Source organism: Novosphingobium oxfordense (assembly GCF_044029435.1).
Classification (GTDB): Bacteria; Pseudomonadota; Alphaproteobacteria; order Sphingomonadales; family Sphingomonadaceae; genus Novosphingobium.
The window spans coordinates 2,501-60,171 of record NZ_CP147005.1 but is presented as its reverse complement, the minus strand read 5'-3'; the positions used below and the strand labels follow the sequence as shown (position 1 = coordinate 60,171).

Sequence of the window (57,671 nt, the reverse complement as noted above, 5' to 3'; positions counted from 1 at the left end):
ACCTCGGCTACTGGGTCGGCTACCGCATCATCAAGGCCTACTACACCCGCGCGCACGACAAGCGGCAGGCGCTGCGCGAGATCTACGCAATGCGCGATCCCAAGGCGTTTCTGGCGAAAAGCGGCTGGACGCCGGGGATGAAGATCGGAGGCTGACTGCCCATCCCCACGGCTCTGTTGGCCGCCGACGCGAAGAATTAGTCTTCCCAGGGCAAGGCGGAGCGCCTCACCGGCCTACTTCGAGTGGGGCGCCTAGCTTTTGTTCGGCCACATCCCATTCGAACAGTCGACCGTCGCTCTTTTCGACGGCGTACCACCCCATGTTCGTGCTGCACACGCCTTCACAGCGGCGATTGCCGTGAAGCGCCAGCACGTAATAGCCCGATGGCACGCTGCCGGAAGCAACGGTGTCGCAGAATGCGGGGACGGACGGCGGGACGTCTTGCTGCGCCACGACGAAGGACTTGACCACGGCGCAGGCCGCTTCGGCGCTCCTGACCGGCCTTGCGCTTGCCGGCGTGGCCGCAACGTAAAGGGCCGCAACGCAAAGGACCGCGACCAAAAGCAATGCGGCACTTCGTCTTATCATGTGCGGGCCTCCGACGCTCCGCCATCGTGATGCCCGCAACGAAGACGGCCGAAAAGGAAAAAGCCGGAAGCGGTTGCCCGCGTCCGGCTTTCTTCTTGAGCAGGTATGCCCGGATCAGAACGGCAGCTTTCAGAACGGCAGTTTGTAGAAACGCACCGCGTTGTCCTGCAGAACCTTCTTCTTGGTGGCGAAGTCGTAGCCGCCCAGCACATCCTTGATGTGTGCCTGTACGCCCGGATAGAGCGAGGTGGGGTGCGGGAAGTCGGTTTCGAACATCACGTTGCCCACGCCGATGGTTTCCAGCAGCAGCTTGGGCGCGATCTTCTCGAACCAGAAGGTGCACATGAAGTGGTCGCGGAAGTAGTCCCAGGGCTGCTTCTTCAGCACGTTGCGCTTGCTGGGCAGCATTTCCTGGAACTGGTGCTCCAGCGCTTCCACCGCGAAGGGCACCCAGCCCATGCCGCTTTCGATCAGGCCGATCTTGAGGTTCGGGTGACGGTCGAGACGGCCGGAAACCATCCAGTTGCCCAGCGTCGCCGCGTTGCCGATCGAGAACATCGTGGCGACCACCGACAGCGTCTGTTCGAACTGGAAGCCTTCCCAGGTCAGCGTGTTCGGATCGATCGCGGCGTTGAGGTGGAAGTTGAGCGAGATGCCTTCGGCGTCGATCATCTCCAGGAACGGCGTCCAGTATTCATGGTTGAAGCTGGGCACGCCCACGCGCTCGGGCGTGTCGGGCAGCACGAAACCGCGCAGGCCCATGTCGATGCAGCGACGGGCTTCCTTCTCCATCTCCGCCTTGTTCCAGAACGGCAGGTGCGCCATCGGGAACAGACGCTCACCCGATTCACGCTGATAATCGGCGTTGAAATCGTTGAACGTCTTCATGATGGTGACGGCCAGATCGTCGTCCCCCAGCGTCATCAGCATGCCGGCCTGGGTGACGCCCGAGTTCTGGAAGCAGATCTGCGCGTAGACACCCATGTCGTCCATCGCCTGAAGGCGCGGGGCAATCTCGTGACCGCCCGGATGCGCCTCTTCCAGCGTCGGGAAGGCAAGGCGGCCGAGCAGCTTGTTGTTGTCCTTGCGGATCACGTTACCGCCCAGCGAACCGCAGTTGCGGTCGCCGATGTACCAGCGGTCGACACCATCGGCATCGCGCTTCACGAAGGGCATCTTGCTCTTCAGGCCGATCGGCGCGCGGTCGGTGAACAGCGTCGGCGGTTCGCTGAGGTGGGTGTCGGTATCGACGATCTTGATGCCTTCCAGCGACGGGTCGAGCCCGCCGGACTGGGTGGCGTAGTCCACCTCGCGGATCACGCCGCCCTTGGTGTAGCCTTCGGAGGACCAGTACTTGCGCGCCGAGTCCTTCATTTCCTTGGTGTCTGCGTCGGCCATGGCCGTATCTCCCAAAAACGTATTGGGGACTCATGTCGCAACCCACGGGGCTGCAATCAATCGATGAGCCCAACGCCGAGACGATGAATGGTCTTTGGCCCGCGCTGCTATGATACAGCAGTCTCACTTCGCCTTGCCGCGACGGGGGCGTCCGGGCATCCATGTCCTCGGGAGAGAACATCATGCCACAAATGCAGACGCTCGACGATATCCGTGTGGAATTCGATGCCCCGGACAATGTGCCGAAGGACCGCATCGTCGACCTTGGCTTCGCGATGGGCACCGTGCCCAACGATCTGGTGGACCCTTACGAGCCGATGGGCTGGCTGGCCGGGGATGACATTCCGCGCCTACTCTACAACCCGCCTGCCATGCACGGCCTGGGCGCGATCAGCGGCCGGGGGCGCGGCAACTGGGTGGTAACGCATTACGAGGATATCGAGCGCGTCTATTCGGATAACGACCACTTTTCCAACGCCGGAACCGCCGAATTCCAGCGCCTGATCGGGGAGACGTTCAAGTCCATCCCGCTTGCCATCGATCCGCCGGACCACCAGAAATACCGGCTCTACCTGATGCCCTACTTCAGCCCGGCGCGGATCACGCGCGATCTGGAACCGCGCATCCGCACGGTGGTGGACGAGATGATCGGCGCCATCGAGAAGAAGGGCGAAGTCGACATGGCCTGGGACTTCGCGCGGGTATTTCCGGTGCGGATCTTCATGGGCCTGATGGGCTTTCCGGACGAGAAGTTCGACCAGTTCCTCGATTGGGAGTGGGACATCCTGCACTCCGGCAGCCTGGAAAAGATGCAGGCGGCGCTGCGCGGCGTGCTCGATTTCCTGCGCGCCTTCATCGCCGAGAAGGAGGCCAATCCCGACGAGCATCTCGTCTCCTCCATCGTGCACGGCAAGATCGAAGGCCGCGCGCCGACCGAGGACGAGAAGATCGGCATGGTCTGGTTCCTCTGGCTGGGCGGGCTGGACACGGTGGCGGCCACGATCGCCCAGATGTTCCGCCGGCTGGCACTCCAGCCCGACCTGCAACAGCGCATTCGCGAGCATCCGGAGCTGATCAATTCGGCGGTCGAGGAATTCCTGCGCACCCAGCCGATCCTCTCTTCCGCCCGGTCCGCCACCAAGGATTTCGAGTGGCACGGCATTCAGGTGCGCAAGGGCGACAGTTTCTCGTGCCTCAATCCCTCCGGCAACTTCGACCCCGCGCGTTTCGAAAACCCGCGCGAATTCGATCCGGAGCGCAAGGCCAATCGCCATTTCACCTTCGTGGGCGGCGTGCACATCTGCCTAGGTGCCCACCTCGCCCGCCGCGAACTGCGCGTGTTGCTGGAGGAATGGTTCAAACGCATTCCCGAATTCCGCGTGAAGCCGGGCACGGATACCAGCGTGTTTCCGGGCCTGCTCTCGATCCGCAACCTGCCGATCGTGTGGGACGTGAAGTAGCCTGACAGTCGAATACGCAACCGATCGGTTGCGCCTTATCCTGCCGAGTGGTAGATGAGAAGCAACCAGGAGGTTGCTCATGACTCAGGCCACTCATCAGGATCGTATCGAGAAGACCGTCGTGCTCCGCGCCAGTCGCGAGCGGGTGTGGAACGCCATCAGCGATTCCGCCCGCTTCGGCGCGTGGTTCGGGATGGATTTCGACGGGCCCTTCGTTGCCGGACAGGATGCCACCGGCCGCATCATGCCCACACAAGTCGATTCCGAAGTCGCGAAAATCCAGGAACCGCATCGCGGCAAACCCGCGCTGTTCCGGATCGAGCGGATCGAGCCGATGACGCTGTTTGCGTTCCGCTGGCACCCCTTCGCCATCGATCCCGCGCGGAACTACGATGACGAGCCGATGACCCTTGTCACTTTCGAGCTTGAGGATGCGGAAGGCGGCGTGCGGCTGACGATCACCGAATCCGGCTTCGCGCAGTTGGCGGCCGACCGGCGGGAGGATGCCTTCAAGGCCAACAATGGCGGATGGGAGCACCAGAGCCGCCTGATCGCGCTCTATCTGGACCGGACGGAGGACGCGGGCGAATCGTGACCAGCGGAACCGAAGCATTCGCGCAGATGCGGGGCGCCGTTCCGATCTTCGCGGCGCTGGGCGACGCGTGCCGATTGTCGATCGTCAGCCGGCTCGGCGCGGAAGGGCCGCTTTCGACCATGCGGCTGAACAGCGCGGAAATGGCCGTCTCTCGGCAGGGGCTGACCAAGCACTTGCGCGTGCTGGAGGACGCCGGGCTGGTCGAAAGCTTCCGCGTCGGCCGCGACCGCCAGTGGCAATTGCGGCCGGACCGGCTGGAGACGATCCGCCGCTATCTGGACCAGGTCTCGGCGGAATGGGATGCGCGCATCGAACGCCTTCGCGCATTCGTGGAAGAATAGACGGCGGGGGCCCTGTGCGGCCCCCGCCGCTCTATCGGTCAGACCCGTGCCTGTTCCAGCTTCGGGCTCAGCAGGTGCACGGCGGCCAGCGCCAGCAGATAGGCGCTCGCGCAGATCGCGAAGAGCACCTGATAGCTGTGCGTCGCGTCGAGGATGTAGCCCGCGAACAGCGCCATTCCCATGCCGCCCAGCGCGCCCACGGTGCCGCCGATGCCGACCACGGAACCCACCGCGCCGCGCGGGAACATGTCGGACGGCAAGGTGTAGAGATTGGCGGAGAACGCCTGATGCGCGGCGGTCGCCAGGCCGATGATGAGAACTGCCGCCCAGACGCTGTCGATCGATTGCGCGAACCAGATCGGCAGGACGCAAAGCGCGCTGATCAGCATCGTCACCTTGCGGGCGAAGTTGGGCGTGCAGCCCATCTTGATCAGCTTGGAAGAGAGCCAGCCGCCGGCCACGCTGCCCACGTCGGAAATCAGGTAGATCGCCGCCAGCGGCAGGCCGAAGGTCTTCAGGTCAAGGTCGTAGCGTTCGAACAGGTAGCCCGGCAGCCAGAACAGGAAGAACCACCAGATCGGGTCGATCAGGAACTTGCCGAGGGCGAAGGCCCAGGTTTCCTTGACCGTCAGCAGGCGGCCCCAGCCGATCTTCTCCACCGGGTCGGCCGGGTCTTGGCGGATCCAGTCCAGTTCCTCACGCGTGACGCGGGCGTGCTCGCTGGGGTGGCGGTAGATCGCCCACCACACTACCAGCCAGGCGACGCCGAACAGGCCGGTGACGAAGAAGGCCACGCGCCAGTCGAACCACAGCACCAGCAGCGGCACCAGCAGCGGGGTGATGATCGCGCCCACGTTCGCGCCTGCGTTGAACAGGCCGATGGCGAAGGCGCGCTCCTTCTGGGGGAACCAGTCGGTAACGGCGCGGATGCCGGCGGGGAAATTGCCCGATTCGCCGATGCCGAGGCCGAACCGCGCTGCCGCGAAGCTGGCGACGCCGGTGGCGAAACCGTGCGCCATGTGGCTGATCGTCCAGATCACGATGGCGATGGTGTAGCCCAGCCGCGCGCCCAGCACGTCCACCACTTTGCCGAACGAGAGATAGCCGATCGCGTAGGCCAGCTGGAACCAGAAGACGATTCCCGCAAAATCGCTCTCGGTCCAGTGGAACTCCGCCGCCAAGGTGGGCTTCAGCACGCCGATCATCTGGCGGTCGATGTAATTCACCGCCGTCGCCGCGAAGAGCAGCGCGACGACGACCCAGCGGTGGCGTCCCGACTTGATCGGGGCAGCGGGGACGGCGCGATTTAGGTCGCTCCCCAGCCCGCCCGCGATGCCTGTGGTGCCTGCATCCATTTCCCTGCTCCCTTTCCCGGCGGCCCTTTTCGGACCTGCCGGATCGTCTGTGTTCAGGCGGGCACCGCCGCCGCTATGGTGCATCGCACCGTGCCATGGCCCGCGAAGGATGCCAGTACCTTCTGGCCCGGAGAGACCGGATGGACGCCAGTTACCGCCCCGGTGGAAACCCAGGTGCCGCCGCTGCAATCGATCCCGCGCGCGGACAGGTTGCCCAGCAGGAAGCGCACCGCGCCCAGCGGCCCGTCCAGCATGGTGGCGGTGTTCGCCTCTCCCGCCGTTTCGCCGTCGATGTCGAGGCGGACGGTGATCGCGTCGAAGTCCGCATCCTGCCAGCCTTCCAGCACGGGGCCGATCACCATGCCGGCATTGTTGCCGAAGTCGGAGATGGTCACCGGCGGGCCATCGGCATTGATGCCGGGGTAGGGCGAACTGGCGATCTCGATACCGATATGGATCGCGTCCAGCACCGCCAGTGTGCCGGCATCGTCAGTCGGCACCGCGCCGTTCCAGCCGGGCGCGACATGCAGCAGGAATTCGGCCTCCGCCGCCGCGAAGCCAGCGGCGAAGACGGGCATTTCCGGCACTTCGCCATTAGGCGCGTCGATCACGCTATCGGCGAAGATAGGCCCCGAAAGCCGGTTGGCGCCCAGCCGCGCATCGTCCGGCACATTGATCCGGCCCACTTTCCAGCCGACCACTTCGCGGCCATCCAACTCAAGCGCCAGGTTCTGGATCGCATAGGCGGCGTCGAGGTCGGAAGGCGCTTCGCCGGGATAGCTCGCCAGCGCGCGCTTCTCACGCCGCGCCGTCACGAACGCTCCCGCAATCGTTTTCGCCTGATCGGTCAAACTCATCCCTTACCCCAATATCTCGTTGTGCTGATCGCTATAGGAAACCGGTGTCATAAGCAAACGCAATTGCCCGTGCCCATGAAGCTCAAAGGGTTACGCCTCTTTTCCAGACGGCAATGGCGCGCTGGCCGCCGCGTTCGGAGGCGGTGCGCTCCCCGCTCGCAAAGCTGAGGATTCTGGCCAGGAATGCGGTGTCCGCCGCCTCCTGCCCTTCATCCAGCGCGATGGAGGCGTCGAAGTCGATCCAGTGCGGCTTCGATTCGGCCAGGGTGCGGTTGGAGGCGACCTTGATCGTCGGCACCGGAAAGCCCAGCGGCGTGCCGCGTCCGGTGGTGAACAGCACCAAGGTCGCGCCCGATGCCGCCAGCGCGGTGGACGATACCGCGTCGTTGCCCGGCGCTTCCAGCAGAGTGACGCCCGGCACGCTGGCCTGTCCGCCATAATCGATGACGTCCGAAAGCGGCGCATGGCCTGCCTTCTGCACCGCGCCCAGCGACTTTTCCTCCAGCGTGGTGATCCCGCCGGCAAGGTTGCCCGGCGAGGGATTCTCCGAAACCGGCAAGCCCTGATCGAGGTAATAGCGCTTGAAACGGTTCACCAATCCCGCCGCCGCATCGAACACCGCACGCGAGGTGGAGCGGTCCAGCAGGGCCTGTTCGGCGCCGAAAATCTCCGGAATTTCGGTCAGGATCGCCTTGCCGCCGGCCTGCGCCATCGTTTCCGACAGGCGGCCGAGCAGCGGGTTGGCGGTGAGGCCGGAAAACCCGTCCGACCCGCCGCATTTCAGGCCGATGGTCAGTGCCGACAGCGGCAATTCCGTCCGCTCCGCCCTGGCAGCTTCGGCCACCAGTTCATCGACCAGTTTGCCCGCCTCCACGATCTCGTTGCCGGCCGACTGGCTGGACAGCACCCGCAGTTTCGACCGCGCCCAGACCGGCACCGCCTCCACCAATGCGTCGAGCTGGTTCGATTCGCAGCCAAGCCCCAGCAGCAGCACGCCGGCCGCATTCGGGCTGGCCGCCAGCCCCGCGAGCACGGCGCGCGTACCGTCGAGATCGTCCCCCAGTTGCGAGCAGCCGTGCGGGTGGGCGAAGGCGTGGATGCCGTCGATTTTGCCACCCGCAATCAAGTCTGCATGGCGCGCTTGCGCCTCACGCGCAACCTGTTCGGCGGTCATGCCGACGCAGCCGACGGTGGGCAGGATCCAGATCTCGTTACGCGTCGCCGCGCGGCCATCGGCGCGCAGATAGCCGCGCCATGTCGGGGTGGCCTTACCCTCCTCCGCATGGACTTCCACCGCGCCCAAGTGCGGCGAATAGGCCAGTTCGCCAGCCAGCGCGGTGGCCAGATTGTGCGTGTGGACATGCTCACCCGCCGCGATCGCCTGCGTCGCGCGCCCGATGGGCTGGCCATACTTCACCACCATGTCGCCTGCGGGAATGTCATGCAGTGCGAACTTGTGCCCGCGCGCCACATCGTCGCGCAGAGTCACGCCTTCGGCCTGTTCGCCGGCAGTGAGGGGGCGCAGCGCCACGGCCACGTCGTCGGCGGCATGGATGCGAATGGCGGGAGGAATCGTGTTCGTCATTGCTGGCCCGTTTATCCGGGCTTCCCTCTCTTGGAAACCGGTGTCATCTTGCCTTTGCGACAATCAGAAGGCAAGTCGGTGTCGACTGCGCCTCTTGAGAACAAATGGGCGAGAAGCCAGAGAGGCGAAAATGCCGAAAGAATCCAAGCGCGACGCCCAAATTGCGGCCAAACCCACCATCAACGATGTCGCGCGCGTTTCGGGCGTTTCGAAGAAAACCGTCAGCCGCGTCATCAACAAGTCCCCGCTGCTGAACCAGACCACGCGGGAAAAGGTGGAGGCGGTAATCGCGGAATTGGGCTTCGTGCCCAACCTTCAGGCGCGCGCGCTGGCACTGCGGCGGAACTTCCTGATCGGCCTGATCCACGACAACCCGAACGCGCAGATGGTGCTGGGCGTCCAGGAAGGCATCCTGCAGACGATCCGCGACACCGAATTCGCGCTGGTCGTGCGCCCGGTGGACCGCCATTCGCCCAAGCTGCTGGACGATATCCGCCACTTCATCGAACAGCAGCGGCTCTACGGCGTGCTGCTGCTGCCGCCGATCTCGGAAAATGACGAACTGGCCGCGCTGTGCCGCGAACTGGGCTGTTCGCTGGTGCGCATGGGCTCCGCCCCGCTGGACGACGAGGCGCATCTGGTCGCTTCGAACGACCGGCAGGCGGTGCGGGAGGCGGTGGCGTGGCTGGCCAGCCTTGGCCACACGAAGATCGGCTTCATTGCCGGCCCCTCCGGCTTCCGCTCCGCCGCGGAGCGCGAACAGGGGTTCATCGATGGGCTGGCCCAGGCCGGGCTCTCCCCCGATCCCGCCATTTCCACGCGCGGCGATTACAAGTTCGAATCGGGATACGAGGCGGGCCAGCGCCTGCTGGATGCCTCCCCCCGCCCCACCGCCGTGTTCTCCAGCAACGACGAGATGGCAGCCGGCCTGCTCCACGCCGCGCGTGAGCGCGGGATCGAGGTACCGGGACAACTCTCTATCATCGGCTTCGACGATACCGCCATTGCCGCGCATATCTGGCCGCCGCTGACCACCGTGCGCTGGCCGATCGTGCCGATGGCCGCCGCCGCCGCGCACAAGCTGATCGAGCCGGGCGATGCGCTTTCGCGCCAGTCACTGTTCCTGTCGGACCTGGTTCGCCGCGCCTCCGTGGCACCACCCGAAGCTTGATTGTTTGAAAATCCGCCGCAGCCGGATTTCGCGGCACCGGCCCACGCCCCCACCCGACCACCCATCAGGGTACACTTCGTGGGTGGTCGGGTGGGGGCGTGGGCCGGTGCCGCATCGAAAATGCGCCTTTGCGCATTTTTCAAACAGACTTCCACCATTGACACCGGTTACCAAAGCCGGATAAGACTTGACCAGAAATGCAATAATATCCCACTATACGGAACCGAATTCCAAAGGGAGAGAGACCCGTGTTCTGCAAGACCTACCACGCCACCCATCCCGACATGATGGAGTGCGTCTCCAACGAGGAACTGCGCGATCGCTACCTCGTCGGCGGCATGTTCGAGGACGGCAAGGTCAACCTCAACTACTCGCACAACGAACGCTTCGTGATCGGCGGCGCGGTGCCCTCGCAGGGGCCGCTGAAGCTGCCCGCGCAGACCGTTCCCAAGAGTGCGGAAGGCAAGCCCTTCCTTGAGCGCCGCGAGGCCGGCATCACCAATATCGGCGGCCCGGGCGCGATCACGGTCGACGGCCAGCGCTTCGAAGTCGGCAACAAGGAATGCCTCTACGTCCCGATGGGTTCGGACGAGGTGATCTTCGAGGGTGAGACCGCGCGGTTCTACATCGCCTCGGTCCCCGCGCATAAGGCTTGCCCGATCAAGCTGATCACGCTTGCCGAAGCCAACCCGCTGGCACGCGGCGATCTGGCCAATTCGAACCAGCGCACGATCTACCAGCTCGTGATCCCCGGCGTCTGCGAAAGCGCGCAGCTGCTGCTGGGCCTTACCGTGCTGGAAGAGGGCTCGGTGTGGAACACCATGCCGCCGCACCTTCATGACCGCCGCAGCGAGATCTACCTCTACTTCGAACTGCCCGAAGAGAACGACCGCATCTTCCACTACATGGGCGAACCCGACCAGATGCGCCATATCGTGATCGCCAACGAAGAGGCCGTGATCAGCCCGCCGTGGTCGATCCACATGGGTTCGGGCACCAAGAAGTACGCGTTCATCTGGGCCATGGGCGGGGAGAACCTCGACTATACCGACATGAACGTGCTGGATATCTGCCAGCTTCAGTAAGCGGCAGCCCTCCCCCGAACTCGTCATTGCGAGGAGCGCAGCGACGAAGCAATCCAGAGCCGCGCAAACCGCCACTGGATTGCTTCGCTACGCTCGCAATGACGAAGTGAGGGCCGAAGTAGGGTTCGGACGATACCCGAACCACGAGCGAGATTGGGACAGGACTATACTTATGGCGATTTCCTTCAGCCTCGAAGGCAAGGCGGCGCTGGTGACCGGCGCCAACACCGGGATCGGGCAGGCCATTGCCGTGGCGCTGGCCGAAGCGGGCGCGGACGTTGCCGTGGCCGGACGCAGCGAGCCTAGCGAAACGATCGCGCTGATCGAGGCGACCGGCCGCAAGTGCGTGAACATCAAGGCCGACCTCTCCTCGATCGAGCCCGTCGGCCGCGTGATCGACGAAGCGGTGGCCGGCCTCGGCAAAGTCGACGTGCTCGTCAACAATGCCGGGATCATCCGCCGCGACGACCTGCTCCAGTTCTCCGAAGCGGACTGGGATGCGGTGATGGACACCAACCTGAAGACGCTGTTCTTCCTCAGTCAGGCGGCCGCGAAGGGCATGGTGGAACGCGCCCAAGAAGGCCAAAGTGCTGGCAAGATCGTCAACATCGCCTCGCTCCTCACATTCCAGGGCGGCATCCGCGTGCCCAGCTATGCGGCGGCGAAGTCCGGCGTGGGCGGCGTGACCAAGGCCATGGCGAACGAACTGGCGCCCAAGGGCGTGCAGGTGAACGCGATCGCGCCGGGCTACATCTCCACCAACAACACCGCCGCGCTGCAGGGCGACGAGACGCGCAACCGCCAGATCCTGGAGCGCATCCCCACCGGCCGCTGGGGCGATCCCAAGGATATCGCCGGCGCAGCGGTATTCCTGGCCTCCCCGGCTTCGGATTATGTTAGCGGTCACATACTTGCCGTCGACGGCGGCTGGCTGGCTCGCTAAGACGGTCGCCATGACTGGACACGTGATCTGCTTCGGCGAAGTTCTGCTGCGCTTCGCAACGCCATCGCACCGCCTGATGGTGCAGTGTGACGCACTCGACATGGTCGTGGGCGGGGCGGAGGCGAATGTCGCCTCCGGCCTCGCCTCGCTTGGCCACGCGGTGCGCATGGTGACCCGCCTGCCCGCCAGCCCGCTGGGCGACAAGGCCCGCGCGGCGCTGGGCGCGGCGGGCGTGGACGTGTCCGGCGTCGGCTCCGGTCCCGGCCGCATGGGGCTCTATTTCCTGGAAAGCGGCGCGGGGCTGCGTCCTTCCGCCATCACCTACGACCGCGCCGGCAGCACCTTTGCCGAGAGCGCGCCCGAAGATTTCGATTTCGCCGCCGCGCTGGACGGTGCGCGGCTGCTGCACCTTTCCGGCATCACTCCAGCGCTTGGCCTCGGCGGCGTGGCACTGGCCAAGGCGGCCGTGCGCGCGGCACAGGAGGCCAATGTGCCGATCTGCTTCGACGGCAATTACCGCGCGCTGCTGTGGGAAAGCTGGGACAGCAACCCGCGCGAGATCCTGAACGAACTGGTCTCCGCCGCCACGGTGATGATCGGCAACCACCGCGACATCTCGCTGCTGCTGGGCAAGGACTTTTCCGGCGACGGCGAAGACCGCCGACGCGAAGCGGCGGAAGCTGCCTTCGCCGCCTTCCCCGGCCTTCAGTACATCGCCTCCACCGCGCGCCACGTGGTCAACGCCGCGCACCACCGCATCGCCGCGCGGATCGACGCGCGCGATGCCGCCTATCAGACCGACGAAGTGGAAGTGACGCAGATCGTCGACCGCATCGGCACCGGGGACGCCTTTGCGGCGGGCGTGCTGCATCGCTGGCTGGAAGGCGCGGACATTACAAGAATGGCGCAGGCCGGGCTGGCCTATACGGTGCTGAAACACTCGCTGCCCGGAGACATGTGCCTGATCGGACAGGGAGAACTCGATGCCTTTTCCGCCAGCGGAGGTGACGTCCGGCGATAATCCGACTTCCCGGCGCGCGGTGCTTGCGGGCACGCTTGCTGGCACGGGCGCAGCGCTTGTCGCCGGTGCCGCGCCGGCCTTCGCCCATTCGCCGGTTGCGCCGGTGGTGGGGCGTTATGCGGGCCTGAACGAACAAGGCGTTCTGGCCTTCAAGGGCATCCGCTATGGCCGCGCCGAACGCTTCGGCCGCGCCGTGGCCGAACCTTTCGACGGCCCCCATGTGGAGGCGCGGCAATTCGGCCCGATCTGCCCGCAGCGCGGCATGGACGACCAGCCGCAAAGCGAGGACTGCCTCTTCCTCAATATCTGGACGCCCGAGGCGAACCCGGCCGCGAAGCGTGCGGTCATGGTCTATTTCCACGGCGGCGCCTATACCACCGGATCGGTCACCGATCCGCTGACGCACGGCGCGAAGCTGGCAGCGCAGGGCGATGTGGTGGTCGTTACCGTCAACCACCGCCTCAACGCGCTGGGCTATGCCTGGCTCAAGCCGTTCGGCACGAAGTATGCGGACAGCGGCAATCTCGGCCAATTGGACCTGACCCTCGCGCTGCAATGGATCCGTACGCATATCGCTGCATTCGGCGGCGATCCCGCACGGGTCATGGTGTTCGGGCAATCGGGCGGCGGCGCCAAGATTGCCACGCTGATGGCGATGCCGGCGGCCAAGGGCCTGTTCCACTCCGCCGCGACGATGAGCGGGCAGCAGGTGCAGGCCAGCGGACCGATGCATGCATGGGCCCGCACGCAGGCATTAATGGCGGCGCTGAAGCTGGCGCCCGGCGATGTCGATGGGCTGCGGACGATGCCGGTGGAGCGCCTGACCGCCGCGCTGGACACCACCGATCCGGTGATGGGCAGCGGTCCGGTCTATTTCGGCCCGGTGCTCGACATGACCAACCTGCCGCGGCATCCGTTCTGGCCGGACGCCGCGCCGCAGTCGCTTTCGGTGCCGATGATCCTGGGCAACGTCCATGACGAAACCCGCGCCTTCCTCGACCCGCGTGGGCCCAAGCTGAAAGGCCTCGACTGGAGCAACGTGGCGGAGCGCATGGGGCGCGAAGTGAAGATCGACCTCGACCCGCAATGGGTGATCGACCAGTACCGCGCGCGTGAACCGGACTGGACGGTGGAGCAGGTCTATTACGCGGCCACCACGGCGGGCCGGTCCTGGCCCGGACAGGTGATCGAGGCGGACGAGCGTGCGAAAGCGGGCGCGGCGGCGACGTGGGTCTATCAGCTTGAGCGGCCCTCCCCAGTCGATCCCTTACGGGGGGCGGCGCATACGGACGACATTCCCTATGTGTTCGGAACGCTCGATGCGAAGGGCAGCTTTTCCGGCACCGATGCCGGGGCGCAGGCTTTGAGCAAGGCGATGATGGGCGCGTTTACCGGGCTGGCCAAGACCGGGCGGCCGGGGATCGCGGACTGGGCGCCTTATTCGCTGCCCGCGCGTGCGACGATGGTGTTCGGGGACAAGGTTCGCGTCGAGAACGACCCGCGCGGGTGGCAGCGCGAGTTGTGGGCTACGGCGCCGTACGTCCAGCCGGGGACGTGACTGGGCACGCCCTCACCGTCCCTCATCCCGTCGCCCCCGCGTAGGCGGGGGCCCCGCTTTTCTTCTGCCACGTAGCGGTAAGCCGCGCCGTTCAAGAAGCGGGATCCCCGCTTTCGCAGGGGTGACGAGAATGGTCCGGTGATGGTGGAGGGAAGCGTTGGCCCCTCCCATCCCCCTCACTTGCCGGCGGGCACCGGCGGATTGGGATAGGCCACGATCAGCGAAAGCGGCTGCTCGCCCTTCTGCCAAATACCCACTATCGCGCCGTTGTAGAGGTAGGCGGTCATCCCCGGCTTCAGCATGGCCCGCTTGCCGTCCGAAACCACCTCGCCCTCGCCCGAGAGCACGTAGTAGACCTCGTCATGAGCGATGGGGTGTTCGCCGATCGCTGCGCCCTTGTGGAGGACGCGGCGGCGGAATTCCATCGCGCGCGGGGCTGGCGCCGCGTCGGAGATACGATAGGCCGTGCTCATGCCGATGGCCCCGTGCGGAGGAGCTTCCTCGCGCACGGTGTCCTTCTCGTCGATCACCGCCATCGCCGGCGCTCCGGCACCCGCAGACGCGGCCATCAGCAGCAGCGCCGCAATCACTTTCTCATCGCCTGATCGCGAGAAGAGAGCTTTTCCTGCGCACCCGTGTGATCGCCCGGATAGTGGCCGGACTTCGGCGTCATCGTCCCCAGGTTCCAGTCCTTGTCCACGAAGGCCGCGCGGGTTTCGGCAAGGTGCGGGTAGCCGCCGACCACCTTCTCGTCGTCGATCACCTCACCGCGACCTTCGGCCACGAAGAACAGCACGCGGATCTCGTCGGCGGAACGGTCCCACGGGCGGGCGCCCACGGTCTGGAGCAGGTCGGTCTCAAGATCGGCGGCAGGCGTGATCTTGTAGCCATCGAGGCTGGCCAGCGGCTGCGACGATTCGACCACCTTCGCCTTGGTCACGCCATAGCGGCCGAACATCGGCGCCGGATTTCCCCAGCGGTCCACATTGATGTTGTCCTTGCTGAACCACGCCAGGTCGCCATCGCCGCCCAGCGTCAGGAACGGCAGCCCTTGCGCCGTGGAATTGCCTGCGCGCATCACGTTGCCGACGGCCGTGATCTCTCCGGTGACGTAGGGATGCCCGGTCCATTCCAGATTCATCAGGTTGTAGTGCACCGCGCGGTGGCCGGGGTCGTAGATCATGTTGTTGATCATCAGGACCTGCGCCCCGCCCTTCACCAGCGGCGAACGCTCCAGATTGTGCGCCCAGAGGTTGCGGTAGAAGACGATGCCGGTGGTGTTGTCATGCACCAGCGATCCCTTGGAATGCTCCCCCTTCGGGTGGCTGGCGTTGGCAAGCCCCTCTGCGGCCAGATTCTCGCGGAACAGCACGTCATGGCTGGTGTTGGCGCGCCATTCCTTCACGTCCTTGCCGTTGAAGCGGGGGCCGGAGGTCGACATGTTTTCGTCGATCGCCCAGAAGAACGAGCAATGTTCGATCACCACGTTGTGCGCGGCCACGGTGGAAAAAGCGTCCGCCTCCCAGCCGGAAAGATGCGGCTGACCGTCCACCCCGGTCATCACGCGAATGTGGCTGATCTTGACGTCATGCCCCTTCAGATCGATGCCGCCGCGCACGATGGTGATGCCCGGCGAAGGCGCGGTCTGCCCAGCGATCGTCAGGTAGGGTTCGTCGATTTCCAGCACCGAGCGGCCCAGGTCGATCACCCCGCCCACCTCGAACACCACGGTGCGCTTGCCCTTCGCGTCGATCGCCGCCTTCAACGATCCGGGGCCGTCCTTGGCCAGCGTGGTGACGCGGATGATTCGGCCGCCGTCGCCCCCGGTGGTCGGATCCTGGGCCTGCGCAAAAGCGCTGTGTGGCTCGGCGAAAGCCAGCATGGAGGCGAGGAGCAAGCGGCTGAACGCCGTCGATTTCTTCACTGTGCATCTCCCGTTTGCACTGGTTCTTGACAGGGTGGGGTCCCTGCGCTCATAGTTCATGACACCGGTTACCAAGACCGGCAAGAAAGAACTGGCCGGCAGCCGCAGATTGTCCCGAAGGGCACTGAAGGCTCGCCGGAAGGCACCGAACGGTGCATGAGAGTGCGCTGTGAGGCGCAGGGAGCAGAATGCCGGACGAAAGGGTGCGCGACTCTTCGCGCCTTCCCATGACACCGGTATCATAGACAGGCCGACAAGGCCGCGAGGGGGAGTGATCATGCATTCGCATGTTTCGAGGATTTCGCTGTTCAAGATCGCACTGGCCGCTGGCAGTGCGCTGGTTCTGCCGCAGGCCGTGTTCGCGCAGGACGCTGCCGCACCGCAGGCCGCGGCACCGCAAACTGCCGAACCCGTGGGCGCCGAAAGCGACGCGACGACCGAGGCGATCATCGTCACCGGCTTCCGCCAGTCTCTGCAGGCCGCGCTCAACGTGAAGCGCAATTCGGTCAGCTCCGTCGATGCCGTCGTGGCCGAGGACATGGCCAAGTTTCCCGACCAGAACCTGGCCGAATCGCTGCAGCGCATCCCCGGTATCTCCATCCAGCGGGACGGCGGCGAAGGCCGCGCGATCACGGTGCGCGGTCTCAGCGCGCAGTTCACCCGCGTCCGCGTGAACGGGCTGGAAACCATCGCCACCAGTTCCGACGGCGCCAGCGCCAACCGCGATCGTTCGTTCGATTTCAACGTCTTCGCATCCGAACTGTTCAGCAGCCTGGTCGTCCACAAGACCGCCGAAGCCAGCCTGGACGAAGGCTCGCTGGGCGCGGTGGTGGACCTGAACACCGGCAACCCGCTGGCGGGCAAGACCGGCCTTTCCGCCGTGCTGAACGTGCAGGGTTCGTACAACGACCTGTCCAAGAACGTCGGCCCGCGCATCGCCGGCATGCTGTCGTGGAAGAACGACGCGGGCACGCTGGGCGTGAACCTCTCAGCCGCCTACTCGCACACCGATACGCTGGAAACCGGTAACAACACCGTGCGTTGGGCGCAGGCCTACTTCAACTCCGTGGACGGCACCCCCTGCTATTACTCGGTCGCGCCTGCAACGGGCGGCACGCCGGTCAATTCGGGTGGTTTCTATCGCCCCTCCGCCGCATGCGACGAAGCGGCGCTCTCGTTCCATGCCCGCATTCCGCGTTACGGCAAGGTGGAGCATGATCGCGAACGCCTGGGCCTGACCGGATCGATCCAGTTCGAACCGACCGACCGCACCAAGCTATCGATCGACGGGCTCTATTCCCGCTTCAAGGAAAAGCGCGCCGAACAGTGGCTGGAAGTGCTGGCCCGTTCGAACGAGCGCAGCTTCAACGTCGTCGACCCGACCTATGACGACAACGGCAACATGGTCAGCGGCACGTACAACAACGCCTATGTCCGCACCGAAAGCTACCTGCGCAAGTCGGACACCGAATTCTACCAGATCGGCGCCACGCTGGATCAGGACATCACCGATACCTTCCGCGTTACCGCGCTGGGCGGCATCTCGCAGTCCAACGCCAAGATCCCGGTGGAAACGACCTTCGCCTACGACGCCAAGGGCGCCAACGGCTTCACCTTCGACTATTCGGACATGAAGTCGCCGGTGCTCAACTACGGCATCGACGTGACCAACCCGGCCACCTTCCAGCTCGCCGAAATCCGCGACCGTCCTTCCTATGTGAAGAACCAGTTCAAGACTGGCCAGCTTCGCAGCGAATGGGACGTGACCGAAGGCTTCACGGTGAAGGCCGGCGCGGTCTGGCGGCGCTACAACTTCCGCACCCAGTTGTGGACGCGTGACACCGTGGCCTGCAACGGCAATGGCAAGCCCGATCTGATCTTGGGCACCACCACTTGCTCGGCCAGTGTCTATGGTCTGCCGGTCACTTCCGACATCTCGCAGCTCGTAAATCTGGGCGATGCCGGCCAGCCCAGCGGCACCACCGATTCCTGGCTGGTGGCGAACATCAACAACGCGGCCGACTACACCAACCTCTACCAGCGCGCGGCAGTCGAGGATCTCGGCTCCAACCGCAAGGTCCAGGAAACCACTTCGGGCGGCTATCTCCAGTTCGACGTGAAGGGCGATATCTTCGGCCTGGAATTCGCGGGCAATGCGGGCATGCGCTATGCCCACACCAACCAGCAGTCGACCGGCTATACCGCCGGCATCGCCGCCACCGTGAAGCGGACTTACGACGACTGGCTGCCGTCGATGAACCTGGCCTTCTATCCGGCGCATGACGTGATCGTGCGCGGCGCGATCGCCAAGGTGATCACCCGGCCTTCGCTGGGCAACCTGAACCCCGGCGGATCGGTCGACGGGTTCAACTACAAGGTCACTTTCGGCAACCCGTTCCTCGATCCCTATCGCGCGACCAACTTCGATGCCTCGGTCGAATGGTACTTCGCACCCGGCGCGCTGCTGTCGGTGGCGGGCTTCATCAAGAAGATCGAGAGCTTCCCGGTTTCCGGCACTTATGTCGCCACGCTGCCGCAGCTGGGCCTCGATCGTTCGGTGCTGACGCCCAGCTCGCCGGCCTACATCAACTATGATCCCAATCAGGAATACGTGGTCTCGGCGCAAGTCAACGGCGCGGGTGCGACGCTGAAGGGCGTGGAAGTGGCAATGCAGATGCCCTTCACCTTCCTGCCGGGCATTCTCAGCCACACCGGCTTCCAGGCCAACGCCACCTTCATCAAGAGCGATGCCGATTACCAGCAGACCGGTCCGGCGGTTTCCGCCTGCACCCGCAACAGCTCGGGCGCCTGCACGTTGGCCGGCGTCTCGGCGATCTACCACTCGACGCTTTACGGCGTGTCGAAGCGGGCATGGAACGCCACGCTTTACTATGACGATGGCAAGTTCAGCATCCGCGGTTCGGTCAGCTATCGCGGGCCTTTCGTCGATCAGGGCAGCGCCACCGGCAACGTGTTCGAAGGCTATGGCTCGTACACCAGCGTCGATGCGGCGGTGCGCTATCAGGCGACCGATTGGCTGGAACTCTCGGTGGACGGCAACAACCTGACCGACGAATACCGCTATCGCTGGAACGACGTGACCGCAGAACGTAACTACGAGAACAACCACTTCGGGCGCACCATCCTGTTCGGCGCGCGGGTCAAGTACTGATCCCGCACACCGGCCGGATGGCCCTAAATACCTGACTTCAAGTAATACCTGACTAAATATTGGAGAGTGCCGCCATGACCTTCGACCGTCGATCGTTCATGGCAGCCTCTCTCGTTTCCGGCCTGCTGGCGGGAGAGGCTGGCGCGCAGACCGCGCCGCCGGTGGCGGCCAACAAGCCCCGCGCGCCCGGCCTGCCCCAGCCCAGCGAAACCATCGACCTCTGGCCAAAGGGCGCACCGGGTCTGCCCGCGAAGCCCCCGGTCGAAACGGTCGACGAACGCTCTGCCGACGAACTCGTCACCGACCGCGCCGTCTACGGCATTACCCGCCCGCGCATGGCGGTGTTTCGGCCGGACCGCCCCAATGGCGCGGCGGTGCTGCTGACGCCCGGCGGCGGCTACAAATGGGTGGTGGTCGACAAGGAAGGCTACGAAATGGCGCGCTGGCTGGCCGCGCGCGGCTTTACCGCCTTCGTGCTGTTCTACCGCCTGCCCGGTGAAGGCTGGGCGAGCGGCCCCGATACGCCCCTGATCGATGCGCAGCGCGCCATGCGGCTGATCCGCCACCGCGCGCGGGACTTCGCGATCGATCCCGAGCGTGTTGCGGCGATGGGCTTTTCCGCCGGCGGCCATGTCTGCGCCAGCCTTTCCACCCGCTTCGCGGCACAAGTCTATACGCCAGTGGACGTGGCGGACCGGCTTTCCGCCAAGCCCTTCTGCGCCGCGCCGATCTATCCGGTGGTCTCCATGGACCCGGCGATCGCGCACGCCGGATCGCGCGATCTGCTGCTGGGACCCGCGCCCACGCCCGCGCTGGAGGCGGCCTATTCGCCCGAGCGCACCGTGCCCGCCGACGCGCCGCCGCACTGGCTGCTCCATGCCGAGGATGACGACGCCGTCCCCGTGGAGAACACCGTGCGCCTGCGCGCCGCGCTGAAGGCGCGCGGCATCCCGGTGGAGGCGCATTTCTTCGAACACGGCGGCCATGGCTTCGGTTTGCGCCGGGCCATCGGCAAGCCGGTGGAGGCATGGCCCGACCTCTGGCGCGCATGGGCGCGGACTAAGGGGCTGGCATAACTTCTCGGGCTGGCGGAATGAGCATGGACAGACGCAAAGCGATAAAGGCCGCCCTGATCGGCGGCGCAGGTCTTGTAGCGGGCGGGCTTCAGGGGGAAGCCGCCGCCGCAAGGGAGCCCGGGGCGGCGGGACCTCCTCCCCCGCCCGCCCCGGCTCCCGCCAGATGGCGACGCGGGTCCGACAACCAGCGGATTTCCGACTTGGGCAACGGTACGATGCTGAACCCGGTGCTATCCGGCGACCGGCCCGACCCGGCCGTGCTGAAGGATGGGGAGGACTATTACCTGACCTTCTCCAGCTTCGATTCCTACCCCGGCCTCACCATCTGGCACAGCCGCGATCTGGTGAACTGGCAGCCGAGGAAGCCTGCGCTCACCCGCAATATCGGCTCGGTCTGGGCGGTGAGCCTGGAAAAGCACAACGGGCGCTATTTCCTCTACATCCCGGTCAAGGCCGAGCCCAACGAGATCTATGTGATCTGGGCCGATCACATCGACGGCCCGTGGAGCGACCCGAAGCCGCTCGGCCTGCACGATCATATCGACCCCTGCCACGCCGTGGGTGAGGACGGTTCGCGCTGGCTGTTCCTTTCGGGCGGGGACCGCGTGCGGCTGTCCGAAGACGGCCTCTCGCTGGCGGGCAAGGTGGAGCATGTCTACGATCCCTGGCACTATCCGGACGAGTGGGATGTCGAGGGTTTTTCGCCCGAAGGCCCCAAGATCCACCGCCATGGGGACTGGTTCTACATGCTCACCGCCGTGGGTGGCACCGCCGGCCCGCCGACCGGCCACATGGTGATCGCCGCCCGCGCCCGATCGATCCACGGGCCGTGGGAACAGCACCCCGGCAACCCGCTGGTGCGCACCGAAAACCAGTCCGAAGCCTGGTGGTCGCGCGGCCATGCCTCGCTGGTCGAAGGGCCGGACAAACGCTGGTACACGCTCTATCACGGGTTCGAGAACGGCTTCTGGACGCTGGGGCGCCAATGCCTGCTCGACACCATCGAGTGGACGCCGGACGGCTGGTTCAAGATGACCGGCGGCGATCTGTCGCAACCGCTGTCGGTGCCGAAAGTCGCCAAGCCCCTGCCGCATGGCATGCCGCTGTCGGACGATTTCTCGAAACCGCTGGCGATGGGCTCCAAGTGGTCGTTCTTCCGCCCTGCCCCGGACGAAGCCAGCCGCGTGCGCGTTTCCGACGGCGCGCTGCATCTGAAGGGCAAGGGCCTCGCCCCGTCGAGCGGATCGCCGCTGCTGCTGATCGCGGGCGACACCAGCTATCAGTTCGAATGCGATATCGAGATCGCGCCCGGCGGCACCGCCGGCCTCGTGCTGTTCTATGACGACAAGCTCTATGCCGGCCTCGGCTTCGATGCGACGCGCTTCGTCACCCACCAGTACGGCATGGAGCGTGGCCGCCCCGCCAACCCCAATGGCCGCCGCATGAAGATGCGCGTGACCAACCGCCGTCACATCGTTTCCTACCACACCTCTGCCGACGGCGGGAAAACGTGGAAGCGATTTGACCGGGGGATGGAGGTTTCCGGATACCACCACAATGTCCGTGGGGGGTTCCTCATGCTGCGTCCCGGTCTATATGCTGCCGGAGAAGGCGAAGCGACGTTCCGCGATTTCCGTTTCACAGCCCTGGATGACTGATGCCCATTCGCCCCCTTGAGCTTCATCCCGACCGTCTGCTGCCGGCCGAACCCGCCACCCGCAAGCTGGCGCGCGAGCTTTACCGGCACATCGCGGACCTGCCGATCGTCAGCCCGCACGGCCATACCGATCCGCGCTGGTTCGCCGGCAACGAGACCTTCGGCAACGCCACCGACCTGCTGCTGATCCCGGATCACTACGTGTTCCGCATGCTCTATTCGCAGGGCATCGCGATGCAGGATCTGGGCGTTCGCAACCCGCAGGCAGACCCGCGCGCGGCGTGGCGGCTGTTTGCGGAAAACTACTTCCTGTTCCGCGGCACCCCTTCGCGCATGTGGCTGGACTGGGTCTTTGCAGAGGCGTTCGGGATCAGCGCGCAGCTTTCCGCCGAAACCAGCGACCTCTATTTCGACACGATCACCGAAAAACTGGCAACGAACGACTTCCGCCCGCGCGCGCTGTTCGACCGCTATGGCATCGAGGCGATCGCCACCACCGAAAGCCCGCTGGACTCGCTGGAATACCACGCCGCGATCCGCGCCGAGAATGCGCGGCCGGGCGGTTGGCAGGGCAAGGTGATCACCGCCTATCGCCCTGATCCGGTGGTCGATCCCGAATTTGAAGGCTTCCGCGATAACCTGAGCAAATTCTCCGAGATCACCGGGGAGGACTGCCTCACCTGGAACGGCTACCTCGCCGCGCACCGCCAGCGCCGCCGGTTCTTCGCGGAAATGGGGGCGACCTCCACCGACCACGGCCACCCGACGCCGCGCACGGCGGACCTCTCGCCCGCCGATGCCGAAGCGCTGTTCGACAAGGTCAGCAAGCGCGCCTTTACGGCCGAGGATGCCGAACTGTTCCGCGCGCAGATGCTCACCGAAATGGCGGGCATGAGCCTCGACGACGGCCTCGTCATGCAGATCCATCCGGGTGCTTTCCGCAACCACAATGCCCGCGTGTTCGACCGTTTCGGGCGCGACAAGGGCGCGGACATCCCCTCGCGCACCGAATATGTCGCCAATCTGAAGCCGCTGCTGGACAAGTACGGCAACGAGCCCGGCCTCTCGATCATCCTCTTCACCCTGGATGAGAGCACCTATGCCCGCGAACTCGCACCGCTGGCCGGGCACTATCCGTGCCTGAAGCTGGGCCCGGCGTGGTGGTTCCACGATAGCCCCGAAGGCATGCGCCGTTTCCGCCGCATGACCACGGAAACCGCCGGTTTCTACAACACAGTGGGCTTCAACGACGATACCCGCGCCTTCCTCTCGATCCCCGCCCGCCACGATGTCGCGCGCAGGATCGATTGCGGGTTCCTTGCCGAACTCGTAATGGAGCATCGCATAGAGGATTGGGAAGCCGCCGAACTGGCGCGTGACCTGACCTACAATCTCGTCAAGAAGGCCTATCGTCTGTGAGACTCTCCAGCGAAACGCTCTCCCGCCTGCCCGAATCCGTCGCCCGCCCCGGCTATGACCGCGCGGCACAGGCGGCGGGAATCGTCCATTTCGGCATCGGCGCGTTCCACCGCGCGCATCAAGCCTGGTATACCGACCGGGCGATGGCCAAGGGCGATCGCGATTGGGGTATCGTGGGCGTTTCGCTGCGTTCGGCCAATGTGGCACGCCAGCTCAATCCGCAGGACGGGCTCTATACGCTCACCGAATGTTCGGCCGAGCGCAACCGCATGCGGGTGATCGGATCGATCCAGCGCGTGATCGTCGCCAGCGAGGATCCGGAGGCGGTGATCGCCCAGATCGCCGCGCCGGAAACGCGGATCGTCACCTTCACCGTCACCGAAAAGGGCTATTGCCGCGCCGCCGACGGATCGCTCGATCCGTTCCTGGCGCATCACGGTAGCATCTACGCCTTCCTCGAAGCCGGCCTGCGCCGCCGCCGCGAGCTGGGGCTACCGGGGCTGACGCTGCTTTCGTGCGACAACCTGGCCCTCAACGGCCGCCAGCTTGAACGGTTGATGGGCGAATATCTGGCGCTCAAGGATGCCGAGCTTGGCGCATGGGTCGCGGCGGAATGCACGTTCCCCTGCGCGATGATCGACCGCATCGTCCCCGCCACCACCGCCGCCGATCGCAAAATGGTGGCGACGCTGGCCCGGCTGGACGACGACGGCGCGGTGATGACCGAGCCGTTCAGCCAGTGGGTGATCGAGGACAAGTTCGCCGGCCCCCGCCCCGCGTGGGAGAAAGTCGGCGCCGAGCTGGTCAGCGACGTGGCGCCCTATGAGGCGGCGAAGCTGCGCATGCTCAACGGCGCGCATTCGGCGCTGGCCTATCTCGGCCTCGAACACGGGCACGCCTTCGTCCATCAGGCGGTGGGCGATCCGGCGATCCGCCCGCTGATCGAGCGGCTGATGCACGAGGAAGCGCAGCCGACCATCAAGGCCGCGCCCGCGCAGGACCTTCAGGCCTATGCCGACGCCCTGCTGGCCCGCTTCACCAATCCCGCGCTGCAGCACCGGCTGATCCAGATCGCAATGGACGGCAGCCAGAAGATCCCGCAGCGCTGGCTGGAAACGCTCGCCGCCAATCAGGCGAAAGGCAAGCAGTGCCCGGCGATCCTTACCGCGCTGGCCGCATGGCTGCGCCACGTGCGCGGCGACAATGCCGCCAAGTGGGGCCCGGTGGACGATCCGATGGCCGGGCGCCTTGCCGACATCTGGCGCGAAGAGGGCAAGGACGGCACCCCGCGCGCACTGTTCGGCGAAGGCGGACTGTTCGCCAAGACCTGGACGGCCAGCGAAGCCGACTTCGCCGCGCTGGCCGAGCGACTGGCCCGCGCAACGGCCTGAAGGCCGTCACGCAGTCCCAATCTTGGAGCAATCGATACGATTGCATCGGATCAATTGCTCCAAGTTTCTGGTTTGCCGCGTTTTCCGGGTCATCAGGTGATTCCACCTGATTGGAAAACGCTCTAAGCGGGCTCCCGCTCGGAAGCCCGCAAGTTCGAACCGTTCGCCGCGAAGTGCGCGGCCAGATCGAACGGCGTCGTCTGGTAGATTTCGTTGATCCAGTTCGCGAACAGCAGGTGCGCGTGGCTGCGCCAGCGATTGACCGGCGGGCGGGTTAGATCGTCTGCCGGGAAATAGCCCGCAGGCACCTGGTCCGAACCGTCGCGGTGATATTCCCCCGCCAGCGTACCGGTGTCGTACTCAAGATGATTGAACATGTGCAGCGTGCCGTGGGCGTGATCGTCCACCAGCGCGGCGCCGGCTTCCGCGCTGCCCGCCAGAACGCGCAGGCCCTCCGCTTGCGCCAGCGCGGCCGGGCAAGCTTCGGCCCAGCGGGACACGGGAACGTCGAACGTGTCCGAAAAGCCGCGAAGGTAGGGTGAGGCCGGGGCCAGATTTCGATGTTCGAACACGCCGAACGCCTTGTTCGGCAGATCGCGCTTCGGCACGCCGTGAAAGTGGAAGAGCGCGGCCTGCGCCGCCCAGCAGATCGTGAAGCAGCGGTGCACGTGCGTCTGCGTCCAATCGAAGATCGCGCGCAGTTCCGCCCAATAGCTGACGTCTTCGAAGGGCATCCGCTCAACCGGCGCGCCGGTGACGATGAAACCGTCGAACTGTTCGGCCCGAACCTCGCTCCACGGACGGTAGAATGCCGCCATGTGATCCGCAGAGGTGTTGCGGGAAACATGCTCCGTCAGCCGCACCAGCGACAGTTCGATCTGCAGCGGCGTCGCCCCCAGCAAGCGTGCCAGCTGGGTTTCGGTGCTCACCTTGTCCGGCATCAGATTGAGCAGGCCGATCCGCAGCGGCCGGATATCCTGCCGCACTGCATCGGTGTGCCCCATGATCGGCACGCCTTCGGCCTGCAGAACGTGACGGGCAGGCAGTCCATCGGGGATCATTATAGGCACGGCGCGTCGTTTCCTTTTTCGGGATCGACGCTGCGTGGCTTGCTCCGCTTGGTTGCCGCTCGGCCACATCCTCCTCTCGGAGTGCCACCTTGCCCGGAACGGCAGGTTGGCGTTGGGCGTCGCCCCAACTCTTGATGCAGGGACTGCCTTAGACGGTCGGAGCCGCTACCGCAACCATCGGCTGATCGCAAAGCGCCATGGCGCTCCCCAACGCTCCGGAACGCGGAAGACGGGCGGCCCTCAGGCCGCGGCGTCCTTCAGCTTACCGGTCTTGGCGGCAGCACCGCTGTCCAGCGAGTAGTTCGGCAGGCTTTCCAGCGCCTGCCGCAGCGATTCGCCCCAGCTTGCGGTGATCGACTGGTAATAGGGATCGTTCCATTCCATCCGCCGTTCGTGCAGCGGGGTGAAATTGTCCGTTTCCAGCACCAGCAGGTCCAGCGGCATGCCGACGGAGAGATTGGCTTTCACGGTCGAATCGAACGAGACGCAGAGCAGCTTGATCGCCGCCTCGAAGCTCATGTCGCGGTCATAGCCGCGGATCAGGATCGGGCGGCCGTACTTGGTCTCGCCGATCTGGAAGAACGGCGTGTCGAAGCTGGCCTCGATGAAGTTGCCTTCGGGGTAGATCAGGAACAGGCGGGGCTCCATGCCCTTGATCTGGCCGGCGACGATCATCGTCGCGCTGAAGGTGCCAGATGCCGCGTTCTGGCCGTTGTCCGCCGCGCGTTCCTCGATCACGTCCTGCAGCAGATTGCCGACGATCGTGGCCACCTGGAACATCGTGGGCGCTTCCAGCAGCGAATTGTGCCGCTCCGCCGGGGCCTTGTTGCGTTCCTCAAGCTGGCTGATCACCGCCTGCGTGGTGGCAAGATTGCCCGCCGTCATCACCGAGATCACGCGTTCGCCGGGGATCTGCCAATGATACATCTTCCGGAAGGTCGAAATGTTGTCGACCCCGGAATTGGTGCGGGTGTCGCTCATCAGCACGAGCCCGCGGTCCAGCATCATGCCCACGCAATAGGTCATGGAATTCTACGCCCCGATCAATTCGCTTCCCCCGCGAGATACACTGTATTCCGATCTTCGCGGGAACGGCTTCAAAGTCTGTCTGGAAAATGCCCGAAAGGCATTTTCATCGCTGCACCGAGGGCCGGTGCCGCAAAATTCGCTTTCAGCGAATTTTCAAACGACCCCTCAGCCGCTTTGCTGCTGCCTTCCTGCGGAAGACTGCTGCTGTTGCTGACCTAGCACTTTCTCGCCCACGGACAAACGCACTTCTAGCTGGCTGTCCCCGCCACCCATCGCGATCCCTTTTACGGGCGCCGCCTCACCATAATCGCAACCGCTGGCCACGCGAATATACCGTTCATCGGGCGACATGCCGTTGGACACGTCGAAACCCACCCAGCCGAGCCCCGGCACATGCGCCTCCGCCCAGCCGTGGCCGGCCTCCTGCTCCTCCCGGTCGTTCATCTTCAGGTAGCCGCCGACATAGCGCATCGGGATGTCGAGCAGACGGCCCGCAGAGATGAACGTATGCGCATGGTCCTGGCAGACGCCCTTGCCCGCGCCCAGCGCCTCTTCCGCCGTGGTCTTCGCATCGGTGGCGCCGGGCACATATTCGATACGCTCCGCCACCAGCCGCGACAGCGCGTGAAGGAATTCCAGTGGATCGCGCCGATCGGCATCGACATCCTCCACCAGCGCGCGCACGCGGGCGCCGGCCTTGGTCAGCCGCGTGGGCCGCAGGAACGTCCAGAGCGGCATCAGGCCGGTGTGGTTGCCGGTGATCCCACTGTTGTCGATCGTGCGAACCGTACCGCGACAGGCGACCACCACGGCGTCCGCCCCCGGTTCGATCGAGACCAGCGCGGTGTGGCTGTGGTGGTGATCGTCGTACTCGGCCTCTGCCCGTGCGCCGGTCAGGTCCATCGTCCAGTCGACCACTTCCTGCCCGTGCGTGGTCTTGGGCCGCAATTTCAACCGCTGAAGACCGTGCGTGACCGGCGCGTCGAAAGTGTAGCGGGTGGTGTGGGTCACGGTCAGCAGCACGGGGGAACGGTCCCTTCTACTCGATGAAGCGATAATCGGCGGCGATGGCGTTGCCGAGACGGTTGGTCTGCCCGATGAAGTCCTGCAGGAATTCGTGCAGCCCGGTCTCGAAAATGTGTTCGATCGTCGTCTGGTGCAGCGCCGCGCCCGTCTGCCGCAGCAAGGCGTGGGCGGAAGTTTCCTCGCCATATTCCTTGGCGAGCCCGGCCAGATTGCTGCGCAGCTTTTCATAGCAGAACACCAGGCTGCGCGGGAACTGTCCGTCCAGGATCAGGAAACGGGCGATGCCGCGCGGGTCCATGGCGCCGGCATTGAGCCAGGAATAGGCGCGGTTGCCCGCCACCGAGCGCAGCAGCGTGTCCCACTGCACATTGTCCAGACTCGATCCCACCCAGGCGACCGAGGGCAGCAGCACGTAATACTTCACGTCCAGGATGCGCGCGGTGCTGTCCGCCCGTTCGATGAAAGTGCCGATCCGCGCGAAATTGAACACTTCGTTGCGCAGCATCGTGCCTTCCAGCGCGCCGCGCACCAGCGTCCCCTGCCGGCGGATCGCGGTGAGCACTTCGCCCAGATTCGATTCGCGGACCGGGCGCGACAGCAGTTCGGACAGCGCCATCCACCCTTCGTTGGTCGCTTCCCAGACCGAGTTCGTCAGGCTGGTGCGCACCATGCGGGCATTGGTCCGCGCATTCTCGATCATGCGCAGGACGGAGGCGGGGTTGTCCCGCTCCCGCAGCAGATAGTTGAACACTTGCGGGCCGGAGAAATCGCTGTGCCGCACGGCATAGTCGTCCACTTGGCCCGTGGTGGTGAGGACGGACTTCCATTCCTCTTCCTGCGCGTGCTTGTCGCTGCGCGTGAGGGCGAGGTGGAACCCCACGTCGATCAGCCGCGCGGTATTCTCCGCCCGCTCAAGGTAGCGGCTCATCCAGTAAACGCCGTTGGCAGCACGTCCGAGCATTATTCGTCCAGTACCCAGGTATCCTTGGTGCCGCCGCCCTGCGAGGAGTTGACCACCAGCGAGCCTTTCTTCAGCGCCACGCGGGTTAGCCCGCCCGGCGTGATGTCGATCCCGTCGGGCGAAACCAGCACGTAGGGCCGCAAGTCCACATGGCGCGGCGAGAGGCCGGCCTTGGTGAAGATCGGCACGGTGGAAAGCGAAAGCGTGGGCTGCGCGATGTAGTTGTGCGGCTTGGCACGCAGCTTGGCCTCGAACGCGGCCAGTTCCTTTTTCGAGGAGGTCGGCCCGATCAGCATGCCGTAGCCGCCGGAACCGTGCACTTCCTTGACGACCAGATCGGCCAGATTGTCCAGCACATAGGCCAGCGCCTCCGGCTCCGAACAGCGCCAGGTGGGCACGTTGGGCAGGATCGGCTTCTCGCCCGTGTAGAACTCCACGATCTCCGGCATGTAGCTGTAGATCGCCTTGTCGTCGGCGATGCCGGTGCCCGGCGCATTGGCGATGGTGATGCCGCCCGATCGGTAGACGTCCATGATCCCGGCGATGCCCAGCACCGAATCGGGATTGAAGGTCAGCGGATCGAGATAGTCGTCGTCCACCCGGCGGTAGATCACGTCGATCGCCTTGTACCCGGTGGTGGTCCGCATGGCGACGCGGCCATCGACCACGCGCAGATCGCTGCCCTCCACCAGTTCCGCGCCCATCTGGTCGGCCAGGAAGGCGTGTTCGAAATAGGCGGAATTGTAGATGCCGGGCGTCAGCACCGCCACCGTCGGCCGGCCCGATCCCTTGAAGGCCGGCGGCGCGCAGGCGCGCAGGCTGCGGGCAAGGCGGCGCGGATAGTCGGAGACGGGGCGCACCGGAACCTTGGTGAACAGTTCCGGGAACATCGCCATCATCGTCTCGCGGTTCTCCAACATGTAGGAGACGCCGGAGGGGGTGCGGGCATTGTCTTCCAGCACCATGAACTCGTCCGCGCCGGTGCGAACAAGATCGATGCCGACGATGTGGGTATAGACGCCGCCAGGGGGCGTCATGCCGATCATTTCCGGCAGGAACGCCACATTGTTGCGCAACGCGTGGACCGGCAACCGACCGGAGCGGACGATTTCCTGGCGGTGATAGAGGTCTTGCAGGAAGGCGTTCAGCGCCCGCACCCGCTGTTCGATGCCGCGCGTCAGCTTGCGCCATTCGCGTGCGGTGATGATGCGGGGGATCAGATCGAATGGGATCAGCCGTTCCTCGGCCGCCTCGTCACCATAGACATTGAAGGTGATGCCGATGCGGCGGAAGAAGCGTTCGGCCTCCGCCTGCTGGCGCGTGAACCAGGCCTTGTCCTGCGAATCGTACCATTGGCTGAGGTCGGCGTAGGCGGGTCTTACCGACCCGTCTGCATTGAGCATTTCGTCGAAGTTCGTTCCGCTCGCAGCCGACATTGTGACTCCCTGTTGACCATGTGATGCAACAAGGATTCGCACTTGCCAAGCAGTTACGCTGCAAGTGCGAAGAAAAAATATTTACCCTGATGGCGGGTGCCGCGATCTATTCGGTCGGCGGGAGGGCCGACCGAGCAACATCACCCCAGCAAGCCGCGCTGGTTCAGATCTGCCCGCAGGGTTTCCGCATCGCGAAAATGATGCACCTGCCAGCCGAGCGCGGCGGCACCGGCGATGTTGTCCGCATTGTCGTCGATGAACAGCATCGCTGCCGGCGCATGGCCGAAGCGGCGGACGGCAAGGTCGTAGATTTCGCGGTGCGGCTTCACCAGCTTCTCGTCACCCGAGACGACGACATCGCCGAACAGGTCGAACAGTGGCTCGCTCTCGCGGAATTCGCGCCAGAAGGTGCTGGCGAAATTGGTGATGGCGTAAAGCGGCACGCCGCGTGCCGCCAGTTCGCGCACGATCTCGTGGCTGCCGGGCACGTTGCCGGGTATCGTTTCCAGGAAGCGCGTGGCGTAGGCGTCGATCAGGTCGTCATGGCCGGGAAACTCGGCCTTGCGCGCGGCGACCAGTTCGTCAAGGTCCGCCCCGGCATCATGCGCGAAGTGCCACTGTTCGGTGACGACGTTCGTGCAGAACCAGTCGTGCTTTTCGGGATCGTCGATCAGCTTCGCGTAGAAGCCGCGCATGTCCCACTGGACCAGCACGCGGCCGACATCGAAGACGACGGCTTCCACCGCCCCCGCTTCCGCTGGCTGTGCTTCCACTGGCTGCACTTCCACCACGCAATTCACCCGTGCTTCGGACATGACAAGACCCCCGCTTGTGGCGGGGGTCTGCTGTCTTCATCGCAAAAGACCGTCCGCCTTGATCGCCCCCGCCATTATCGACGGGGACAGGCGGAACGAATCAGCCCTGGCGAGCCTTGAAGCGACGGTTGGTCTTGTTGATGACATAGGTGCGGCCGCGACGACGGATCACGCGGTTGTCGCGGTGACGGCCCTTGAGCGACTTCAGGCTGTTCGTAATCTTCATGGTTCGTCTCGTCTCGTGTGGTTCGGCGGTTAGTCCAACAGCAACTGGGCCGCCGCCAGAAATTTGAAGTGGCGCCGTTAGTGGCAACGGCTTGCAAAGTCAAGCGCAAGGGCCCATTCCCTTAACTCGAACTTGCCCTGATCCAGCGCGGTTTTCCGTCGGTTGCCTCCGTTCATCGCGGGGCAATCGCGATGAGCCGATAGCTGAAGATCGGGCGCGACCCAACCGATTCTTTCGGACACAAGAACACCGATGCACACGCTAAAAGCCGCGATTCTCGCCTCTGGCATGGCCCTCACCCTTGCGACTCTTGGTGCCGCCTCTTCCGTCCAGGCCCAGCCCGGTTGGGGTTCGCGCTGGGGCGGCGGTTACGGCTCCGGCTGGGGTGGCGGCTGGAACGATCCGTTGATGGGCGGCCCGGTTTCTTCCCCCTATCGCAACAACAGCAAGGACCCGCGTGAGGGCCGAGTCGAAGTCAGCCGATTCGTGGCGCAGGGGCCGGAGGCGAGCGAACTGGGTCACGGCGCCGTCGTCGTCACCTCCGAATCGGGTGACGGCCCGTGGATCGCCGGCCCGGAACGCGCCCGCTATGAAGCGGCGATCATCGATGCCCTGGTCGGCGCCGGGTACGACACCCAGGCCAAGGCCGACAACGGCGGGCAGGACGTGGAACTGAAGATCACCCGCCAGGTGCTCACTCCGGCTGAGGAAAAGCGCAGCCCGGTCAGCGGCACGGCGGCGATGGGCGTCAGCAACCGCGGCTCCGCCTATGGCCTTGCCGTCAACGTGGACCTTTCCAAGCCGCGCAGCGCGCTGATCAACACCCGGCTCGATACCCGCATCGTCGATAAGGCGAGCGGCAAGGTGCTGTGGGAAGGCTACGCCACGATCGCCACGCGTGAAGGCGACAACAACTGGCCGGACGATCGCATTGCCGGAAAGCTGGCATCGGCGCTGTTCGACGGTTTCCCCAAGGCCGATCCCGTCCCCGGCGCGGCAGGATAAGGTTCGCCTGGAAATGCCCCACGGGGCATTTTTCGCGCGGCACCGGCCCGCTCCCCCACCCGGCCTCCCCACCCGACCTCCCACGCATGTATCCTGATGGGTGTCCGGATGGGGAGCGGGCCGATGCCGCCGAAATCCACCTGAGACGGATTTTCAAACGAACCCCATCACTCTGGCTCCCGACGGCGACAAGGGTTATCGTGTAACCACTTAGCCCCCGGAGAGCCCGAAATGATCCGCAGCGCCCGCCCCTTCCTCGCCGTGATGGTCCTTGCCGGCGCGCTCGCGCTTGGTGGATGCGCCGCGCAAGTCGGCCCGGTGGAAGTCACCCGCTTCATCGCGCCGGACGCGCCCGCACTGGGCAGCGGCGTCATTCGTGTCGACCCCGGCCCCGGTCAGGATGGGTCAAGCCTGGAGTTCCGCACTTTCGCCTCCGCAGTGGGGCAGGAACTGGCGCGCGTCGGCTATCGGCAGGCGCTTCCCGGCGAAACCGTTTCCGATTCGAAAGTGGCCGTGCTGACCGTGGAGCGCAGCGTGCTGCAGGCCGCAAGCCGGGGCAGCCCCGTCTCGGTGGCGGGACTGGGCACGGCCGGGACATATGGCTCCGGCGTCGGCCTTGGCGTTGGCATCAACTTGTCCGGCCGGCCGGCCGATCAGGTCGCCACCCGGATGCAGGTGATGATTCAGGACCGCCCCGGCGGACGCACGCTCTGGGAAGGCCGCGCGACTTTCACGGTCAGTTCCAAGTCGCCGATGGCGCAGACCTCGCTCGGCGCCGCAAAATTGGCCGAAGCGCTGTTCAAGGGGTTTCCGGGCCAGTCCGGCGAAACTATCCTTGTGAAATGACCACTCTCCACATCACCTCCGCATTCGATTCCGGCAACATCGAAGTCCTCTCCACCGAAGGCACCACGGCCCGCCTGGCAATCCGGCACGACAAGGATTCCGAATTCCTCCAGTGGTTCCACTTCCGCGTCGGCGGTGCCGGGATCGCCGGGCAGGAACTGGTGCTGAAGATCACCGGCCTCAACGGTTCCGCCTATCCGATGGGCTGGCCGAACTATCAGGCCCGCGTTTCGGAAGACCGCCAGTTCTGGGGCCTTGCCCAGTGCTCGTGGGACGGCAGCGAGGAATCCGGCACGCTGACCATCCGCTACGTGCCTCAGGGTGATCTGGCGTGGTTCGCCTATTTCGCGCCCTACTCCATGGAGCGCCACCACGACCTGATCGCCGATGTGGCGAGCGCCGAGGGCGTCGACTATCGCTGCCTGGGCCAGACGCTGGACGGGCAGGCGATCGACTGCCTGGAAATGGGCGAAGGCAAGACGCAGGTGTGGCTCTATGCCCGCCAGCATCCGGGCGAATCGATGGCCGAATGGTGGATGGAAGGCGCGCTGGAAGTGCTGGCCGACCCGTCCGATTCCACGGGGCGCGAACTGCGCAAGCGTTGCCGCTTCCACGTCGTGCCCAACATGAACCCCGATGGTTCGGCGCGCGGTCACCTGCGCACCAACGCCGTTGGCGTGAACCTCAACCGCGAGTGGGCGACGCCCACCGCCGAGAAATCACCCGAAGTGCTGGCCGTGCGCGGCGCCATGGATGAGACCGGCGTGGACTTCGCGATGGACGTCCATGGGGACGAGGCGATTCCGGCCGTGTTCCTGGCGGGATTCGAGGGCATCCCCTCGATGAAGGACGAGCAGAAGGCCGGCTACGACCGCTTCGGCGAGATCCTCGATCGCCGCACGCCCGATTTCCAGCGCAAGCTGGGCTATGCCATCGCTGCTCCGGGCCGCGCGAACCTGACGATGTCCACCAACCAGCTGGCCGAGCGCTTCGGCGCAGTGTCGATGACGCTGGAAATGCCGTTCAAGGACCACGACGAGGCCGCCGATCCGCTGCAGGCGTGGAGCCCGGAACGTTCGGCGCAGCTTGGCCGTGACTGCATGGGCGCGCTGCTGGAATGGCTGATCGAGCGCGAGGCAAAGTAAGAGTTTCGGCGGGGTAAGAGTTAGGCGAGGGCTGGCGCGGTAACCCGGCGCCTCGCCCCCGCCACCTCTCGAACTGGTACTATTCGGCGATCCTGGGCGAGACTGCCCCAGTGGCCGGACTTATTGCCCCCGCGCCTCCCTCACCCAACAACTCTCCGTCGCCCCCGCGAAGGCGGGGGCCCCGCTTTTCTTCGCGCCGCAGTGCCAAACGCACCGTTCAAGAAGCGGGATCCCCGCCTACGCGGGGATGACGGGGTTGGGTGGCGGAAACTTTGGGGACAAGACCTTACTTTGGTTCAGCGTCGCTTTGGGCGCTGCCTGACTTGGCTGCGACCTCAACTTTGAGCGCGGCCTCACTTTGCAGCGCCTCGCCTTCCGGCGACATGACGCACCGCCGTGCTGCCGATCCCGCCTCTCAAATCCCCGCCCACTGCCGCAGCGCCTCACGCACGGCGAGGTTCTCATCCTGCGTCCACCGCGGCGTCATCGCACCAGCCGGGACCAGGCCCAGCACGGTCTGAAGCATCATCCAGCCCGAAGCCCAGTCGCCACGCGTATCGTCGCAAACCGGTGACGCGCCCCAATCCTTCGCAAGGCGGATGACGGAACGCTGCTGCGCCACCGAGGCATCCAGATCGCTCACCACGAACGTGGCGAACGGCAGCGGCTGACGCGGACAGGCGCCGAAGCGGGATAGGCGCGGGTCGGCGCCCGGCAGGTCCATGTTCGGCGGATTGACGGCGATCGCGCCCAGCACCGGGTTTTCCGGGCCCACGCCTTCGAACTCCACCCACCAGGCCAGCGCCAGCGCGGCAATCTCATCGGTGACGATCACCACCGGACGGTCGGCCCGGCGAATCGCCAAGTTCAGCTTGTTGACCCAGGTGTTGCGGTGCGGTTCGTCCCACATGCCCAGTTCCAGCACGCGGCAATGTTCGCTCCACTGCGCCCAGCGCTTCATCCAGTGCCCATCGCGGAGCGGCCCACCGGGGACCAGGAGGATCAGCGGCAAGTGGTCCTGCTCATTCGGATAACGGAAGGTGGCCATCGGATTCTCCTGCGTTTTTGGGAAATCCGCCGGTCGACTCTGTATACGTCCCGACTGCGCACACCATAACTCAACCAATATGGTTGACAATAGGATTCCGATGAAGCGATGCCCGGCCGCGCCGCTCCGATCCGGAGCGAACGGCCGGTGCTTTCATCAAGCGAACCAAACGGCCGCGATTACAGGAGGTTGGCAGGCCCGAATGCGTGGGGCAGCAGTTCGGACAGGCGCATTTCGATCACGCCATCCTTGCCGTCGCACCAGACCAGCGGGTCGGTGCCGCCAAGCTGGGCGATCTCGTTCAGCACTTGCCGGCAGCGGCCGCAGGGGCTGACGACGTCGCCCTCGCCCGGTGCGCCCGGCGCGCCGCCGGTCACCGCCACGGCTTCCAGCTTGCCGTGTTCGCCGGAGGACAGGATCGAGGCCACCGCCACCGTCTCCGCGCAGAGCGAGAGGCCGTAGCTGGCATTCTCCACATTGGCGCCAGTCACAACCGATCCATCGGCCATCAGCAGCGCGGCGCCGACGTGGAACTTCGAATAGGGGGCATAGGCGCGGCCGGCGGCCTGGCGCGCGGTGGCCAGCAGCGCATCGCGCTGTTCGGTGCTGAAAGATGTGGTCATGGCTGCACCACTACCCAGCGCAGGCCCCCTTGCGCAATCTCGTTGGCGGCGGACTGGTTGGCCGTCCACATCGTCCATGGCCGGCCGGCATAGTCCGGCAGCAGACGGTCGCCCACCAGCCACAGCTTGCGATCGAACTTGGCGGCGATGCGATAGCGCGACTGGAACGCGGGGCTGATCTTCAGGATCACCGCCTTGCCGGTGTGCGTTTCGATCTGGTTGATGAAGGTCATCAGCTCGCTCTCGACCTTGGCGTCGGATACCGGCGTGGCGCAGCCATCGGCCAGCATGTCCAGATCGATGGCGGGTGGCAGCAGCCGCGAATCGCGCGGCACCGTGGTCACGAAATTGGCTGATTGCGCCTGCGCGGGCTGGCACGGATCATAGCGGTGCACCGCCCCCACCTGCACGCCCGCCGCACGGGCCGCCGCGAAGTTGCCGACGAAGCGCGGATCGCGCGCGAAGGCGCTGGCGCTGGCATCGACATAGGCGAAATCGGCGCCGATGGCCTTCAGCGACTTCCAGTCGAAATCGCCGTCTCCCGCGCCCACTTCCACGCCCTGCACGGGAAACGTCGTTCGGGATGGCTGCCAGTGGCGTACCGTCCACCAGCCCCAGGCGCCCGCGATCATCGCGATCAGCAGCAATGCGCCCAATACCTGTCCGCCCAAGCGCCAATGCAGACGCCCGCGCGAACCCGCGCCCGATGCAGTCCTTGCCATCGTGAAGCCCCCTTCAGCCCCGGATATGCAGGACGCAGATCAGCGTGAAAAGCCTGCGCGCCGTCGGAAAGTCGGTTTCCACCTTGCCGTCGAGGCGTTCGAGCAGGAGTTCCGCCGCATTGTTGTGGATAGCGCGGCGGGCCATGTCGATCGTCTCGATCTCCTGCGTCGAAGCCTTGCGAATCGCCTGGTAGTAGCTTTCGCAGATTGCGAAGTATTCGCGGACCGGACGGCGAAAGCGGGCAAGGCCCAGCACCATCGTCTCGATCGGATCGCCGCCCTCTGCCGCGATATCGAGCGAGAGGCGCCCGTCGCGCACCGAAAGGCGCAGGCGATAAGGCCCCGCGTGCCCTGCTTCGAAGGCGCGCATGGGTTTGAAGACATTGTCTTCGATAAGATCGAATATCGCGATGCGCCGTTCCTGCTCGATATCGGCGTTGCGCCACAGGATGGTCGCCTCGTCGAGTTCGATATGCGAGATTCGCGGATCGGCCATGATCGGAAGGCCTTTACGCGGTTGCGGCATAAGCGGGCAACCCCGTGCGATAAGAAGAGTCTTTGTTTGGTACGCCTCCGGCATCCGCCGGAGGCTCGCGGCACCGGCCCACTCCCCCACCCGACCACCCAGATTCTACCCGGTAGGGGCGATCGGGTGGGGGAGTGGGCCGGTGCCGCGGCGAGGTTGGCTTTGTTCTCCACTGGCCATCAACAGCCTGTGGATAGAAATCATACCTTCGCGCGCTTGCTGGCGCGGGGCCTCTTGGGGCATTGTCAAATCCCTCATGTCAGAAGAAGCCGTCATCACCCGCGAGCCCGCGGCCGAAGCCCGTAGTCTGCCCTCGAACGTCGAGGCGGAGGCCGCGTTCCTTGGCGCCGTGCTGATCGACAACCGCGTGATCGAGGAGCTTCCCACCCAGCTCTCGCCCACGCACTTCTTCGAACCCGTCCACGCCCGCATCTATGAGCGCATCCTGCAGCTGCTCGATCGCAAGGCCGTGGTTACCCCGGTTACCCTGCGCCCCTATTTCGAGGCGGATGAGCAGCTTAAGGCGCTGGGCGGCGTATCCTACCTCGCCCGCCTGACCGCAGACGGACAGGGCCTGCTGGCCCCGCGCGAACTGGCGGACCAGATCTACGACCTCGCCCTGCTGCGCGAGCTGATCTCGGTAGGCCGCAACCTTGTGGCCGAAGCCATGGACACCTCCGAATCGGTGGAACCGATGGAGCAGGTGGAACGCGCCGAAGCCGCGCTCTACAAAGTGGCCGAAGGCGCATCGACCGCGAACGAGGCCAAGAGCTTCGCCGCCGCCACCCGCACCGCGATCGGCGCGATCGAGAAGGCGTTCAATTCGGGCGGCCACATCTCGGGCAAGACCACCGGCCTCAACTCGGTCAACAACAAGATCGGTGGCCTTCACGATTCCGACCTTATCATCCTTGCCGGCCGTCCCGGCATGGGCAAGACCTCGCTCGTCACCAACATCGCCTTCAACGCATCGGACCGGCTCCAGCGCGATCTGGCGGACGGCATTCCGGTCGAGAAGTCGGTCGGCGCGGCCACCGCGTTCTTCAGCCTGGAAATGAGCGCCGACCAGTTGGCCACGCGTATTCTGGCCGAACAGTCGGGCATCAGTTCCGAAGCGCTGCGCATGGGCAAGATCAGCCGCGAGGACTTCCAGCAGCTGTCCTTCGCCAGCCAGCGTCTGGCCGAACTGCCGCTGTTCATCGACGATACACCCGGCCTCACCATCGCCGGCCTGCGCACCCGCGCCCGCCGCCTGAAGCGCCGCCACAACATCGGCCTCGTCATCATCGACTACCTGCAGCTGCTGCAGGGCTCCGGCCGCGCCACCGACAACCGCGTGAACGAAATCTCGGAGATTTCACGCGGTTTGAAGACCTTGGCCAAGGAACTGCACGTTCCGGTGATCGCGCTTTCGCAGCTCTCCCGTGCGGTGGAATCGCGCGAGGACAAGCGGCCGATGCTGTCCGACCTTCGCGAATCGGGATCGATCGAGCAGGACGCCGACATGGTCTGGTTCGTGTTCCGCGAAGACTATTACGTGAAGGCCACCGAGCCGAAGTTCCCCAGCGATACCGACACGCCCGACGTGCGCGACAAGTGGGAATCGTGGCGCGCGAAGATGGAAGAAGTCACCGGCCTTTCGGAACTGATCATCGCCAAGCAGCGCCACGGTGCAACCGGCAAGGTGCGCATGCGCTTCGAAGCGCGCATCACCAAGTTCTCGGACCTTGCCGACGACGACATGCGCGCGGCATTCGAAAGCGACTGATTGGTTGCGGCTATCGTCCCGTTGGTTCGGGATCGAGCACCCAAACTCACCCTAAAAACATCGTCGCCCCCGCGAAGGCGGGCGCCCCGCTTCCTTCTCGCTACGCCCGCAAGAACAAGCGGGATCCCCGCCTTCGCAGGGATGACGGGGAGTGGTGCTGGTGTGTTGGCGTGAGATCGAGAGGGTTGCGGAGAATCAACCGATCAACGTCTTGCGAAACCGCGCCAGCCGCGCCACGGCCTCATCCAGCACATCGGCCGGCTTGGTGAAGCAGAACCGCACCAAATGCTCGGGCGCTTCCTCACCCTGATAGAGCGCCGCCACCGGCACACTCGCCACCCCGGCCTCGATCACCGCCCGCTCGCTGAACTCGCGGTCGCTCAAGGCAATACCGGACGCGACAAGATCTACGGTGAGGAACCAGGTCGCCGCATTGGGCAGCACCACGAAGCCGGCCTGCGTCAGACCCGCCTTCAGCCGCTGGCGCGCCTCGGCCCAGCCATTGCGCTGATCGTCCAGCACCGCATCGGGTAGCGAAAGCCCCTCGGCCACCGCCCACTGCAGCGGCACGGCAGTCGCATAAGTCAGGAACTGGTGCGCGCGGGAGATCGCCGTCGCCAGATGGCCATCGGCGATCATCCAGCCGATCTTCCAGCCGGTAAGCCCGAAAATCTTGCCAGCAGATCCGATCTTCACCGTCCGCGCGGCCATGCCGGGAAAGCTCATCAGGGAGCGGTGCGGCACGCCATCGAAGCGCACGTCCTCCCACACCTCGTCGCAGATCGCGATCAGGTCATGCTCCACGCAGGCCTCGGCGATCATCGCCAGTTCCTCGTGACTGGCAACCGTGCCCGCCGGATTGAGCGGATCGTTCAGCATCAGCACGCGCGGCCGGATCGGAGCGGGATCGGGCAAGCCGGAACGCGCCAGCAGCGAGGGCCGCTCCTCCAAGGCCGCAGTCAGCGCCTCGGCCGGATAGCGGAAGTCCGGCGGCGAAAGCGGGATCGAGACGGGAATGCCGCCCGCCCGGCGCACCAGCGGCGCATAGGCGTCGTAGGCCGGCTGGAACAGGATCACCTCGTCCCCCGGCTTCACGAAGGCGAAGACGGCGGCGGCCAAGGCCTCGGTCGCGCCGGAGGTCACCGTCACCTGCTCGGGCAGGAGTGCAAGCCCCTGCCGTCTTGCGTAATAGCCGCAGATCGCCTCGCGCAGTTCGATCAGGCCCGCGCCGGGCGGATACTGGTTCGACTTTTCGTGCAAGGCGCGGCTAGCCGCTTCGATCAGCGCGGGCGGCGGCGGGCCATCGGGAAAGCCCTGCCCCAGATTGATCGCCCCATGCTCGCGCGCCAGCGCCGACATGCGATCGAACACCGTGCGCTCCATTTCCGCATAGACCGGATGGATTCGGCCGGCTGTTTTCATTCCCGGTACGGCTCCCTTTGCGCCCACGGACAAGCCCGGCGCGACAGTTTCGTGATCTGCATGGGCCGATGCGCTCGCTGTCGAGAAGCCGGCCCCCTCCCCTCCTACCTCGGACAAACCACAAGGGAGAGCAAGACGTGTCCTACGAGCTGAACCGCAAGCTCGCCGCGCGGCGCGAACCGCTGCCGACCACGGCCGCGATCGACCCCGTCACCGCCGACATCATTCGCGGCGCGTTCGAGACGGTCTGTTTCGAGGCCGCGACTTACCTTGGCCGTGCCGCCTCCAGCCCGATCATCAACCAGTCGAACGAGCGCAACGCCGCCATCGTCGATGCCCACGGCCGCCTTGCCATGGGCGCGGTGGGCACCCCGCACCTGACCTTCGTGAACCAGATGGAGACGCGGTGGGGCCTGATGAACCAGGACCGCTACGACTGGGGGCCGGGCGACGTGTTCCTGGGCAACGACCCCGATCACGGTGGCGGGCATCTGCCGGATTACTGCATCTACGGCCCGGTCTATGACGACAAGGGCGAGCTGGTCTGCATCCAGACCCTGCAGGCGCATCAGGGCGATACGGGCGGCAAGGATCCGGGCGGCTTCTCGCTCGACGCCACCGATGTCTTCACCGAAGGCGTGATCTACCCCTGCCTCAAGCTGGTCCACCGGGGCGAATTGCGCCGCGACGTGTTCGACACGGTGGTGCGCAACAACCGCTTCGCGACGTTCGCGGGCGACATCGCGGCGATGATCGGCGGCGTGCAGCACGCGGTGCGGATGCTGGACGACCTGCTGGGCAAATGGGGCGGCGAAACGGTCAAGGCCGCGGTCAACCATTCGATCGAACACACCGAGCGCCGCGTGCGTGAGGAAGTGGCGAAATGGCCCGACGGCCGCCATGAGGCGACCGTCTGGATCGACCATGACACTGCCGGAACCAAGGACATCAAGGTCCATGTCGCCTGCACGATCGCCGGGAACCAGCTGACCGTCGATCTGGCCGGCACCGACGACCGGCAGAACCTGGTCGGCGTGTGGAATACCTTCGCCAATTCGCGCAGCTACGTGATGTGTCAGGTGGTCGCGGCGATGGACCCGACGATCGTGAAGAACGAAGGCTTCTTCAACGCGGTCGATATCCTGATCCCCGAAGGCTGCATCGCCCAGCCGCCGCCGAACAAGCCCGCCGCGCTGGGGTCGTTCCACCCGGCCTGCGAGATTACCGAGGCGGTGTGCATCGCGCTGTCCAACGTCGCGCCCGAACGATCGCAGCCGCAACTCTACAAGATCGGCATGCCGAACATGGTCGTCGGCTTCGACGAGAACGGCATGATGTGGATGGATCAGGGCGTGGATTGTCGTTCGATGGACGTTTCGGCGGTCGAGGGCCTGGACGGCTGGGGTTCGTGTCCCTCCGCGCTGGGCAGTCTGATCCTGTCCGAGGCGGAGGACGCGGAAAGCCGCTTCCCGATCCTCAACATCAGCCGCGAGATGACCACCGATGGCGGCGGCGCGGGCCAATGGCGCGGCTGCCCCGGCTCGCTCAACGTCAAGCAGGTGCTGCGGCCGACTTCGGCGATGGCGTGGATGGTCTCGGCCGAGCACCCCTTACGGGGCCTGCGCGGCGGCGACGATGCGATCCCCTATACCAACCGCTTCGAGGTGGGCTCGGAGAACGAGCGCGCCATTCTCCACACCGCGCAGGACTTGCTGCCGGAGGGCGCGGTGATTGCCTACCAGCACGGCGGCGGCGCGGGTTTCGGCCGGCCGCTCCAGCGCGATGCGGAAGCGGTGAAGGAGGACGTGCTCGATGAATACGTCAGCCTCGAAGCAGCGCGGGCCAAATACGGCGTGGTGCTGACCGGCAGCCTCGACGACTACTCGCTGGCGGTGGACCATGCCGCGACCGAGGCGCTGCGGGCCGAGATGGCGAGCATGGCCGAGGCGGCGGAATAAGCCGAAACTCCTCCCCTGCAAGGGGAGGTGGCAGCCCGCAGGGCTGACGGAGGGGTATCCCCCTCTCGACGTGGCGCTCCATCGAGAGCGTGACACCCCTCCACCACCGCTTCGCGGCGGTCCCCCTCCCCTTTCAGGGGAGGAACTCTCAAAACAGTTCCGGGAGCGGAAATGACGTACCGAGTAGGCATCGACATCGGCGGCACCTTCACCGACTTCGCGCTCCTGAAGGGAGACGAGGTGGTGCTGCACAAGAACCTCTCCACGCCGGAGGACCGCTCGCTGGGCGTGATGGAGGGGCTGGGCAAGCTGGCCGAGAAGGAAGGCCTGCCGCTCCCCGAATTCCTCGGCCGCTGCGAGGCGATCGTCCATGGCACCACCGTCGCCGACAACACCCTGATCGAGATGAACGGCGCGCTCACCGGCCTGATCACCACCGAGGGTTTCCGCGACGAGATCGAATATCGCCGCGGCTATAAGGAAGATATCTGGGACGTCCGCCTGGAAGCACCCACCCAGATCACCCCGCGCCGCCGCCGCCTGACGGTGCCCGAACGCGTGCTGCACGACGGCTCGGTCCACAAGGAACTGGACGAAGCCGCGCTGCGCGAAGCCTGCCGCAAGCTGCGGCTGCAGAACGTGGAGGCGGTGGCGATCTCGTTCCTGTTCTCCTTCGTCAATCCGGAGCATGAGCGCCGGGCGAAGGAGATCGTGCGGCAGGAAATCCAGAATGCCTACGTTTCCGCAAGCCACGAAGTGCTGCCCCGCGCGCCGGAGTACGACCGCACCTCGACCACGGTGGTCAACGCCTATGTCGGCCCGCGCGTCACCGGTTATCTCGAACGGCTGGTGCAGCGGCTGGGCGAAGGCGGATACCGGAACCAGCTGATGGTCATGCAGGCCTCCGGCGGGGTGATGACCAAGGACTATATCGACGGCGCACCGATTCGCGTGCTCGCCTCGGGCCCGGCAGGCGGCGTGGTCGGGTCGGCCCATGCCGGGCGCGCGAAAGGCTGCCCGGACCTGCTCTGCGTCGACATGGGCGGCACCAGCTATGACATGGCGCTGGTGTTGAACGGAGAGGCCCCGGCCGAGGCGGGGTGGAACATGCACCACCGCTACCTTGTCGGCGTGCCGATGGTGAAAGTGGAGACTTTGGGCGCGGGCGGCGGATCGATCTGCCACGTCAACAACGGCGTGCTGGAAGTGGGCCCACGCTCGGCGGGCTCGGAGCCCGGCCCGATCTGCTATGGACGCGGCGGCACCGAGCCGACCGTCACCGATGCGCTGGTGATGCTGGGCATCCTCTCCACCGAGGAAGGCTTTGCCGGGGGCAGCTTCCGCCTAACCCGCGACGGGGTGGAGGAAGCGTTTCGAAAGATCGCCCAGGAACTCGGCCACGATGATGCGGAACGCGCCGCGTTCGACTGCTGGCGCGTGGTCAATGCCCATATGAGCCAGGGCGTGCGCCGCACGACGGCAGGCAAGGGCATCGATCCGAAGGACCTGGTGATGCTGGCCTATGGCGGCAACGGCCCGGCTTTCGCGGCGATCCAGGCCGAAGACCTTGGCATCACTCGCGTGCTGGTGCCCAAGGCATCGCCCACGTTCTCAGCACTCGGCACCCTGGTGGCCAACCCGACCATCGACGAGGAACGCTCCTACATCGCCTCCGCCTCGGCGCTCGATGTCGAACGCATCCGCACGCTGTGGAGCGAGCTGTCGGACCGTGCCGCCCGATTCTTCACCGCCGCGCAGTTCCGGGCCGAGGACATTCGCGCCGATTATCGCCTGAACATGCGCTATCCGGGGCAGAACTTCTCGCTCTCGTTCGATTTCGCCGCCGACACGCCGCTGGGCGACCTCAGCTTCATCGCAGAGGACTTCGCGGCCCGCGCGATCGAACTGTTCAATGCGCGCCACATGGCCGAATACGGCCACATCCGCGAACATGAGGTGCCTGAGGTTTCCGGCGTTCGCCTTGCCGCACATGTCGAGACGCCCTCCCCCGCAGCGGGCGGCGAGTTCGTGCCCAGCGGCGCGAGCCCGCAGCCGAACCGCCACCGCCGCGCCAATCTTGGCCAGGGCTTTGCCGAAGTGCCGGTCTATCGCGGCGCCGACCTTGCGCCTGGCATGGAAGTGCCCTCCCCCGCGATCATCGAGGAGACGTTCACCACCATCGTCGTCTACCCCGGATGGGCGGCGCGGATCGATAGCGCGGGCGACTATCAGCTGGCAAAAGCGCCCTGAAACGCGGGATCGGCCGGTGTCCCAACGGGAAGGAACGCGCCCGAAACCGTGCCGCAAACCCCCGCTTGCCGGCGCGGATAACGGCCGTTCCGCCGCTCTGGAAAGGCCCATGGCGCGAAAAGCTCGCGACGAGAGGCCATATCGATTACACTGACCGCCTTTCGCCAGCTTGCGATTCAACCGCCCGCCCCTACATTGGCGGGTGAAAGGACGGTTTCTCCAACGATGAACGACGACCAGCCTAGCGGCAATCCCTGGGTCAAGAGCCTGCTTGTATGGGGCGGAATTTTCGTCGCCCTTCTATTGGTTGTGTCGATGTTCAACACCCGCGCCGAAAGCGGGCCGAGCATCGCCTACTCCGACTTCCGCGCCAAGGTCGCCGAAGGCAGCGTAGCCACGGTCGAGATCGGCAAGGACCGAATCGACGGCAAGCTGAAGAACGGCGATTCGTTCACCACCGTGCCGGTTCCCAACGACACCACGCTGACCCAGCTTCTGCAGGATCATGACGTGCGCTATGCCGGCCAGAACCCGGAAGAGGGTTCGGTGCTGGTCTATATCCTGGCGCAGACCCTGCCCTTCCTGCTGATCGTCGGCATCGCGTTCTTCGCGCTGCGTCAGGTCCAGAAGGGTGGCGGTTCGGGTGCCATGGGCTTCGGCAAGTCCAAGGCCAAGCTGCTGACCGAACGTTCGGGACGCGTCACCTTCGACGACGTTGCCGGCATCGACGAAGCGCGCGAGGAACTGGAGGAAATCGTCGAGTTCCTGCGCGATCCCACCCGCTTCTCCAAGCTGGGCGGCCAGATCCCGAAGGGCGCGCTGCTGGTCGGCTCGCCCGGCACCGGCAAGACCCTGCTGGCCCGCGCCATCGCGGGTGAGGCAGGCGTGCCGTTCTTCACCATCTCCGGCTCGGACTTCGTCGAAATGTTCGTGGGCGTCGGCGCAAGCCGCGTGCGCGACATGTTCGAACAGGCCAAGAAGAACGCCCCCTGCATCGTCTTCATCGACGAAATCGACGCGGTCGGCCGTCATCGTGGCCACGGCCTCGGCAATTCGAACGACGAGCGCGAGCAGACGCTGAACCAGCTGCTGGTCGAGATGGACGGCTTCGAGGCCAACGAAGGCATCATCATCATCGCGGCGACCAACCGCCCCGACGTGCTGGACCCCGCGCTGCTGCGCCCGGGCCGCTTCGACCGCCAGGTCGTGGTGCCGGTGCCGGATATCGAGGGGCGCGAGAAGATCCTGGGCGTGCACATGAAGAAGGTGCCGCTGGCGCCGGACGTCAACCCGCGCGTGATCGCGCGTGGCACCCCGGGCTTCTCTGGCGCAGACCTTGCCAACCTCGTCAACGAGGCTGCCCTGCTCGCCGCGCGCCGCAACAAGCGCCTGGTGGCCATGCAGGAGTTCGAGGACGCCAAGGACAAGGTCATGATGGGCGCGGAACGCCGCTCCATGGTCATGACCGACGACGAGAAGAAGATGACCGCCTATCACGAGGCCGGCCACGCCATCGTCTCGCTGCACGAAAAGGCGTCCGACCCGATCCACAAGGCCACGATCATCCCGCGCGGCCGCGCGCTGGGCATGGTGATGCGCCTGCCGGAGCGTGACAGCTACTCGTACCACCGCGACAAGATGCTCGCGAACCTCTCGGTCGCGATGGGCGGCCGCGTGGCCGAGGAACTGATCTTCGGTTACGACAAGGTTTCCTCGGGCGCTTCGTCGGACATCCAGTACGCCACCGGTCTTGCCCGCAACATGGTCACCAAGTGGGGCATGTCGGACAAGCTGGGCCCGCTCCAGTACGAGGAACAGCAGGAAGGCTACCTCGGCATGGGCGGTTCGCATCGCCTGATGGCCTCTGACGAGACCAACAAGGTGATCGACAGCGAAATCCGCGGCCTGGTGGACGACGCCCATGCCCGCGCGACCACGCTGCTCAAGGAAAACGCCGAGCAGCTGGAAGCACTGGCGCAGGCACTGCTGGAATACGAGACGCTTTCGGGCGAGGAAATCGACCAGCTTCTCGCCGACGGCAAGATCGACCGGCCGAGCGAGCCGCGCGGAAGCGGCACGCCGCGTCCGATGACCGGCTCGTCCATCCCCAAGGCCGGCCGCCGCTTCTCCGGCAGCGCGACGCCGCAGGGCGCCTGACGGTCTTCACACAACGAGCTTCCCCTCGGGGAAGAATGCAGGAAAGGGCGAGGACGGCGGTGTCCTCGCCCTTTTTTGTTGGTGAATGCCCTTCGCTATTGCTCGGAAGCTGACATCGCCATCTGCCAGGGGCCGTTTCTCCCCGGAGCCGAACTCAAATTCCGGCAAACAGATTTGAGGCCCAATCAATCCCCCGTCGCCCCCGCGAAGGCGGGGGCCCCGCTTTCTTGAGGTCACGCAGAGACGCGGGGATGTCGCGCCGACCTCTCTGCGTCTCCGCGTGCTTTAAAAGAACAAGCGGGATCCCCGCCTTCGCGGGGATGACGGGGTATTGTTTGTGGGGCTTGGTCCCCGGGGCCGTAGGCGCTGAGCGCTGGCCACTGGCGGCCGGGCTGGGTGCGTCGGGCCGTTGGGTGTCGGTGTCGGGCGTCAGGTATCGGACACACCTGTAACGGCGCGTCCAGCGGCCCCTCGTTCCGCCCGAGACCCAAACTGAAGCCCTGCTACCTCGCTCAGCTACCCGACTGCGCCGTCAGCACCACGAAGAACAGCAGCAGCGCGGTCGAGGCGAAGAATACCAGCAGCCCCGTCCGCCAGAGCGCGCCTCGCCGGCCGATCGCATAGGTCCCCTTCAACTGGGCATACATGTGGAACGGCGGCACGAAGAACAGCAGCGCCTCCAGCGACGCAGCGCCCACGGCGCCCAGCAGCATCGCCACCACCGCCAGCAGGGTCATGAAGCAAAGCGAATACGTGACGAACACGGTGTGGTCGTAGAGGTGGAAGCGGCGGCTGAAGGGAAACAGCAGCCAGAGGAACGGCACCGAGATCGGGATCAGCGTCCAGCTGTACTTGTATGCATAGCTCTGCATCTTGAAGGCGGCGAGGTCCGGATCGTCGCGGAACTTGGCCACCGCCTTCTGCAGCGGCTTGAACTCGCTCAACTGCTCGTCGCTGGTATTCTCGGCGATGGCGTCGTGAGTGTCGCGCAGCACTTCCTGCGCGTTTTCCTTGTTCTCGATCTGCTTGTCGATCCGGTCGGTATCCTTGCCGGCGGCCTGCAACTGCTGGCGGCGGGCCTTCAGGTCCGCGATCAGCTTCTCGTTACCGGCAATGGCCGCTGCCAATTCCTTCGGGTTGGTCACCACCCGCGCGCCCTTCACGCCTTCGTCGTGGGTGGCGTGGAATACCGCGAACATCAGGAAGACGCAGAACAGGAACAGCGCGATGGGCGAGACGAAGCTGGCCCGCTTGCCGTCGATATATTCGCGCGTCAGCTTGCCCGGGTGGCGCACCAGCATCGGCAGCGTGCGCCAGATCTTGCCTTCGAAATGGAAGACGCCGTGCATCAGGTCATGGAAGAACGCGCCCAGCGTGCGGTGGACATGCGCGTGCTGGCCGCAGGAATGACAGTGCGGACCGATCAGCGCAGTGCCGCAGTTCAGGCAGGCAGTCTCATGCGTGTGTCCGTCATCGGCCGCCGCTTCCCCCGCGTGCGGTTCCATCGCACGCGCCGTCAGCGCGCCCTGCCCGATCTCCGCCAGACTTTCCGTCAGTTCGCTCACCGTTTCCCCCAATGATGCCTGCGCATGTGCAAGGCGGGGAACCTAACCTTTCGGACCGGACGTGAACAGCCATTGTGCGCCGCTACCAGGGACAGCCGGCTCAGGCCCGTTTTTCAGCCAGTTTCGCCTCGATCGCGCGCCAGAGCATCGCGAAAGCCTGTGCGGCGGGGCTGTTGGGCGAAATGGCGCCGACCGGCCGGCGCTGCACCGCGCATTGTTCGACTACGCTGGCATAAGGCACGGCCGGCCAGTCCGGCTGCGCCTCCCGCACCTGACGGTGCAGCGCCCGGCGCATGTCGAGCATGGAAAGCACCGGCAGGATCGGCGAATGGCGCTTGGTGGTGCCGGCGATCTCCCGCACCACAAGTTCCAGCGCGCGAGCCGAGAGCGGGGACGGCGGCAGCGGCACGATGATCAGGTCCGCCGCGCGGGCCACTTGCGCGGAAAGCTCGTTCAACACCGGCGGGCAGTCGAGCACGATGCGCGGATAGTCCGCCGAAAGCTCCTCCGCCAGCTTGGCCAGACGCTTGCGCTTGCCGATGCGCATCAGTTGCGCGTCCAGCGCGCGGATGCTCTCGTCCGCCGGCAGCACGTCCACCAGCGGATCGGCAGTCTTCTGGATCAGCTTGATGGCCGGGCGATCCTTGGTGAAGACTTCTTCCGCAAGCCGCGATCCTTTCGGTTCGAGGCCGTAGAGAAAGCCCGAGCCGCCCGCCGCGTCGAGGTCCCAGAGCAAGGTCCGGTGCCCGTCGGAGTGATGGGCGGCCTGGGCGGAGCACCAGGCAAGATTGGCCGCGAAGGTCGTCTTCCCGACGCCGCCCTTCACACTGTAGATCGCGATGGTGGCGCTGCGCTGCGCCGGTGCGGTAGCGCCGCCCCCATCAGCGCCGGCATCCACTTCGCCTTTTCCAGACGCGACAACGGGCCGCACCCTTTTCAGGGCCGACCCGCCGCTCCCGGCTATGCGGGGCAATCTGTGCTTACCTGCAACCACCTGACGATGGTTGCCTGCGATCCCTCCGTAGTCAAGCCATCAGGGCCGATACGGAGCGATCGCCAGGAAGGTATCAACCGTCGTAGTCGCCACCGATCGAGGTGTTGCGCGTCGGCGCCGAAGCGGTGATGCGCAGCGCCTCTGCCGACTGGCTGAGCGAGCCGACTTCGTCCATCGCGTCATCATCGTCGGGCAGCACGCGCTGCATCGAGGTGACGAGCGATTCCTTCAGCTCGGTCGGCTTGACGTTCTGCTCGGCGATTTCGCGCAGGGCGACGACCGGATTCTTGTCGCGGTCACGCTCAAGCGTGAGTTCGGCGCCGCCCGAAATCTCGCGCGCACGCTGCGCGGCGAGCAGGACGAGATCGAACCGGTTGGGGATCTTGTCGACACAGTCTTCGACAGTAACGCGCGCCATGGGCACTCCGTGAAAAAATTCGCTGGATCGGTAAACTCCGCCCGATAAGCGGCGGGGCTATCAGAGTCAAGAAAAGTGCGTGCTCCGCACGCGGCAGAGTCAAGAAAAGTGCGTGTTCCGCACGCAGCGGAGTCAAGAAAACTGCGTAAGCGCGCCCTTATCCGAACGGCCGCAGCGTCAGCTTCAGGAAGACCTGCCGCCCCGGATCGAGCACGCAGGACACTTCGTCGATCCCCGCGGGACCCGCCGCATTGGTCGGGCTGCCGGTCACCTGCCCGCCCAGGATCTGGCCGTTCTGGAAATTGCCGTTGGTGCAATAGCCGGCACGGATCACATTGGTGAGGTTGTTGGCGATCAGCGAGACTTCCCAGCGGTCATCCGCGCCCTTCAAGGTCAGGTAGGCGTTGAGCTTGGCGTAGGAGCCCTGGATGTAATCCTCCCGCGGGCCGATCGTGGCGTGATAGCTGGCCGAATACTGCACCGAGCTACCCAGCGCGAACCGCGTGGTGCGGCTGACCGGTAATTCGTAATCGGCACCGGCCGAAAGCTGCCATTCCGGCGCACGCTCCAGCGGCTCGCCCGAGGCACTCTGCGCAGTGTAGAGCCCGGTCGACGGATCGAGCAACTGGTTGCAACCGGCCGCATAAGTCTGACCACCATAGCAGGGCACGCCCTCCAACGAGAGGAAGCGCGCCTTGTTCCAGTTGACCGCGGCGGTCAGCGACAGGTCCTCCACTTGCGGCGGATGCCAGGCCGCGTCGAAATCGACGCCATAGACCTTGGACGATCCCGCGTTCATCGTCCGCACCACCGGAATGCCGTTCTGCGCCGGGACATTGGTGCCGACCTGCAGGCCCTTGTAGCGGTAGTAGTAGAACGCCGCATTGGCGGTGAGCGAACGGTCGGCCGTGCGTGCCTTCACGCCCAGTTCGCCGCCGCGCACCCGCTCGTCCCCGAAGGAATTGTCGATGCCCGCCACGGCGGGCGTGGTGATCGAATAGGAGCCGGACTTGTATCCCTGCTTCAGCGCGCCGAACACGGTGAAGTCGTCGCCGGGCGTCCACGTCACCGTCAGTTCGGGGGAGACGTTCTTGGACGATATCTTCGGCGTCGGCAGGTCGATTTCGACATACTCACCCAGAGCATTGCGCGAGACCGCATCGTCGCGCCGCTGCTCACTGGTCCAGCGTGCGCCCAGTGCCAGTTCCAGCGTCTTCACCGGGTTCCAGCGGACTTGCCCGAACAACGATGTCGATTCGATCCGCATGTCATGCGTCCCCGCCGAAAGCACCGCCGGGATCGGGATGAAAATGCCATAGGCGCCCACGTAGAGCAGTTGGCTGGTATTCCCGCCGACGAAGATGTCGTTGGTTACCTTGCCGTTCTGGTAATAGCCGCCCAGCAGGAAATTGACCGGACTGTCGCGCCAGTCGGATTCCAGGCGCAGTTCCTCGGTCACGTCGCGGCGCTTGAAGTGGTTGTCGGCGAACAGCGCCGGGCCGGCCGCACCGGTGCCGGTACCGTTGATCGCCGCATCGGTGGTGTTGTGGTAATAGGTGGTGGTGGATGTGAGGCTAAGGTCCGTCGCCGGGCGCCAGGTCATGTCCAGCACGCCGAAGTTCTGGACGATGTTGGTGAAGGGTTCGCCATTGTTGCGCAGCCCCGGCGTGCCGTCCCGCCGCAGGCCGGTGAAGGCGGCCGGATCCATCGAGACGAAATAGACGTCCCGCCCCTGCTTGCAGCTGACCAGGAACGGATATCCGATGGTGGTCGGGCTGACCACCGGCGCGATCCCGTCAGGGCAGGATACGCTCTGCGTGGTGGCTGGGTTGTCGCTATGGTCCTTGGTGAAGTTCAGCTTCAGGCGCGCCTTGAAGCTGGATGCGGGTTCCCACACCGCAGTACCGCGAATGATGTAGTTCTCATTGCCACCCGTGCGCGGCTGGCGGGGATCGACCGCGCCGGTACCGGGATAGGCCACCGCCTTGTTGCGGAACCAGCCATCGGAATCGGACCATGTGCCGGCCAGACGCAGCCCCAGCGTATCGGTCACCGGCCCGGATGCGATCAGTTCGCCGCGCATCTCACGCGCTTCGAATTCATAGCTGGTGCGGGCGATCAGTTCGAACCGCCGCCCGGGATCGGCGGTGGTCAGCGCGATTACGCCGCCGGGGCTGTTCTTGCCGAAGAACAGCGCCTGAGGGCCCTTCAGCACTTCCGCCTGCGCCAGATCGAACAACCCGCTGCGGAACGAGAGGCCCTGGCTGAACTGCTGCCCGTCGATATTGAGCGAGACTGACTGGTCGATACCGGCATCGAGCGCGCTGGTCCCCACGCCGCGCAGGGAGATCTGCGATCCCACCGCCAGCACCGAATTGCCCAGGATCAGGCCCGGCACCCGGCTGGTCACCGCCTGGATCGAGTTGATCTGCTGTTGCTGGAGGACTTCCCCGCTCAATACGCTTTCGACCACGGGCACGCGCAGGATCGATTCCTGCCGCTTGCGGGCGGTGACGATGATCTCGCCCGCCTTGGGCTGCGCGGTATCCTCTGGCGCTGGCGCAGCGTCGTCCTGCGCGAAGGCCACCCCCGGCGCAAACGTCAGCGCGGCGGCAAGCCAGGTCGTGGCGGCAAGGCCTGGGGCCCCTTTCCTGCTTGGCATGATCCAGTCCTCCCCTCGAACGTCTTGTTTTCACGGCCGCTCCGGGCGGCCGCCTGCGTGTCGAAAAGGAATGTCGGGTCATCGCGCAGTCGCGATCAATCCGTTTGAGACAAGTCTTGCCGCCTCGGCAAGCCGATATGCCGCCGTGAACAAGGACGGTCATTCGGGCCATGGTCCAAAGACGAGCGCCGGCTTGCCCGATACGGAAAACGCCCCGGCACCTTGCGGCACCGGGGCGTTGAATGCGTGAGTTTTAGCCGGTCGATCAGGGCTTGCGCTGTGCCGCCGTGGCATCGCGCGTCGCGCGGAACTCGCTGTCCTGCGACCAGTTCGGCCAGACGTGGCTGTCCGCCAGACGCGCGCCGGTGTTGTAGAGCAGCGTCAGATCGCCAGCCCAACCGCTGGTATCCCAGTTCGGATCGTACTCGTCCGCAGGCTGGTGATACTTGTCGCGAGTATAGGCGTCGGACAGTTCCTTGCCGCGCGCATCGCCGCCATCGACCAGTTCGCGGCCCGGACTGAACGAGATTGCCGGAACCCCGCGCTTCGCCATCGAGAAGTGGTCCGAACGGTAGAAGCTGCCCGCTTCCGGACGTGCATCGGGCGTGTAGTGGCGACCCAGCTTCTGGCCTTCCTCAGTCAGGACGGTCAGCAGGTCCAGCTTGGCCGCGCCGGAGATGCTGAAGTTGGTGGTCTTGGAGATCGAGAGCGGACCATCCATGTTGATCACACCCGCCGTGGTCGCCAGCGGACGCAGCGGACGGTCGGCATAGTATTCCGAACCGAGCAGGCCCTTCTCCTCGGCGGTCACCGCCAGGAACAGCACCGAACGCTCCGGCTTGGGCCCCTTGGCAAAGGCGCGCGCCAGTTCGAGCAGCGCGGCCGTGCCCGACGCATTGTCGCGCGCACCGTTGTAGATGCGGTCGCCCTTAGCGTCGGGCAGGCCCACGCCCAGGTGATCCCAGTGCGCCGAGTAGATCACCGTCTCGTTCGGATACTTCGAACCAGGCACGATGCCGGCAACGTTGTGCGACGTGATGACCTGCGACTTCACCGCATAGTCGGCGCTCATCGTCGCCTTCAGCGGGATCGGCTGGAAGTCCTTCTTGCGCGCGGCGGCCTTGGCAGCCTCGAAATCGACGCCCGAAGCCTTCAGCAGTTGCGCGGCAAGATCCTTCTGGATCCAGCCTTCCATCTGCGTGTGGACCGACTTCGGATCGGCGCGGACGATGTCGAACATGGTGTTGGTGTTTGAATTCTTGACCGTCGCCCAGCCATAGGACGCCGGCTCGCTCTCATGCACCACCAGCACGCCCGCGGCGCCCTGGCGTGCGGCCTCCTCGTACTTGTAGGTCCAGCGGCCGTAATAGGTCATCAGCTTGCCGCCGAAGTCACCCTCACCACCTTCGAAGTCGGGATCGTTGACGAGCACGACCATGATCTTGCCCTTCAGGTCCACGCCCTTGAAGTCGTCCCAGCCACGCTCAGGCGCCTTGACGCCGTAGCCGACGAAGACCAGCGGCAGATCCTTGAAGTTGACGGTGGACTGGCCGGTTTCGGCCGCACGCACGGCAATCTGCTCGCCCTGCGAAAGCGGCGTGGCGGTGCCGCCGATGCTCATCGAGAGCGAAGGCGTGCCGACGATGTCGGACTGGAGCAGCGGCACGTCCTGGAACCAGGTGCCCTTGTCGCCCGCGGGCTTGAGGCCAGCAGCCTTCATCTGCGCGGCGATGTAGTCGATCGTCTTGACCTCGGCACGGGTCGCGGGACCGCGACCCTCGAAGTCGTCGCTGGAAAGCGTCTTGATGTCATTGGACACGCGCGCGACGTCGAACTTGGGCGCAGCCGACGGAGCCGCTGCAATCGCGATCGCCGAAGCCGAGCAAAGGCCGCCGAGCACAAGCAGGCGCAGCGATGTGCGCGAGGAACGGAGAATGGGGGAGATCATCGGTACTCCTTGGCCCGGAGGCCGGCCAGACGTGGAAGGATCGTCGGATCAGGACGATCCGCTGGCTCCGATGATGCCCATCTGGCGGGAGTTGTCGATAGTATACGACATAATTTCGACAGCTGCGTGGTATTTGCCGATCTGCGCTTTGCCGAAAATCAGAGCCGTAGAATTTGAAAGAATGCGGTTGCCGCAGCGCGATCCGCAGACGCAGAAAACCCCCCGGCGGGTGGTACCGAGGGGGGTGTTTGTATGTTTGTATGTCTGGTTGCGGGGGTAGGATTTGAACCTACGACCTTCAGGTTATGAGCCTGACGAGCTACCGGGCTGCTCCACCCCGCGTCACCGTTGTGTTGCGTTCTTGATGAACGCGAACAGGGCCCTTTTGGGGCCCTGCTTGAGGGCGTTAGCCCTTTGTCATTGTGATGGGTTTTTTTTTAAGCACGCCGGCTTCAATGCCTGGCGACGTCCTACTCTTCCGGGGCTTGAGCCACAGTACCATTGGCGCTGACAGGTTTCACGGCCGAGTTCGAGATGGGATCGGGTGGGTCACTGACGCTATGGTCACCAAGCAATGGAGACGGCGTGCTGTTTTTTAATCGATGGTTCCCGTGCTGCTCCTTGTCGGAGCTGAATATCTGGCTGGATGATCGTCCGATCATCAAGACTGGCGCTGCTTTTCCCGGTTTGTGAGACTGTGTCTCACGGGTTGGCAGGGCTGTCATTGATGGTGGGATTCATCAAGCATGAACAGAGTTATTAGGACCGGTTAGCTCCATGCGTTACCGCACTTCCACACCCGGCCTATCAACGTGATGGTCTATCACGACTCGAAGATACCTAATCTTGAGGGAGGCTTCCCGCTTAGATGCTTTCAGCGGTTATCCCGTCCATGCATAGCTACCCTGCTGCGCGGCTGGCGCCACGACAGGTACACCAGAGGCATGTTCAACCCGGTCCTCTCGTACTAGGGTCAACTCCTCTCAAGTATCGACGCCCACGGCAGATAGGGACCAAACTGTCTCGCGACGTTCTGAACCCAGCTCACGTACCACTTTAATTGGCGAACAGCCAAACCCTTGGGACCTGCTCCAGCCCCAGGATGTGATGAGCCGACATCGAGGTGCCAAACGATTCCGTCGATATGAGCTCTTGGGAATCATCAGCCTGTTATCCCCGGCGTACCTTTTATCCGTTGAGCGATGGCCCTTCCACGAGGGACCACCGGATCACTATGACCGACTTTCGTCTCTGCTCGATTCGTCAATCTCGCAGTCAGGCAGGCTTATGCCATTGCACTCTTGCAGCCGGTTTCCAACCGGCCTGAGCCTACCATCGCGCGCCTCCGTTACTCTTTAGGAGGCGACCGCCCCAGTCAAACTACCCGCCACAGAGGGTCCCTGCACCGGATAACGGTGCGAGGTTAGACATCAGAACATAACAGGGTGGTATTTCACCTATGGCTCCACACCAGCTGGCGCCGGTGCTTCAAAGCCTCCCACCTATGCTACACAATTCTATCCTAATGCCACTCTGAAGCTGCAGTAAAGGTGCACGGGGTCTTTCCGTCTAACCGCGGGTACTCCGCATCTTCACGGAGAATTCAATTTCGCTGAGCATATCCTGGAGACAGTGGGGAAGTCGTTACGCCATTCGTGCAGGTCGGAACTTACCCGACAAGGAATTTCGCTACCTTAGGACCGTTATAGTTACGGCCGCCGTTTACCGGGGCTTCAATTCGGAGCTTGCACTCCTCCTCTTAACCTTCCGGCACCGGGCAGGCGTCAGACCCTATACGTCGTCTTGAAGCCGACTTAGCAGAGTCCTGTGTTTTTGCTAAACAGTCGCTACCCCCTGGCCTGTGCCCCCCACAAGTGCTTGCGCATATATGGGGCCTCCTTCTTCCGAAGGTACGGAGGCAATTTGCCGAGTTCCTTCAGGATACTTCTCTCAAGCGCCTTGGTATACTCTACCTGACCACCTGTGTCGGTTTCGGGTACGGTCTATACGGTGGGGCTATTTCCTGGAACCTCTTCAAAGCACAACCAATCCAATAAGGTTGTACAATACACGAGATCCGTCACACACCACCAGGCCCACGAATATTAACGTGGTTCCCATCGACTACCCCCTTCGGGCTCGTCTTAGGGGCCGGCTCACCCTGCTCAGATTAGCTTTAAGCAGGAACCCTTGGTCTTTCGGCGAGAGGGCATCTCACCCTCTTTATCGCTACTCATGTCAGCATTCGCACTTCCGATACGTCCACGGTCGGTTACCCTCCCGCTTCACTCGCTTACGGAACGCTCCGCTACCGCTCAGAACAAGTTCTGAACCCTAAGCTTCGGTGCATCACTTTAGCCCCGTTACATTTTCGCCGCAGGAACCCTTATTTAGACCAGTGAGCTGTTACGCTTTCTTTAAAGGATGGCTGCTTCTAAGCCAACCTCCTGGTTGTTTTGGGATTCCCACATGCTTTCCCACTTAGTGATGACTTGGGGACCTTAGCTGTAGGTTAGGGCTGTTTCCCTTTTGACGACGGACCTTAGCACCCGCCGTCTGTCTGCCGGACTAGACTCGTTGGTATTCGGAGTTTGGTTAGTATTGGTAGATCTCGCGACCCCCGCAACCATCCAGTGCTCTACCCCCAACGGCAAATATCCGACGCTCTACCTCAATAGATTTCGCGGAGAACCAGCTATTTCCCGGCTTGATTGGCCTTTCACCCCTAAACACAACTCATCCGAGAATTTTTCAACATTCACCGGTTCGGTCCTCCAGTGCGTGTTACCGCACCTTCAACCTGGTCATGCCTAGATCGCCGGGTTTCGGGTCTAATACACCATACTCAGTCGCCCTATTCAGACTCGCTTTCGCTGCGCCTACACCTAACGGCTTAAGCTCGCATGGTACATTAAGTCACTGACCCATTATGCAAGAGGTACGCAGTCACCCCCTAAAGAGGCTCCTACTGCTTGTAAGCATTCGGTTTCAGGTACTGTTTCACTCCCCTCATCGGGGTGCTTTTCACCTTTCCCTCACGGTACTGTGTTCGCTATCGGTCATGTACGAGTATTTAGGCTTGGAGGGTGGTCCCCCCATGTTCAGACAGGATTTCACGTGTCCCGCCCTACTCGAGTCCTCATCCATCGTTTTCGCATACGGGGCTGTCACCCGCTATGGCCACTCTTTCCAAAGTGTTCTGCTAACTGAAGATGAGGCACTGGCCTGGTCCGCGTTCGCTCGCCACTACTAACGGAATCTCGGTTGATGTCTTTTCCTCCGGGTACTTAGATGTTTCAGTTCCCCGGGTTCGCTTCACCAAAGCTATATATTCACTAAGGTGATACCTTATCCACCTCACTCAAAAGCTGCCGAAGCAACATCTGAGAGAAATGGTGAAGGTGGGTTTCCCCATTCGGAAATCGTCGGATCAAAGCTTGCTCACAGCTCCCCGA

General features: G+C 64.7%; 45 protein-coding genes, 1 tRNA gene, 2 rRNA genes and 1 riboswitch (2 of these 49 running past the window's edge). Of the genes, 21 read left to right on the top strand and 27 right to left on the bottom strand.

Going from position 1 to position 57,671, the window contains the following annotated elements:
- Positions 1–155: the final stretch of a DUF2268 domain-containing putative Zn-dependent protease gene (locus WBP07_RS00255; protein WP_395393375.1), read on the top strand. It extends 778 nt beyond the left edge of the window; the window shows 155 of its 933 coding nt (coding positions 779–933); its start codon lies beyond the left edge, outside the window; it ends in the stop codon at positions 153–155.
- 70 nt (positions 156–225) lie between these two features.
- Here the strand turns inward: WBP07_RS00255 and WBP07_RS00250 are convergent, their stop codons facing one another.
- Positions 226–588, bottom strand: a complete 363-nt coding sequence (locus WBP07_RS00250; protein ID WP_395393374.1) for a hypothetical protein — start codon at positions 586–588, stop codon at positions 226–228.
- Between the two features lie 129 nt (positions 589–717).
- Positions 718–1,986 (bottom strand): amidohydrolase family protein, encoded by a 1,269-nt coding sequence (locus tag WBP07_RS00245; protein ID WP_395393372.1) that lies wholly within the window; start codon positions 1,984–1,986, stop codon positions 718–720.
- A 182-nt stretch (positions 1,987–2,168) separates the two neighbouring features.
- Between WBP07_RS00245 and WBP07_RS00240 the strand changes: the two genes are divergently transcribed.
- The 3 genes from WBP07_RS00240 to WBP07_RS00230 all read left to right on the top strand — a co-directional run bounded on the left by WBP07_RS00240 (position 2,169) and on the right by WBP07_RS00230 (position 4,382).
- On the top strand, positions 2,169–3,446 hold the full coding sequence (locus WBP07_RS00240; RefSeq protein WP_395393370.1) for a cytochrome P450: 1,278 nt from the start codon (positions 2,169–2,171) through the stop codon (positions 3,444–3,446).
- 79 nt (positions 3,447–3,525) lie between these two features.
- Positions 3,526–4,041 (top strand): SRPBCC family protein, encoded by a 516-nt coding sequence (locus WBP07_RS00235; RefSeq protein WP_395393369.1) that lies wholly within the window; start codon positions 3,526–3,528, stop codon positions 4,039–4,041.
- Positions 4,038–4,382, top strand: coding sequence for an ArsR/SmtB family transcription factor (locus tag WBP07_RS00230; protein ID WP_395393368.1), 345 nt, complete (start codon positions 4,038–4,040; stop codon positions 4,380–4,382). The genes WBP07_RS00235 and WBP07_RS00230 overlap by 4 nt, the downstream gene beginning before the upstream one ends.
- 38 nt (positions 4,383–4,420) lie before the next feature.
- Here the strand turns inward: WBP07_RS00230 and WBP07_RS00225 are convergent, their stop codons facing one another.
- The 3 genes from WBP07_RS00225 to WBP07_RS00215 form a co-directional block, all read right to left on the bottom strand.
- Entirely contained in the window at positions 4,421–5,737 is a 1,317-nt protein-coding gene (locus WBP07_RS00225; RefSeq protein WP_395393367.1) for an MFS transporter, read from the bottom strand.
- A 53-nt stretch (positions 5,738–5,790) separates the two neighbouring features.
- Complete coding sequence (locus tag WBP07_RS00220) at positions 5,791–6,594, bottom strand: 2-keto-4-pentenoate hydratase (RefSeq protein ID WP_395393366.1); 804 nt, start codon at positions 6,592–6,594, stop codon at positions 5,791–5,793.
- An 82-nt stretch (positions 6,595–6,676) separates the two neighbouring features.
- Positions 6,677–8,179 carry a UxaA family hydrolase gene (locus WBP07_RS00215; RefSeq protein ID WP_395393363.1) on the bottom strand — a complete coding sequence of 501 codons (1,503 nt, stop codon included), beginning with the start codon at positions 8,177–8,179 and terminating at the stop codon, positions 6,677–6,679.
- Positions 8,180–8,309: 130 nt separating this feature from the next.
- Here WBP07_RS00215 and WBP07_RS00210 point away from each other — a divergent pair, with 130 nt between their 5' ends.
- From WBP07_RS00210 to WBP07_RS00190, 5 genes are all read left to right on the top strand, one after another.
- Positions 8,310–9,350 carry a LacI family DNA-binding transcriptional regulator gene (locus tag WBP07_RS00210; protein ID WP_395393362.1) on the top strand — a complete coding sequence of 347 codons (1,041 nt, stop codon included), beginning with the start codon at positions 8,310–8,312 and terminating at the stop codon, positions 9,348–9,350.
- A gap of 248 nt (positions 9,351–9,598) precedes the next feature.
- Positions 9,599–10,435, top strand: a complete 837-nt coding sequence (gene kduI, locus WBP07_RS00205) for a 5-dehydro-4-deoxy-D-glucuronate isomerase (protein ID WP_054439186.1) — start codon at positions 9,599–9,601, stop codon at positions 10,433–10,435.
- Between the two features lie 172 nt (positions 10,436–10,607).
- Positions 10,608–11,378: a 2-dehydro-3-deoxy-D-gluconate 5-dehydrogenase KduD gene (gene kduD / locus WBP07_RS00200; protein WP_395393361.1), complete on the top strand. Its 771-nt coding sequence runs from the start codon at positions 10,608–10,610 to the stop codon at positions 11,376–11,378.
- Between the two features lie 10 nt (positions 11,379–11,388).
- Positions 11,389–12,399 carry a sugar kinase gene (locus WBP07_RS00195; RefSeq protein WP_395393359.1) on the top strand — a complete coding sequence of 337 codons (1,011 nt, stop codon included), beginning with the start codon at positions 11,389–11,391 and terminating at the stop codon, positions 12,397–12,399.
- On the top strand, positions 12,362–13,957 hold the full coding sequence (locus tag WBP07_RS00190) for a carboxylesterase/lipase family protein (protein WP_395393358.1): 1,596 nt from the start codon (positions 12,362–12,364) through the stop codon (positions 13,955–13,957). The genes WBP07_RS00195 and WBP07_RS00190 overlap by 38 nt, the downstream gene beginning before the upstream one ends.
- Positions 13,958–14,133: 176 nt before the next feature.
- Here WBP07_RS00190 and WBP07_RS00185 read toward each other — a convergent pair whose 3' ends face one another.
- Together WBP07_RS00185 and WBP07_RS00180 are read right to left on the bottom strand one after the other, a co-directional pair.
- Entirely contained in the window at positions 14,134–14,526 is a 393-nt protein-coding gene (locus WBP07_RS00185; protein ID WP_395395678.1) for a cupin domain-containing protein, read from the bottom strand.
- A gap of 17 nt (positions 14,527–14,543) precedes the next feature.
- Entirely contained in the window at positions 14,544–15,839 is a 1,296-nt protein-coding gene (locus tag WBP07_RS00180) for a polysaccharide lyase family 1 protein (protein ID WP_395395677.1), read from the bottom strand.
- Between the two features lie 319 nt (positions 15,840–16,158).
- On the opposite strand from WBP07_RS00180, the gene WBP07_RS00175 reads away from it, so the two are divergent.
- The 5 genes from WBP07_RS00175 to WBP07_RS00155 all read left to right on the top strand — a co-directional run bounded on the left by WBP07_RS00175 (position 16,159) and on the right by WBP07_RS00155 (position 24,596).
- Positions 16,159–19,053 (top strand): TonB-dependent receptor, encoded by a 2,895-nt coding sequence (locus WBP07_RS00175; RefSeq protein ID WP_395393357.1) that lies wholly within the window; start codon positions 16,159–16,161, stop codon positions 19,051–19,053.
- 74 nt (positions 19,054–19,127) lie between these two features.
- Entirely contained in the window at positions 19,128–20,129 is a 1,002-nt protein-coding gene (locus WBP07_RS00170) for an alpha/beta hydrolase (protein WP_395393355.1), read from the top strand.
- Between the two features lie 17 nt (positions 20,130–20,146).
- Positions 20,147–21,787 carry a family 43 glycosylhydrolase gene (locus WBP07_RS00165; RefSeq protein WP_395393354.1) on the top strand — a complete coding sequence of 547 codons (1,641 nt, stop codon included), beginning with the start codon at positions 20,147–20,149 and terminating at the stop codon, positions 21,785–21,787.
- Positions 21,787–23,205: a glucuronate isomerase gene (uxaC, locus tag WBP07_RS00160; RefSeq protein WP_395393351.1), complete on the top strand. Its 1,419-nt coding sequence runs from the start codon at positions 21,787–21,789 to the stop codon at positions 23,203–23,205. Before WBP07_RS00165 ends, uxaC begins: the two co-directional genes overlap by 1 nt.
- On the top strand, positions 23,202–24,596 hold the full coding sequence (locus WBP07_RS00155; protein ID WP_395393350.1) for a mannitol dehydrogenase family protein: 1,395 nt from the start codon (positions 23,202–23,204) through the stop codon (positions 24,594–24,596). The genes uxaC and WBP07_RS00155 overlap by 4 nt, the downstream gene beginning before the upstream one ends.
- Before the next feature lie 122 nt (positions 24,597–24,718).
- Here WBP07_RS00155 and metA read toward each other — a convergent pair whose 3' ends face one another.
- The 7 genes from metA to ykgO all read right to left on the bottom strand — a co-directional run bounded on the left by metA (position 24,719) and on the right by ykgO (position 31,159).
- Entirely contained in the window at positions 24,719–25,666 is a 948-nt protein-coding gene (metA, locus tag WBP07_RS00150) for a homoserine O-succinyltransferase (protein WP_395393347.1), read from the bottom strand.
- Between the two features lie 38 nt (positions 25,667–25,704).
- A riboswitch (SAM-I-IV-variant riboswitch) is annotated at positions 25,705–25,809 on the bottom strand.
- 97 nt (positions 25,810–25,906) lie between these two features.
- Positions 25,907–26,692 carry a peptidase gene (locus WBP07_RS00145; protein WP_395393344.1) on the bottom strand — a complete coding sequence of 262 codons (786 nt, stop codon included), beginning with the start codon at positions 26,690–26,692 and terminating at the stop codon, positions 25,907–25,909.
- Between the two features lie 168 nt (positions 26,693–26,860).
- Entirely contained in the window at positions 26,861–27,718 is an 858-nt protein-coding gene (locus WBP07_RS00140; protein ID WP_395393342.1) for a transglutaminase domain-containing protein, read from the bottom strand.
- Between the two features lie 16 nt (positions 27,719–27,734).
- Positions 27,735–28,682, bottom strand: a complete 948-nt coding sequence (locus tag WBP07_RS00135; RefSeq protein ID WP_395393340.1) for an alpha-E domain-containing protein — start codon at positions 28,680–28,682, stop codon at positions 27,735–27,737.
- A complete protein-coding gene (locus WBP07_RS00130; protein ID WP_395393339.1) occupies positions 28,682–30,118 on the bottom strand; it encodes a circularly permuted type 2 ATP-grasp protein in 1,437 nt (478 codons plus the stop codon). Before WBP07_RS00130 ends, WBP07_RS00135 begins: the two co-directional genes overlap by 1 nt.
- 140 nt (positions 30,119–30,258) lie before the next feature.
- Positions 30,259–30,813: an HAD-IA family hydrolase gene (locus tag WBP07_RS00125; protein ID WP_395395675.1), complete on the bottom strand. Its 555-nt coding sequence runs from the start codon at positions 30,811–30,813 to the stop codon at positions 30,259–30,261.
- A 220-nt stretch (positions 30,814–31,033) separates the two neighbouring features.
- Complete coding sequence (gene ykgO / locus WBP07_RS00120; protein ID WP_021235112.1) at positions 31,034–31,159, bottom strand: type B 50S ribosomal protein L36; 126 nt, start codon at positions 31,157–31,159, stop codon at positions 31,034–31,036.
- Between the two features lie 252 nt (positions 31,160–31,411).
- Between ykgO and WBP07_RS00115 the strand changes: the two genes are divergently transcribed.
- The 3 genes from WBP07_RS00115 to WBP07_RS00105 all read left to right on the top strand — a co-directional run bounded on the left by WBP07_RS00115 (position 31,412) and on the right by WBP07_RS00105 (position 34,155).
- On the top strand, positions 31,412–32,164 hold the full coding sequence (locus tag WBP07_RS00115; RefSeq protein WP_395393336.1) for a hypothetical protein: 753 nt from the start codon (positions 31,412–31,414) through the stop codon (positions 32,162–32,164).
- A 231-nt stretch (positions 32,165–32,395) separates the two neighbouring features.
- Positions 32,396–33,010, top strand: coding sequence for a DUF4136 domain-containing protein (locus tag WBP07_RS00110; protein ID WP_395393335.1), 615 nt, complete (start codon positions 32,396–32,398; stop codon positions 33,008–33,010).
- On the top strand, positions 33,007–34,155 hold the full coding sequence (locus WBP07_RS00105; protein WP_395393333.1) for a M14-type cytosolic carboxypeptidase: 1,149 nt from the start codon (positions 33,007–33,009) through the stop codon (positions 34,153–34,155). The genes WBP07_RS00110 and WBP07_RS00105 overlap by 4 nt, the downstream gene beginning before the upstream one ends.
- 415 nt (positions 34,156–34,570) lie before the next feature.
- On the opposite strand, the gene WBP07_RS00100 is transcribed toward WBP07_RS00105, so the two are convergent.
- From WBP07_RS00100 to WBP07_RS00085, 4 genes are all read right to left on the bottom strand, one after another.
- Positions 34,571–35,203, bottom strand: a complete 633-nt coding sequence (locus WBP07_RS00100) for an RBBP9/YdeN family alpha/beta hydrolase (protein ID WP_395393331.1) — start codon at positions 35,201–35,203, stop codon at positions 34,571–34,573.
- A 179-nt stretch (positions 35,204–35,382) separates the two neighbouring features.
- Positions 35,383–35,826 carry a cytidine deaminase gene (locus WBP07_RS00095; RefSeq protein ID WP_395393329.1) on the bottom strand — a complete coding sequence of 148 codons (444 nt, stop codon included), beginning with the start codon at positions 35,824–35,826 and terminating at the stop codon, positions 35,383–35,385.
- The gene (locus WBP07_RS00090) at positions 35,823–36,548 is read right to left on the bottom strand and encodes a glycoside hydrolase family 25 protein (RefSeq protein WP_395393327.1); all 726 of its coding nucleotides are present in this window, start codon (positions 36,546–36,548) and stop codon (positions 35,823–35,825) included. Before WBP07_RS00090 ends, WBP07_RS00095 begins: the two co-directional genes overlap by 4 nt.
- Before the next feature lie 13 nt (positions 36,549–36,561).
- Positions 36,562–37,044 carry a UPF0262 family protein gene (locus WBP07_RS00085; protein WP_395393325.1) on the bottom strand — a complete coding sequence of 161 codons (483 nt, stop codon included), beginning with the start codon at positions 37,042–37,044 and terminating at the stop codon, positions 36,562–36,564.
- Between the two features lie 286 nt (positions 37,045–37,330).
- Here WBP07_RS00085 and WBP07_RS00080 point away from each other — a divergent pair, with 286 nt between their 5' ends.
- Positions 37,331–38,842 (top strand): replicative DNA helicase, encoded by a 1,512-nt coding sequence (locus tag WBP07_RS00080; RefSeq protein WP_395330606.1) that lies wholly within the window; start codon positions 37,331–37,333, stop codon positions 38,840–38,842.
- A gap of 195 nt (positions 38,843–39,037) precedes the next feature.
- Here WBP07_RS00080 and WBP07_RS00075 read toward each other — a convergent pair whose 3' ends face one another.
- A complete protein-coding gene (locus WBP07_RS00075; protein WP_395393324.1) occupies positions 39,038–40,264 on the bottom strand; it encodes an aminotransferase in 1,227 nt (408 codons plus the stop codon).
- 137 nt (positions 40,265–40,401) lie between these two features.
- On the opposite strand from WBP07_RS00075, the gene WBP07_RS00070 reads away from it, so the two are divergent.
- The 3 genes from WBP07_RS00070 (at position 40,402) to ftsH (ending at position 46,629) form a co-directional block, all read left to right on the top strand.
- Positions 40,402–42,222, top strand: coding sequence for a hydantoinase B/oxoprolinase family protein (locus WBP07_RS00070; RefSeq protein WP_395393322.1), 1,821 nt, complete (start codon positions 40,402–40,404; stop codon positions 42,220–42,222).
- Positions 42,223–42,393: 171 nt separating this feature from the next.
- Entirely contained in the window at positions 42,394–44,472 is a 2,079-nt protein-coding gene (locus tag WBP07_RS00065) for a hydantoinase/oxoprolinase family protein (protein ID WP_395393319.1), read from the top strand.
- Positions 44,473–44,697: 225 nt separating this feature from the next.
- The gene (gene ftsH, locus WBP07_RS00060; protein WP_395393317.1) at positions 44,698–46,629 is read left to right on the top strand and encodes an ATP-dependent zinc metalloprotease FtsH; all 1,932 of its coding nucleotides are present in this window, start codon (positions 44,698–44,700) and stop codon (positions 46,627–46,629) included.
- Between the two features lie 512 nt (positions 46,630–47,141).
- On the opposite strand, the gene WBP07_RS00055 is transcribed toward ftsH, so the two are convergent.
- From WBP07_RS00055 to WBP07_RS00020, 8 genes are all read right to left on the bottom strand, one after another.
- On the bottom strand, positions 47,142–48,194 hold the full coding sequence (locus tag WBP07_RS00055; RefSeq protein WP_395393315.1) for a DUF3667 domain-containing protein: 1,053 nt from the start codon (positions 48,192–48,194) through the stop codon (positions 47,142–47,144).
- A gap of 100 nt (positions 48,195–48,294) precedes the next feature.
- Entirely contained in the window at positions 48,295–49,092 is a 798-nt protein-coding gene (locus tag WBP07_RS00050; protein ID WP_395393313.1) for a ParA family protein, read from the bottom strand.
- 169 nt (positions 49,093–49,261) lie between these two features.
- Positions 49,262–49,606, bottom strand: coding sequence for a DNA-directed RNA polymerase subunit omega (gene rpoZ / locus WBP07_RS00045; protein WP_395330590.1), 345 nt, complete (start codon positions 49,604–49,606; stop codon positions 49,262–49,264).
- A 157-nt stretch (positions 49,607–49,763) separates the two neighbouring features.
- Positions 49,764–52,268 (bottom strand): TonB-dependent receptor, encoded by a 2,505-nt coding sequence (locus tag WBP07_RS00040; RefSeq protein ID WP_395393311.1) that lies wholly within the window; start codon positions 52,266–52,268, stop codon positions 49,764–49,766.
- Between the two features lie 265 nt (positions 52,269–52,533).
- On the bottom strand, positions 52,534–54,216 hold the full coding sequence (locus tag WBP07_RS00035; protein ID WP_395393310.1) for a M28 family metallopeptidase: 1,683 nt from the start codon (positions 54,214–54,216) through the stop codon (positions 52,534–52,536).
- A 265-nt stretch (positions 54,217–54,481) separates the two neighbouring features.
- Positions 54,482–54,558, bottom strand: a tRNA-Met gene (locus tag WBP07_RS00030).
- A gap of 115 nt (positions 54,559–54,673) precedes the next feature.
- Positions 54,674–54,788: ribosomal RNA gene (gene rrf / locus WBP07_RS00025) — 5S ribosomal RNA — on the bottom strand.
- A 167-nt stretch (positions 54,789–54,955) separates the two neighbouring features.
- Positions 54,956–57,671 (bottom strand): 23S ribosomal RNA (locus WBP07_RS00020) (it continues 77 nt past the right edge of the window).

What these genes read in the sequence shown, in the direction of transcription:
- WBP07_RS00165 (WP_395393354.1), top strand. Translation starts at nt 20,147, where the DNA reads ATGAGCATGGACAGACGCAAAGCGATAAAGGCCGCCCTGATCGGCGGC.
- WBP07_RS00080 (WP_395330606.1), top strand. Translation starts at nt 37,331, where the DNA reads ATGTCAGAAGAAGCCGTCATCACCCGCGAGCCCGCGGCCGAAGCCCGT.
- WBP07_RS00250 (WP_395393374.1), bottom strand. Translation starts at nt 588, where the DNA reads ATGATAAGACGAAGTGCCGCATTGCTTTTGGTCGCGGTCCTTTGCGTT.
- kduD (WP_395393361.1), top strand. Translation starts at nt 10,608, where the DNA reads ATGGCGATTTCCTTCAGCCTCGAAGGCAAGGCGGCGCTGGTGACCGGC.
- WBP07_RS00130 (WP_395393339.1), bottom strand. Translation starts at nt 30,118, where the DNA reads ATGTCGGCTGCGAGCGGAACGAACTTCGACGAAATGCTCAATGCAGAC.
- WBP07_RS00190 (WP_395393358.1), top strand. Translation starts at nt 12,362, where the DNA reads ATGCCTTTTCCGCCAGCGGAGGTGACGTCCGGCGATAATCCGACTTCC.
- WBP07_RS00100 (WP_395393331.1), bottom strand. Translation starts at nt 35,203, where the DNA reads ATGGCCACCTTCCGTTATCCGAATGAGCAGGACCACTTGCCGCTGATC.
- WBP07_RS00220 (WP_395393366.1), bottom strand. Translation starts at nt 6,594, where the DNA reads ATGAGTTTGACCGATCAGGCGAAAACGATTGCGGGAGCGTTCGTGACG.
- uxaC (WP_395393351.1), top strand. Translation starts at nt 21,787, where the DNA reads ATGCCCATTCGCCCCCTTGAGCTTCATCCCGACCGTCTGCTGCCGGCC.
- WBP07_RS00185 (WP_395395678.1), bottom strand. Translation starts at nt 14,526, where the DNA reads ATGGCCGCGTCTGCGGGTGCCGGAGCGCCGGCGATGGCGGTGATCGAC.
- WBP07_RS00125 (WP_395395675.1), bottom strand. Translation starts at nt 30,813, where the DNA reads ATGCGCGGCTTCTACGCGAAGCTGATCGACGATCCCGAAAAGCACGAC.
- WBP07_RS00195 (WP_395393359.1), top strand. Translation starts at nt 11,389, where the DNA reads ATGACTGGACACGTGATCTGCTTCGGCGAAGTTCTGCTGCGCTTCGCA.
- WBP07_RS00035 (WP_395393310.1), bottom strand. Translation starts at nt 54,216, where the DNA reads ATGATCTCCCCCATTCTCCGTTCCTCGCGCACATCGCTGCGCCTGCTT.
- WBP07_RS00105 (WP_395393333.1), top strand. Translation starts at nt 33,007, where the DNA reads ATGACCACTCTCCACATCACCTCCGCATTCGATTCCGGCAACATCGAA.
- WBP07_RS00115 (WP_395393336.1), top strand. Translation starts at nt 31,412, where the DNA reads ATGCACACGCTAAAAGCCGCGATTCTCGCCTCTGGCATGGCCCTCACC.
- WBP07_RS00225 (WP_395393367.1), bottom strand. Translation starts at nt 5,737, where the DNA reads ATGGATGCAGGCACCACAGGCATCGCGGGCGGGCTGGGGAGCGACCTA.
- WBP07_RS00040 (WP_395393311.1), bottom strand. Translation starts at nt 52,268, where the DNA reads ATGCCAAGCAGGAAAGGGGCCCCAGGCCTTGCCGCCACGACCTGGCTT.
- WBP07_RS00210 (WP_395393362.1), top strand. Translation starts at nt 8,310, where the DNA reads ATGCCGAAAGAATCCAAGCGCGACGCCCAAATTGCGGCCAAACCCACC.
- WBP07_RS00180 (WP_395395677.1), bottom strand. Translation starts at nt 15,839, where the DNA reads ATGCTGGCTTTCGCCGAGCCACACAGCGCTTTTGCGCAGGCCCAGGAT.
- WBP07_RS00090 (WP_395393327.1), bottom strand. Translation starts at nt 36,548, where the DNA reads ATGGCAAGGACTGCATCGGGCGCGGGTTCGCGCGGGCGTCTGCATTGG.
- WBP07_RS00135 (WP_395393340.1), bottom strand. Translation starts at nt 28,682, where the DNA reads ATGCTCGGACGTGCTGCCAACGGCGTTTACTGGATGAGCCGCTACCTT.
- WBP07_RS00215 (WP_395393363.1), bottom strand. Translation starts at nt 8,179, where the DNA reads ATGACGAACACGATTCCTCCCGCCATTCGCATCCATGCCGCCGACGAC.
- WBP07_RS00145 (WP_395393344.1), bottom strand. Translation starts at nt 26,692, where the DNA reads ATGACCTATTGCGTGGGCATGATGCTGGACCGCGGGCTCGTGCTGATG.
- ftsH (WP_395393317.1), top strand. Translation starts at nt 44,698, where the DNA reads ATGAACGACGACCAGCCTAGCGGCAATCCCTGGGTCAAGAGCCTGCTT.
- WBP07_RS00170 (WP_395393355.1), top strand. Translation starts at nt 19,128, where the DNA reads ATGACCTTCGACCGTCGATCGTTCATGGCAGCCTCTCTCGTTTCCGGC.
- WBP07_RS00110 (WP_395393335.1), top strand. Translation starts at nt 32,396, where the DNA reads ATGATCCGCAGCGCCCGCCCCTTCCTCGCCGTGATGGTCCTTGCCGGC.
- WBP07_RS00095 (WP_395393329.1), bottom strand. Translation starts at nt 35,826, where the DNA reads ATGACCACATCTTTCAGCACCGAACAGCGCGATGCGCTGCTGGCCACC.
- WBP07_RS00085 (WP_395393325.1), bottom strand. Translation starts at nt 37,044, where the DNA reads ATGGCCGATCCGCGAATCTCGCATATCGAACTCGACGAGGCGACCATC.
- ykgO (WP_021235112.1), bottom strand. Translation starts at nt 31,159, where the DNA reads ATGAAGATTACGAACAGCCTGAAGTCGCTCAAGGGCCGTCACCGCGAC.
- WBP07_RS00235 (WP_395393369.1), top strand. Translation starts at nt 3,526, where the DNA reads ATGACTCAGGCCACTCATCAGGATCGTATCGAGAAGACCGTCGTGCTC.
- WBP07_RS00245 (WP_395393372.1), bottom strand. Translation starts at nt 1,986, where the DNA reads ATGGCCGACGCAGACACCAAGGAAATGAAGGACTCGGCGCGCAAGTAC.
- WBP07_RS00240 (WP_395393370.1), top strand. Translation starts at nt 2,169, where the DNA reads ATGCCACAAATGCAGACGCTCGACGATATCCGTGTGGAATTCGATGCC.
- WBP07_RS00075 (WP_395393324.1), bottom strand. Translation starts at nt 40,264, where the DNA reads ATGAAAACAGCCGGCCGAATCCATCCGGTCTATGCGGAAATGGAGCGC.
- WBP07_RS00175 (WP_395393357.1), top strand. Translation starts at nt 16,159, where the DNA reads ATGCATTCGCATGTTTCGAGGATTTCGCTGTTCAAGATCGCACTGGCC.
- rpoZ (WP_395330590.1), bottom strand. Translation starts at nt 49,606, where the DNA reads ATGGCGCGCGTTACTGTCGAAGACTGTGTCGACAAGATCCCCAACCGG.
- WBP07_RS00065 (WP_395393319.1), top strand. Translation starts at nt 42,394, where the DNA reads ATGACGTACCGAGTAGGCATCGACATCGGCGGCACCTTCACCGACTTC.